The organism is Bradyrhizobium australafricanum, assembly GCF_020329495.1.
Taxonomy (GTDB): Bacteria; Pseudomonadota; Alphaproteobacteria; order Rhizobiales; family Xanthobacteraceae; genus Bradyrhizobium; species Bradyrhizobium australafricanum.
Genome location: NZ_JAGKJL010000044.1, coordinates 1 through 56,027 on the forward strand (window position 1 = coordinate 1; position 56,027 = coordinate 56,027).

The 56,027-nt window shown below is 64.2% G+C and carries 58 protein-coding genes and 1 pseudogene (1 of these 59 running past the window's edge); 35 read left to right on the forward strand and 24 right to left on the reverse strand.

Translation table 11 applies throughout. The features are described 5' to 3' along the window. Positions 1-1,068, reverse strand: a 1,068-nt coding sequence (locus tag J6525_RS31265; RefSeq protein WP_225647624.1) for a transposase, incomplete at its 3' end; no start/stop codon positions are given. Positions 1,069-1,759: 691 nt separating this feature from the next. Then, on the reverse strand, positions 1,760-1,957 hold the full coding sequence (locus J6525_RS31270; protein WP_076834229.1) for a hypothetical protein: 198 nt from the start codon (positions 1,955-1,957) through the stop codon (positions 1,760-1,762). A 626-nt stretch (positions 1,958-2,583) separates the two neighbouring features. Here J6525_RS31270 and J6525_RS31275 point away from each other — a divergent pair. From J6525_RS31275 to J6525_RS31290, 4 genes are read left to right on the forward strand one after another with little or no spacing between them, the layout of a single operon-like run. Then, entirely contained in the window at positions 2,584-2,901 is a 318-nt protein-coding gene (locus J6525_RS31275; protein ID WP_083715219.1) for a DUF485 domain-containing protein, read from the forward strand. After that, positions 2,898-4,592 (forward strand): cation/acetate symporter ActP, encoded by a 1,695-nt coding sequence (gene actP, locus J6525_RS31280; protein ID WP_092083038.1) that lies wholly within the window; start codon positions 2,898-2,900, stop codon positions 4,590-4,592. The genes J6525_RS31275 and actP overlap by 4 nt, the downstream gene beginning before the upstream one ends. A gap of 23 nt (positions 4,593-4,615) precedes the next feature. Beyond that, positions 4,616-5,971, forward strand: a complete 1,356-nt coding sequence (gene fahA / locus J6525_RS31285) for a fumarylacetoacetase (protein ID WP_092083037.1) — start codon at positions 4,616-4,618, stop codon at positions 5,969-5,971. 15 nt (positions 5,972-5,986) lie between these two features. Next, a complete protein-coding gene (locus J6525_RS31290; protein ID WP_176936898.1) occupies positions 5,987-6,139 on the forward strand; it encodes a hypothetical protein in 153 nt (50 codons plus the stop codon). On the opposite strand, the gene J6525_RS31295 is transcribed toward J6525_RS31290, so the two are convergent. Further along, complete coding sequence (locus tag J6525_RS31295) at positions 6,102-7,178, reverse strand: AraC family transcriptional regulator (RefSeq protein ID WP_092083036.1); 1,077 nt, start codon at positions 7,176-7,178, stop codon at positions 6,102-6,104. The genes J6525_RS31290 and J6525_RS31295 overlap by 38 nt on opposite strands. 249 nt (positions 7,179-7,427) lie before the next feature. On the opposite strand from J6525_RS31295, the gene J6525_RS31300 reads away from it, so the two are divergent. From J6525_RS31300 to J6525_RS31340, 9 genes and pseudogenes are all read left to right on the forward strand, one after another. After that, entirely contained in the window at positions 7,428-8,195 is a 768-nt protein-coding gene (locus J6525_RS31300) for an enoyl-CoA hydratase/isomerase family protein (RefSeq protein WP_092083035.1), read from the forward strand. Between the two features lie 2 nt (positions 8,196-8,197). Further along, positions 8,198-9,409, forward strand: a complete 1,212-nt coding sequence (locus J6525_RS31305; RefSeq protein ID WP_092083034.1) for a CaiB/BaiF CoA transferase family protein — start codon at positions 8,198-8,200, stop codon at positions 9,407-9,409. 801 nt (positions 9,410-10,210) lie between these two features. After that, the gene (locus J6525_RS31310; protein ID WP_092083033.1) at positions 10,211-10,618 is read left to right on the forward strand and encodes a hypothetical protein; all 408 of its coding nucleotides are present in this window, start codon (positions 10,211-10,213) and stop codon (positions 10,616-10,618) included. Positions 10,619-10,628: 10 nt separating this feature from the next. After that, positions 10,629-10,886 (forward strand): annotated as a pseudogene (locus J6525_RS31315) (helix-turn-helix domain-containing protein); the annotation flags it as partial. Positions 10,887-11,107: 221 nt separating this feature from the next. Then, the gene (locus tag J6525_RS31320) at positions 11,108-12,358 is read left to right on the forward strand and encodes an acetyl-CoA C-acetyltransferase (RefSeq protein ID WP_076834214.1); all 1,251 of its coding nucleotides are present in this window, start codon (positions 11,108-11,110) and stop codon (positions 12,356-12,358) included. 18 nt (positions 12,359-12,376) lie between these two features. Beyond that, a complete protein-coding gene (locus J6525_RS31325; RefSeq protein WP_225647625.1) occupies positions 12,377-13,159 on the forward strand; it encodes an SDR family NAD(P)-dependent oxidoreductase in 783 nt (260 codons plus the stop codon). 20 nt (positions 13,160-13,179) lie between these two features. Then, positions 13,180-13,947, forward strand: coding sequence for a crotonase/enoyl-CoA hydratase family protein (locus J6525_RS31330; protein ID WP_092083030.1), 768 nt, complete (start codon positions 13,180-13,182; stop codon positions 13,945-13,947). A gap of 121 nt (positions 13,948-14,068) precedes the next feature. Continuing rightward, positions 14,069-14,563, forward strand: a complete 495-nt coding sequence (locus J6525_RS31335; RefSeq protein WP_225647626.1) for an acyl-CoA dehydrogenase family protein — start codon at positions 14,069-14,071, stop codon at positions 14,561-14,563. Beyond that, positions 14,557-15,228 (forward strand): acyl-CoA dehydrogenase family protein, encoded by a 672-nt coding sequence (locus J6525_RS31340; protein WP_376708578.1) that lies wholly within the window; start codon positions 14,557-14,559, stop codon positions 15,226-15,228. Before J6525_RS31335 ends, J6525_RS31340 begins: the two co-directional genes overlap by 7 nt. Before the next feature lie 37 nt (positions 15,229-15,265). On the opposite strand, the gene J6525_RS31345 is transcribed toward J6525_RS31340, so the two are convergent. Further along, positions 15,266-15,943, reverse strand: coding sequence for a GntR family transcriptional regulator (locus tag J6525_RS31345; protein ID WP_092083028.1), 678 nt, complete (start codon positions 15,941-15,943; stop codon positions 15,266-15,268). A 142-nt stretch (positions 15,944-16,085) separates the two neighbouring features. Here J6525_RS31345 and J6525_RS31350 point away from each other — a divergent pair, with 142 nt between their 5' ends. The 3 genes from J6525_RS31350 (at position 16,086) to J6525_RS31360 (ending at position 21,574) form a co-directional block, all read left to right on the forward strand. Continuing rightward, a complete protein-coding gene (locus J6525_RS31350) occupies positions 16,086-19,484 on the forward strand; it encodes a molybdopterin-dependent oxidoreductase (RefSeq protein WP_225647628.1) in 3,399 nt (1,132 codons plus the stop codon). Positions 19,485-19,537: 53 nt separating this feature from the next. Further along, a complete protein-coding gene (locus J6525_RS31355; protein ID WP_092083085.1) occupies positions 19,538-20,992 on the forward strand; it encodes a short-chain fatty acid transporter in 1,455 nt (484 codons plus the stop codon). A gap of 360 nt (positions 20,993-21,352) precedes the next feature. Then, positions 21,353-21,574: a hypothetical protein gene (locus tag J6525_RS31360; RefSeq protein ID WP_225647629.1), complete on the forward strand. Its 222-nt coding sequence runs from the start codon at positions 21,353-21,355 to the stop codon at positions 21,572-21,574. Positions 21,575-21,583: 9 nt separating this feature from the next. On the opposite strand, the gene J6525_RS31365 is transcribed toward J6525_RS31360, so the two are convergent. From J6525_RS31365 to J6525_RS31375, 3 genes are read right to left on the reverse strand one after another with little or no spacing between them, the layout of a single operon-like run. Beyond that, entirely contained in the window at positions 21,584-22,309 is a 726-nt protein-coding gene (locus J6525_RS31365) for a formyltransferase family protein (RefSeq protein WP_225647668.1), read from the reverse strand. A 38-nt stretch (positions 22,310-22,347) separates the two neighbouring features. Continuing rightward, on the reverse strand, positions 22,348-23,706 hold the full coding sequence (locus J6525_RS31370; RefSeq protein ID WP_225647631.1) for a hypothetical protein: 1,359 nt from the start codon (positions 23,704-23,706) through the stop codon (positions 22,348-22,350). Between the two features lie 58 nt (positions 23,707-23,764). Further along, positions 23,765-26,029 (reverse strand): hypothetical protein, encoded by a 2,265-nt coding sequence (locus J6525_RS31375; protein ID WP_312009996.1) that lies wholly within the window; start codon positions 26,027-26,029, stop codon positions 23,765-23,767. Between the two features lie 751 nt (positions 26,030-26,780). Between J6525_RS31375 and J6525_RS31380 the strand changes: the two genes are divergently transcribed. The 11 genes from J6525_RS31380 (at position 26,781) to J6525_RS31430 (ending at position 36,915) form a co-directional block, all read left to right on the forward strand. After that, positions 26,781-27,482 (forward strand): RNA polymerase sigma factor, encoded by a 702-nt coding sequence (locus J6525_RS31380; RefSeq protein WP_225647633.1) that lies wholly within the window; start codon positions 26,781-26,783, stop codon positions 27,480-27,482. 140 nt (positions 27,483-27,622) lie between these two features. Beyond that, entirely contained in the window at positions 27,623-28,447 is an 825-nt protein-coding gene (locus J6525_RS31385) for a flagellin (protein ID WP_028336954.1), read from the forward strand. A gap of 63 nt (positions 28,448-28,510) precedes the next feature. Then, entirely contained in the window at positions 28,511-30,208 is a 1,698-nt protein-coding gene (gene fliD, locus J6525_RS31390; protein WP_225647634.1) for a flagellar filament capping protein FliD, read from the forward strand. Further along, a complete protein-coding gene (locus tag J6525_RS31395) occupies positions 30,208-30,651 on the forward strand; it encodes a flagellar export chaperone FliS (protein ID WP_016844632.1) in 444 nt (147 codons plus the stop codon). Before fliD ends, J6525_RS31395 begins: the two co-directional genes overlap by 1 nt. 103 nt (positions 30,652-30,754) lie before the next feature. Then, complete coding sequence (locus J6525_RS47550) at positions 30,755-31,261, forward strand: hypothetical protein (protein WP_376708579.1); 507 nt, start codon at positions 30,755-30,757, stop codon at positions 31,259-31,261. 231 nt (positions 31,262-31,492) lie between these two features. Then, the gene (locus J6525_RS31405) at positions 31,493-32,152 is read left to right on the forward strand and encodes a flagellar hook assembly protein FlgD (protein WP_225647635.1); all 660 of its coding nucleotides are present in this window, start codon (positions 31,493-31,495) and stop codon (positions 32,150-32,152) included. Between the two features lie 19 nt (positions 32,153-32,171). Then, positions 32,172-33,461: a flagellar hook protein FlgE gene (gene flgE, locus J6525_RS31410; RefSeq protein ID WP_225647636.1), complete on the forward strand. Its 1,290-nt coding sequence runs from the start codon at positions 32,172-32,174 to the stop codon at positions 33,459-33,461. Beyond that, positions 33,458-33,712 (forward strand): hypothetical protein, encoded by a 255-nt coding sequence (locus J6525_RS31415; RefSeq protein ID WP_225647637.1) that lies wholly within the window; start codon positions 33,458-33,460, stop codon positions 33,710-33,712. The genes flgE and J6525_RS31415 overlap by 4 nt, the downstream gene beginning before the upstream one ends. 19 nt (positions 33,713-33,731) lie before the next feature. Then, positions 33,732-34,187 carry a hypothetical protein gene (locus J6525_RS31420; RefSeq protein ID WP_038379117.1) on the forward strand — a complete coding sequence of 152 codons (456 nt, stop codon included), beginning with the start codon at positions 33,732-33,734 and terminating at the stop codon, positions 34,185-34,187. Between the two features lie 27 nt (positions 34,188-34,214). Then, positions 34,215-35,990 carry a flagellar hook-associated protein FlgK gene (gene flgK / locus J6525_RS31425; RefSeq protein WP_225647638.1) on the forward strand — a complete coding sequence of 592 codons (1,776 nt, stop codon included), beginning with the start codon at positions 34,215-34,217 and terminating at the stop codon, positions 35,988-35,990. 16 nt (positions 35,991-36,006) lie between these two features. Continuing rightward, complete coding sequence (locus tag J6525_RS31430) at positions 36,007-36,915, forward strand: flagellin (RefSeq protein WP_225647639.1); 909 nt, start codon at positions 36,007-36,009, stop codon at positions 36,913-36,915. A 12-nt stretch (positions 36,916-36,927) separates the two neighbouring features. Here J6525_RS31430 and J6525_RS31435 read toward each other — a convergent pair whose 3' ends face one another. The 4 genes from J6525_RS31435 to J6525_RS31450 all read right to left on the reverse strand — a co-directional run bounded on the left by J6525_RS31435 (position 36,928) and on the right by J6525_RS31450 (position 40,377). Next, entirely contained in the window at positions 36,928-37,884 is a 957-nt protein-coding gene (locus tag J6525_RS31435; RefSeq protein WP_225647640.1) for a substrate-binding periplasmic protein, read from the reverse strand. Then, complete coding sequence (locus J6525_RS31440) at positions 37,881-38,168, reverse strand: c-type cytochrome (protein WP_225159633.1); 288 nt, start codon at positions 38,166-38,168, stop codon at positions 37,881-37,883. The genes J6525_RS31435 and J6525_RS31440 overlap by 4 nt, the downstream gene beginning before the upstream one ends. A gap of 79 nt (positions 38,169-38,247) precedes the next feature. Continuing rightward, the gene (locus J6525_RS31445; protein WP_076834181.1) at positions 38,248-39,912 is read right to left on the reverse strand and encodes a methanol/ethanol family PQQ-dependent dehydrogenase; all 1,665 of its coding nucleotides are present in this window, start codon (positions 39,910-39,912) and stop codon (positions 38,248-38,250) included. 219 nt (positions 39,913-40,131) lie between these two features. Further along, entirely contained in the window at positions 40,132-40,377 is a 246-nt protein-coding gene (locus J6525_RS31450) for a hypothetical protein (protein WP_225647641.1), read from the reverse strand. A 192-nt stretch (positions 40,378-40,569) separates the two neighbouring features. Between J6525_RS31450 and lanM the strand changes: the two genes are divergently transcribed. The 4 genes from lanM to J6525_RS31470 all read left to right on the forward strand — a co-directional run bounded on the left by lanM (position 40,570) and on the right by J6525_RS31470 (position 42,846). Beyond that, the gene (gene lanM / locus J6525_RS31455; RefSeq protein WP_225647642.1) at positions 40,570-40,965 is read left to right on the forward strand and encodes a lanmodulin LanM; all 396 of its coding nucleotides are present in this window, start codon (positions 40,570-40,572) and stop codon (positions 40,963-40,965) included. A gap of 335 nt (positions 40,966-41,300) precedes the next feature. Next, positions 41,301-41,381, forward strand: a complete 81-nt coding sequence (pqqA, locus tag J6525_RS31460) for a pyrroloquinoline quinone precursor peptide PqqA (RefSeq protein WP_009031067.1) — start codon at positions 41,301-41,303, stop codon at positions 41,379-41,381. A gap of 226 nt (positions 41,382-41,607) precedes the next feature. Then, a complete protein-coding gene (locus J6525_RS31465) occupies positions 41,608-42,492 on the forward strand; it encodes a DUF6662 family protein (protein ID WP_376708580.1) in 885 nt (294 codons plus the stop codon). 117 nt (positions 42,493-42,609) lie between these two features. Further along, positions 42,610-42,846, forward strand: coding sequence for a hypothetical protein (locus tag J6525_RS31470; RefSeq protein ID WP_168856069.1), 237 nt, complete (start codon positions 42,610-42,612; stop codon positions 42,844-42,846). A 5-nt stretch (positions 42,847-42,851) separates the two neighbouring features. On the opposite strand, the gene J6525_RS31475 is transcribed toward J6525_RS31470, so the two are convergent. From J6525_RS31475 to J6525_RS31490, 4 genes are read right to left on the reverse strand one after another with little or no spacing between them, the layout of a single operon-like run. Then, positions 42,852-43,205: a hypothetical protein gene (locus J6525_RS31475; protein ID WP_057020572.1), complete on the reverse strand. Its 354-nt coding sequence runs from the start codon at positions 43,203-43,205 to the stop codon at positions 42,852-42,854. Positions 43,206-43,245: 40 nt separating this feature from the next. Continuing rightward, a complete protein-coding gene (locus tag J6525_RS31480; RefSeq protein WP_016847784.1) occupies positions 43,246-43,956 on the reverse strand; it encodes an ABC transporter ATP-binding protein in 711 nt (236 codons plus the stop codon). Continuing rightward, on the reverse strand, positions 43,946-44,683 hold the full coding sequence (locus tag J6525_RS31485; protein ID WP_225159534.1) for an ABC transporter permease: 738 nt from the start codon (positions 44,681-44,683) through the stop codon (positions 43,946-43,948). The genes J6525_RS31480 and J6525_RS31485 overlap by 11 nt, the downstream gene beginning before the upstream one ends. Positions 44,684-44,685: 2 nt before the next feature. Continuing rightward, positions 44,686-45,618 carry an ABC transporter substrate-binding protein gene (locus J6525_RS31490; RefSeq protein WP_225647670.1) on the reverse strand — a complete coding sequence of 311 codons (933 nt, stop codon included), beginning with the start codon at positions 45,616-45,618 and terminating at the stop codon, positions 44,686-44,688. 149 nt (positions 45,619-45,767) lie between these two features. Here J6525_RS31490 and J6525_RS31495 point away from each other — a divergent pair, with 149 nt between their 5' ends. Then, on the forward strand, positions 45,768-46,109 hold the full coding sequence (locus tag J6525_RS31495) for a hypothetical protein (RefSeq protein ID WP_376708582.1): 342 nt from the start codon (positions 45,768-45,770) through the stop codon (positions 46,107-46,109). A gap of 125 nt (positions 46,110-46,234) precedes the next feature. On the opposite strand, the gene J6525_RS31500 is transcribed toward J6525_RS31495, so the two are convergent. Together J6525_RS31500 and J6525_RS31505 are read right to left on the reverse strand one after the other, a co-directional pair. Next, positions 46,235-47,059 (reverse strand): quinoprotein dehydrogenase-associated SoxYZ-like carrier, encoded by an 825-nt coding sequence (locus J6525_RS31500; RefSeq protein WP_225159532.1) that lies wholly within the window; start codon positions 47,057-47,059, stop codon positions 46,235-46,237. Positions 47,060-47,102: 43 nt separating this feature from the next. After that, a complete protein-coding gene (locus J6525_RS31505; RefSeq protein WP_376708583.1) occupies positions 47,103-47,993 on the reverse strand; it encodes a quinoprotein relay system zinc metallohydrolase 2 in 891 nt (296 codons plus the stop codon). A 203-nt stretch (positions 47,994-48,196) separates the two neighbouring features. Between J6525_RS31505 and J6525_RS31510 the strand changes: the two genes are divergently transcribed. Beyond that, a complete protein-coding gene (locus tag J6525_RS31510) occupies positions 48,197-49,078 on the forward strand; it encodes a substrate-binding domain-containing protein (protein WP_225647645.1) in 882 nt (293 codons plus the stop codon). Then, positions 49,075-49,629: a PQQ-dependent catabolism-associated CXXCW motif protein gene (locus J6525_RS31515; RefSeq protein ID WP_225647646.1), complete on the forward strand. Its 555-nt coding sequence runs from the start codon at positions 49,075-49,077 to the stop codon at positions 49,627-49,629. Before J6525_RS31510 ends, J6525_RS31515 begins: the two co-directional genes overlap by 4 nt. Positions 49,630-49,656: 27 nt before the next feature. Here J6525_RS31515 and J6525_RS31520 read toward each other — a convergent pair whose 3' ends face one another. The 6 genes from J6525_RS31520 to pedA1 all read right to left on the reverse strand — a co-directional run bounded on the left by J6525_RS31520 (position 49,657) and on the right by pedA1 (position 54,537). Then, a complete protein-coding gene (locus J6525_RS31520) occupies positions 49,657-49,953 on the reverse strand; it encodes a copper-binding protein (RefSeq protein WP_092083004.1) in 297 nt (98 codons plus the stop codon). Positions 49,954-50,095: 142 nt separating this feature from the next. Next, positions 50,096-50,713: a hypothetical protein gene (locus J6525_RS31525; protein ID WP_225647647.1), complete on the reverse strand. Its 618-nt coding sequence runs from the start codon at positions 50,711-50,713 to the stop codon at positions 50,096-50,098. Then, a complete protein-coding gene (gene pedC, locus J6525_RS31530) occupies positions 50,710-51,558 on the reverse strand; it encodes a lanthanide ABC transporter permease protein PedC (protein ID WP_092083002.1) in 849 nt (282 codons plus the stop codon). The genes J6525_RS31525 and pedC overlap by 4 nt, the downstream gene beginning before the upstream one ends. Beyond that, positions 51,555-52,376 carry a lanthanide ABC transporter ATP-binding protein PedB/LutE gene (gene pedB, locus J6525_RS31535; protein WP_225647649.1) on the reverse strand — a complete coding sequence of 274 codons (822 nt, stop codon included), beginning with the start codon at positions 52,374-52,376 and terminating at the stop codon, positions 51,555-51,557. Before pedB ends, pedC begins: the two co-directional genes overlap by 4 nt. Then, positions 52,373-53,350, reverse strand: coding sequence for a YVTN family beta-propeller repeat protein (locus J6525_RS31540; protein WP_016847797.1), 978 nt, complete (start codon positions 53,348-53,350; stop codon positions 52,373-52,375). Before J6525_RS31540 ends, pedB begins: the two co-directional genes overlap by 4 nt. Positions 53,351-53,355: 5 nt before the next feature. After that, on the reverse strand, positions 53,356-54,537 hold the full coding sequence (pedA1, locus tag J6525_RS31545; protein ID WP_016847798.1) for a lanthanide ABC transporter ABC transporter substrate-binding protein PedA1: 1,182 nt from the start codon (positions 54,535-54,537) through the stop codon (positions 53,356-53,358). 146 nt (positions 54,538-54,683) lie between these two features. Here pedA1 and J6525_RS31550 point away from each other — a divergent pair, with 146 nt between their 5' ends. Further along, the gene (locus J6525_RS31550; RefSeq protein ID WP_092082999.1) at positions 54,684-55,202 is read left to right on the forward strand and encodes a DUF3280 domain-containing protein; all 519 of its coding nucleotides are present in this window, start codon (positions 54,684-54,686) and stop codon (positions 55,200-55,202) included. A 188-nt stretch (positions 55,203-55,390) separates the two neighbouring features. Here J6525_RS31550 and fghA read toward each other — a convergent pair whose 3' ends face one another. Then, positions 55,391-56,027 carry the 3' portion of an S-formylglutathione hydrolase gene (gene fghA / locus J6525_RS31555; protein WP_092082998.1) on the reverse strand. The gene runs 203 nt beyond the window's last position, so only the last 637 of its 840 coding nucleotides appear in the window; its start codon lies beyond the right edge, outside the window; it ends in the stop codon at positions 55,391-55,393.

Below are 56,027 nucleotides of genomic sequence, written 5' to 3' on the forward strand. Positions count from 1 at the left end.
GGACTTCAGCGCGCATCGATCACAATCGCGCTTGCTGGCGAGGTAAAGCATCGTGGCACCATCGTTCACCAGCGCTCCGGTCGTGGTGAGGACCTTGCCGTCGGGACAGCGGTAGACGTCACCTGCGTGGTCATAGGTGAAGTCGTCGCGCGCGAAGATCCCGTCCGTGCGGGCCGACTTGTCGAACACTGTAACGTGCGGCTCAATCCCATGCTCGTGGACCAACCAGCCGAGCATCTCGGCCGAGCCATAGCCGCTGTCGCCGAGAAGCCGGCTCGGATAGAGATCGAACCGTTCCCGCGAGCGCTCAATCATGCGCTTGGCCGCCAGCACCTCCGCCTGCCGGATGGCCGTGGTCGCCTCGACATCGACGATGATCGCGTTCTCGATGTCGACCAGGTAGTTTGTCGAGTAGGCGAAGAAGGCTTGGCCGCCATGCGCCCCTGTCCAGCGCGCCGCCGGGTCGGAGGGCGACACGAACTTCGGCGTGACCTCGGTCGCTGCTCCGAAAGCGGCATCGTCGAGGACGGACAGATACTCATCGATCGCCCGGCCGGCGACTTCCGGGGGTAGTCCCTTGTCGCCCTCGATCCCCTTCTGCCGGTTGGCATCCGCCTTGATCAGGCTCGCATCGACTGCAAATCCGTCCCCACCGACCAGCCGCTCCCGGATGCAGCGGCGCAAGACACTCTCGAACACACGACGGAACAGATCACTCTCCCGGAAGCGGCCATGTCTGTTCTTGGAGAACGTCGAGTGATCCGGCACCGTCCCATCCAGGCCGAGCCGGCAGAACCACCGGTAGGCCAAATTGAGATGAACCTCATCGCACAGGTGCCGCTCCGATCGAATGCCGAAGCAGTAACCGATCAGGAGCATCCGGATCATCAGCTCGGGATCGATCGAAGGCCGGCCGATGCTACTGTAGAAAGGCGCCAAGTCCCGCCTAATCTGTTCAAGGTCGACAAATCTATCGATCGACCGGAGCAAGTGGTCGGCGGGAATATGCTTCTCGAGCGAGAACTCATAGAACAACGCAGCCTGTTCGACTTGCCGGTTCCCCATCATGCCTTCAGTCCTGCCAACTAGACAGACTGAATCACTGATATCTCTGCGCCGCAACTGCCGACTTTTTCAACGAAATCGACCCAAAGCCGAACTTTGCAGAAGGTTGCAATGTCCGCCTTCGGGAGGAAAGCCGACCAAGGCGAAGCGGACCGCCGAGGTCGGCTTGGACCCATATGACGGACCTCGTGCGCATTGAGCCCAGTTACGGAACCAGTATCGCAATCGATAAACTTCGATTTGCTCTGCAAGCCTTTCTTTTGAACGAGCCGATAAACGCTTCGGGCACGAAGGATTATTAAGGGATGATGGCTTTGCCGGCGTAGACTGCAACGGCCGGCCGCGGCGATGCCGCAGAAGAAGCCATAGCCGCGGCGGGCGGATGACGGTAGTCATCCCTTAATAATGAGGCGCCCCAGGAACGCATTGCAGGCCCGCTCGGCTTCAGCGAACGAACTGAAGGGAGACCCGGATACGTGAGCCGCTGGCATATTCAGAAAGTCGGGGCGATATGATGCAACAAAGCCCGGCTCTCCATGCAATCCAGGTCCACTCCGGCTCTCGTTGCTGATGACGAATGAATAGTCGTCGCTGCTTGCGATCCAAATCTCCAGTTCAGTATCGACTCGGCGGAAGTGCAGGGCCATTTCACCCTCACAAACTTTGGTCCTCCGTGATCATCCACATGGGACGCTTAGTCTGCTTTTGTGCGGTTGGCCGCTTCTGCCTCCCGCGCCAGCCGTTCGGCCTTTAGGCGCTCTCGATTATCATGGACCGCTTTTTGCGCTTTGGCGTAATCCGTCATAGCATCCTTCGGCCTGACAGTTTTGAATGCCTTGTTTGCTTCGCGTTCCGCAGCCGTCGGCGCCCGTCGGTCTCGCTCTTTAATCATTGTTGACCTCCCATTTGGGCTGACTAATTCAACGCGCGAAGCAAGCTTTCGATCCTATTATGGGGCAATGATCTTGAGGCTGTGATCATTTTAGATTTCTGTCGCGGCGTACCTTGTGAAACCGCTCCGGCCTTTTGATGAGCTTGCGCTTGCGGCTGGCCTGATCGTCTTGGCTGGCTGTACTGTCGGTCACCTTGTGGATTGCGTCGCCTGCCAATTCGCGGGCGCGCTCCCTGGGGCTGTGCCGTTCAGCGCGCAGCGCCGTGGGCGATACAGTTAGCTCGAACTCGATGAGCCGGCGGACGTCCTCAGAGCGGCCCGGAGTATCGCCCTGCTTTGCCGCCCAGGCATCGACGACGGCCCGTAGGTCGGCTGACAGGCGAATTACGACTCTCCGGCTTGTGCATCGTCCCGGGATGTCGAGACAGGCGATGGCGCGACAATCGCGGCGCACCCAGCATGGCATGAAATCACCCGGAGTTTGGCAGGATATCACCTTGCCGGATGTGGTCCGGATTCTAATGCTCGGAGCCTCGGAACAGAGACGCCCTGAGCCCCGAATCCCTGCGGCGCAACGCACGCGGAAGGACGCGACGGTCGGAAAATGTCTCTGAGGGAGGAATCGGATGCCACAACTGTCGCCCGAGCGCACGCGAAAAATCCTTGCCGATAGCGCGTTCAGAGAGCTCGTCTCAGGCCGCGCGAGGTTGCGATGGTGGCTCTCCATCCTGACGCTAGTCATGTTCTTCGGCTTCATCGCGCTGATCTCGACCGCGAAAGCCGCGCTCGGCGCGAGTTTCGCCGGCAGCGCGATGCCGCTCGGCTTCGCGCTCGCCCTTCTCATGGTTGCGGCGATCATCGCTTTCACCGCCTTCTATGTTCAGCGCTCGAACACGCGCTTCGACGAACTCGCGCGCAGAGTCAATCGGGAGCTCGGCCGATGATCGCCAGATGGCTGCTGATCGCACTTTGCGTGGTGTTTCCATTCGCGGCGATGGCCCAGGGCGCGCCCGCCGCGGCGGCGCGTGGGCCCGACTGGATCGCGATCGGAATGTTCCTGATTATCGTCGCCGTCACGCTCGTCATCACCTGGCGCTCGGCCGGCAGCACCGGATCGAAGGCGGGCTTCTACACCGCCGGACACGCGATCACGCCGGCGCAGAACGGTCTGGCGACCGCTGGCGATTTCCTGTCGGCGGCCGCATTTCTCGGCATATCCGCGCTGGTCTACGCCAACGGCTTCGACGGCTTCATTTACGCGCTCGGCTTTCTCACGGGATGGCCGATAGTGCTGTTCCTGATGTCGGAGCGCATGCGCAATCTGGGCAGCTACACCTTCGCGGATGCCGCCGCGTTTCGCCTGCAGCGGACGCCGGTCCGGCTCGTCGCCGCGACCGGAAGTCTCGTCGTTGTGCTGTTCTACCTGATCGCGCAGCTGATCGGCGCGGGCAAGGTGATCCAGCTGCTTTTCGGCATCAACTACATCTTCGCCGTGCTCGGCGTCGGCGTGCTGATGATCCTTTATGTGATCGTGGGCGGCATGCAGGCGACCACTTGGGTTCAGATCACCAAGGCGGTGCTGCTGCTGTGCGGCGGAACGCTGCTCGCGCTGGCTGCCCTGTGGCATTTCGAGTTCAGCCTCGGACGGCTGCTGGAGGCCGCAAGCCACGTCCATCCCAAGGGAGCCGCTATTCTGGTCCCCGGCGGACTGTTCGCCGAACCGGTGTCCGCCATCTCGCTCGGCCTCGCGCTGGTGTTCGGCACCGCCGGCCTGCCGCATATCCTTATGCGGTTCTTCACGGTGAAGGACGCCGCCGCGGCCCGCAAATCGGTGTTCTATGCGACGGCCTGCGTCGCGTATTTCTGCTGGATCATTCCGGTGCTGGGCTTTGCCGCCGCAGCGATCCTTATGACGGATCCGAGCTATTTCAATGTCGCGGCATCCGGGCAGTTCAACAAGATCGCCGATCTGGTCGGCGGGCCGAACATGGCGTCGATCCATCTCGCCCACGCGATGGGCGGTCCGCTGCTGCTCGGATTCATCTCCGCGGTGGCATTCGCGACCATCCTTGCCGTCGTCGCCGGCCTGACGCTCGCCGGCGCCTCCGCCGTCAGTCATGACATCTACGGCCAGGTGCTGGCCGGCGGCAAGGCATCCGAAGCGCGCGAACTGCTGGTCTCGAAGGTCTCGGCTGTGGCCATCGGCGTCGTTGCGGTTCTGCTGGCCTACGCCTTCGAGAACCAGAACGTGGCGTTCATGGCCGGACTTGCGTTGTCGGTGGCCGCGAGCTGCAATTTTCCGGTGCTGGCGATGGCGATGTTCTGGCGTGGCACCACGACGCGCGGCGCCGTCGCCGGCGGTCTCGCGGGCCTCGTCGCGTCGGTCGTGCTGGTCGTGCTGAGCAAGACGGTCTGGATCGCCGTCCTCGGCTTTCCGACGGCGCTGTTCCCCTACGACAATCCGGCTCTGGTCTCGATGCCGCTCGCCTTCCTGTTCGTCTGGCTGTTCTCGGTAACGGATCGCAGCGAGCGCGCTGCGCGCGAACGCGAGGCGTTTGCGGCGCAGTTCATCCAATCCGAGATCGGAGCGGCTTTGGCCAGCGAGCGGCCGGCTCTCGCAGCGGCAGCCTCGTGACATCGAGGAACCTGGAAAACAGCATGAACAACGCAGTTCAACTCGACGAGACCCACGACCCGGCCCGGCGGAGTTTTGTCGAGACGGCAAACGGCGGCGCGACCGACTTCCCGATCCAGAATCTGCCGCTTGGTATCTTCAGCACCGCGGCCGATACGCAGCCGCGGATCGGCACCGCGATCGGAGATTTCGTCTTCGACCTGAAGCGAGCGCTCGGTTCCGATGAGCACCTCGCGGCGCCGATCCGCCAGGCGCTCCAGCAAGGCACGCTCAATGCGCTGTTCGCGCTCGGACCTATGGCGATGCGGGAGCTGCGCCGCCGCGCCGCCGATCTGCTGGGGCAGGGCAGCGCGGCCAATGACACCAGGCGCCGCGCCTCCGAATTGCTGACGTCGATCGCGGATGCGACGCTGCATCTGCCCACACGCATCTCGAACTACACGGACTTCTACGCCGGCATCTATCATGCGCGGGCGGCGGGCGCGCTGCTGACGCCGGAAAATCCGCTTCCCGCGAACTACAAATGGGTGCCCATCGCCTATCACGGCCGTGCCTCGTCGGTGCAAGTGGGGCGCGGGATGGTGCGACGGCCACTCGGGCAACGCCCGCCCACGGTGGCGGGCGCAGCGCCGGGCTTTGGCCCGTGCGAACGGCTGGATTTCGAGCTCGAGATGGGCTTCTACCTCGCTGCCGGCAACCGGCTCGGCAATCCCGTCCCGATCGCCGAAGCATCGCAGCAGATCGTCGGCTATTCGCTGCTGAACGACTGGTCGGCGCGCGACATCCAGCGCTGGGAGATGTTTCCGCTCGGACCGTTCCTCAGCAAGAGTTTTGCTACCTCGGTGTCACCGTGGGTCGTCACGTCGGATGCGCTGGCGCCGTTCCGTGTCCCGGCGCTGGCGCGGCCGGACGGCGATCCGCGTCCGCTCGACTATCTGTTCGACGCGGCCGATCAATCGCACGGCGGACTCGATGTCCACCTCGAGGTCCTGCTCTCGACCGCGCAGATGCGCGCCGCGAACCAGCCCGCCGCGGCGATTCTCACATCCAATGCCAAATACCTGTATTGGACCCCGGCGCAGATGATCGCGCATCACAGCATCAATGGCTGCAATCTGCTGCCGGGCGACCTGATCGGCACTGGCACCATTTCGGGGCCTAGCCCGGCGCAGCTTTCGAGCATGCTCGAGTTCACCGCCGCCGGATCACGGCCGGCCGTGCTTCCGAGCGGCGAGCGCCGCGGCTTCCTCGAGGACGGCGACGAGGTTACCTTCCGCGGCCGCTGCAGCCTAGAAGGTTTTGCGAGCATCGGCTTCGGCTCATGCGTCGGCAGGATCGGGCCGGCGGACGCCGTCATTGCCGGAAACAACCATGCCTGATGGCGGGAGGGTGATATGGAGTGTCAATCGCTGCTAACCTACGCACAGCTCCAGAACGCGGCGCTCGATCCAGACGACTTCCGCTTCGGACAGCTCCTGACATTGGCGGTCGGGTTATCGCTGCTGCTGATCACGCGTCTGGCGACACTGCTGGCCGCTGCGCTGTAGGGTGACGGAAGTCCGACGGCGAGCGGTTGGTCCACTTCTTGAACGCCTTGCGGAAGCTGGTAGCGTCGGCAAAGCCGACACGCTCGGCGACCTGATCGATTGCCAGATGGGTGTTCTCGAGCAACTCCGTCGCAATCGACTGCCGCATCCCGTCGACGATCGACTGGAACGACTGCCCGTCCTCCGCCAGCCTGCGGTGGAAGGTTCGTAGCGACAGCCCGAGCTGCGATGCGATCTCCGGCGCGCCGGCAAATCGGTTCGGACTGTTGAGACATGCGGCTCTGATCCGCCTGACCAGCTCGGATTCGCCGGGCCGCTCAGTCATAACGACGTCGCAGAGCTGCTGGCAGATCTTCGCGGTGATCGGGTTCGCGTTGGGGCAGGGCAGGTCGAGCACCTTGGCGTCGAAATGCCATTCCATGCGATCGGCGCCGAAGTCGATCGGGCAATTGAACATCCGCTCATAGTTGCGCCAGTGCACGGGCGCGGGATAAGGAAAGATCATCCGCTTGCTCGGGAATGGCGACTCGAGGATGCGGCTGAACACCGCGGTCATCGAGCTGCGCCAGAATTCCGCGGCGAACGGCAGCAGCTCGCCGAGCGGGTCGAGCCCATGGCTGCGAAGGATCGCGGTCGTCCCGTGCTCGATCCGGAAGCTGATCTGCCTGACCGCCGGCCCGGCCATGGTGATGTGATCGAGCGAGAACATCAGCGCTTCGCCGAATGTCCGGCTCGACACCAGCGCATAGCCGTAAATGCCGTAATCGCTGATGCGCTGCCGAGCGCCTGCGAGCAACCCTATATCAGAGCGCTTCGCCAGCCGCATCGCGTTGCGGTAGATCGCCAGCCGCTGGCGGTGCGAGATGCGAGCGTGGGGATCCTCGAGCTGGGAGGCATCGAGACCGGTCCGTGCAAACAGCTCCCGAACCGACACGCCCTGCGCCGCCAGCTCGGCGGCCAGCGCGCCGAGTCCGAGCAGGCTCTGCGTCGGCGCATCGGGGTCGCTCGAGATCGGCATCACGATCTTGATCGGCTTCATGGCACTTCCTCCACGTCCCGCTGGCACAGATTGACAAGCCGACGAACGGCTCTTCCGGCCGTTTGGCAATCTTCGACATCATAATTGGCAGAGCTTGACGTTGTCACGTTTGTTATGACGGACGACATTCAAATCATCAGAACAGCGGGATCTGCGCCGGGCAGGCCCGCAGCGAGGAGACGTCTGACCGCCGTGACGCTGCGTCGAAAGCGCTGCCGGCCGGCTTTTGTATCGAGCGGAGGGAACCTGATGACGACAGTACTTCACGAGATGGACGGCAAGGTTGGCGTGGTGACGCTGGCGAAGCCGCCGCACAATTTGCTCGACGACCAGCTCATCAACGATGTGGTCGGCGCCTACCACGCGGTGGTTGCGGCCGGCTGCCGCGCTATCCTGCTGCGTAGCTCGATGCGGCACTTCTGCGCCGGCGCGGAGATGGCGTCCTGGGGAATCGGCACCAAGCTGCACACCGATCAGGCCGGTCTCGAAAAAATCTGGCGTAGTCTCGAGGATGTACCGGTTCCCACGGTTGCCGCCGTCAATGGCGGCGTGCTTGGCGGCGGGCTTGAGCTCGCGCTGACCTGCGACATGATTATCGCAGCGAACACCGCGTTCCTCGGCCAGGTCGAGGTTGCGGTCGGGTTGCTGCCGCTGCTCGGCGGCACGCAGCGCATCGCGCAACGCGCCGGCATCGCGCGGGCCAAGGAGATCGCGATGCTCGGCCGCCGTCACACTCCCGAGGCGTTCGAACGCTGGGGCATCATCAACCTCGTCGTCCCGGAAGCCGAATTGGGCGCTTCATCGATGACCATGGCCCGACAGCTCGCCGCCGGCCCGACCAAGGTCATCGCGGGCATCAAGATGCAGGCGAACCTGCAGGCGCGCGGCGGCGTCGCCGCTGCCGACGCGCGACAGGTCGAGATCAACGACATGATCTGGAAGGCCAGGGATCGCCAGCGCGGCGCCGACGCCTTCTTCGCGTCGGGCCCGGCAACAGCTGTCTTCGAGGGAGACTGACGATGTCGGCTGCGCCTCTTCAGGGATTGCGGGTGGTCGATTTCACTCGCGTGTTGGCCGGTCCGCATTGCACCAAGGCGCTGCGTGACCTCGGCGCCGAGGTCACCAAGATCGAGCCGCCGTCCGGCGACATTGGCCGCGCCGGACTGCCTTACGTCGGTGGTATGGGTCTCTATTTCGTGCAGCAGAACGCCGGCAAGCGGAATCTCAGCATCGATCTGAACTATGTTGAGGGACGCGAGATAGTCACCCGCCTGTGTAGGGGGGCCGACGTCATCGTCGAGAATTTCCGTCCCGGCACCTTGGCGCGGTTCGGCTTCAGCTACGACGACGTCCGAGCCTTCAACCCCGGCATCATCTATGTCTCGCTGAGCGGCTACGGGCAGTCGACCTCCTGGCGCAACCGGCCGGCCTTTGCGCCTACGGTGCAGGCCGAGACCGGCCTGACCTCGATCGTGCAGGACCATTTCGGTCCGGCATTGTCGGAGCCACGCGGCGATTCGTGCAGCCATGCCGATGTCTATACCGGGCTGCAGGGCGTGATCGCCGTGCTCGCCGCGCTCCAGCATCGCAACCGCACCGGCGAGGGACAGCACGTTGACGTGTCGATGGCTGCGACGATGCTGTCGGTCAACGAGCGCGCCGGCGCGATGATGTCGGGGATCGACACCGACGGCGAGCCTATCGCGCTGTCGGCTAATGAGTCGCACATCTTCGAGATGTCCGACGGCACCCGCCTGACGATCGCCGCCAGCCCGATCTATTCGCCGATGTTCACGCGCTACTGCGCGATGATGCGGCGAAGCGATCTGCTGGCCGATGCCCGCTACGCCACCGCCAGCCTGCGCCGGCAGAACCTCGCGCCGTTGCTCGCCGAAATCCGCGCCTGGATTACGACGTTCGAGAATCTCGAGCAGTTGCAGGCGCAAGTCAGTGAAGCCGGGCTCGCGGTTGGGCGCGTGCGCACCGTCAACGAGTTCGTGGAGACCGATTGGGCCAAGGAGTGGAATGCCGTGGTCGAGGTCGATGACCGGGCCGGCGGATTGGTCCGAATGCCGGGCAATCCCTGGATCTTCAGCCGCTCGGAACTGCCGTCGCCCGGCATGCCGGCCTATCAGGGCGAGCACAATGAAGACGTCCTTGGCCAGCTCGACTTTGCGCCCGAGAGGATCAAGGATCTGCAGCACCGCAACATCCTGCTCAGCCGGCGATAGGCGGAGCTTGTCCGGGCATGGCAAAAAGATCGCTTCAATTGGATGGAGGAGGAATCCGACGACATCGAGCGATCCGCTCCGACCTTCTCGGCACTTCCGCGACGGACATTTCGCGACGCGAGCCTCCCGAGGCCGGCACCTAACTGGTTCCAACCCTCTCGCAGTGGAATTGCGGGCGAAAGGAGGCCTTTGACGGGGTATCAGGAGGCGACCTCGCGAGTTTGCCTGCCCGTAGGTAGAAAAGAGGGCTTCGAGAATAGTGGGCTTAGCGATGCAGCGGACCAGTGCCTCGAATTCCCGACGCCTTATCGTTAGTTGGTCCGGGCTCGCTCGAATTTGCCTTACCCCATTCCGACAAGAGGAAATCAAACTGGAGGTTCAATGCACGCGAGCCCTGGTGCGCCCACCAAGCTTTCATAGCTTAAGTCCGCCCTCGTAACGGTCATCCCGGCCAGCGGTCGCGTCTGTTCCGGCAACCGCTATCGCCTGCTTCCTCACGCCGCTTCCTGATCTCCGCCCTCAATTGCTTGCGCCTGCGTTTCGCACCGGCCGGCAAATCGTCGGGGCATGTCCGCTATCGCGCGCGGAATTTCGATCGCCGTTCGGCAGCGGTCTGAATCTGACGAAGTTCATCACGACAGGTCCGCGATCACTGCGCTGACAGGCGTTGGGGTGAAGGTGCGGGCTGAGCGCGGGGCGCCCTGCAGCGAGGGCGGTTGACAGGGGAGAGCGCCCACTTTAATCACGTGACTAATTAATCAATTAATTAAAGTCCAAAACCCTAGGGAAAGAATCCGCCTGATGCTGGCCGGCCAGAGACATCCGAAGCTGCTTGCCCCGCGCGGCCGCAGCCTCACTTGGCTGGAAAACAAGGTGCTCGTGCATTCCGTGCGCAGCGGCCTCGAACAGGCTGAGAATGACCTTGCCGAGCCCGCCGCACGCTTTGCCGAGCGCAACGTCAGTGTGATCACCGCGGGCAGACCGAACGCCGGAGCGACCGGCCATCGCGTCAAACCGTCGATCCCGGAAAAACCCGTGCAGCACCGCTGCAATCGCCCACGCGGTGCACGCCGCCGATCACTGCCGCCGAATCCCGCACATCAGTTCGGGCGCGCGAGCGATGCGCGCCCCGGCAGTGATGTCGCGGATCGGCGTCTGCCGCCCGAAGCAGAGTGGGCTTCGTTCACCCGTATGGAAAATGAGGAGTGAGGCGTAAACGATGGGACGTCGATCTGAGGTACTGATGGCGCAAGAGACCGCCGGCACGGACAACCGGCGCGTGATCCAGGTGGTGTCGCGCGCATTCGACATCGTGCGTTGCTTCGAAGGTCGAAGCATACGCCTGGGAAATCGCGAAATCGCCGATCGCTGCGGTCTTCCGCGATCGACGGTCTCGCGTCTCACCTTGACGCTTACCCAGATCGGGCAGCTGATCTATCTGCCGCAAGAGCAGAAATATGCTCTCGGTCCCCACGCCGCCCCGGCCGGTGCGCCGTTGTTTGCGCAGGGTTGCGACAAGCCTGCCTGCGCCGACGAGCCGCAACTCCGCCAGGTGCCGCGCTTCGGGTACTTCGAAGATCAGCGCAACTCGATTGCCGAGCCGCTTGCGGTGACGCCACACCGTTGATGCCTCGCGGAAACGGCTGGGACCACCGGCACGAGCGCAACTAACGATACATTCGAAGCAAAGGGAAACGCATGTCTGAAGCATACATCATTGACGCTGTTCGCACGCCGCGGGGCATCGGCAAGCCGGGCAAGGGGGCGCTGTCGCACCTGCATCCGCAGCATCTGGCCGCGACGGTGCTCGGCGCGCTCAAGGAGCGCAACAAGCTCGACACGTCGACCGTCGATGACATCATCTGGTCGACATCGACTCAGGAAGGCAAGCAGGGCGGCGATCTCGGACGCATGTCGGCGCTCGCGGCAGGCTACGATATCAACGCCAGCGGCACGACGCTGGATCGTTTCTGCGGCGGCGGCATCACGTCGGTGAACCTCGCGGCAGCGTCGGTGATGTCGGGGATGGAAGATTGCGTCATCGCCGGCGGCACCGAGATGATGAGCTACCAACAGACCTTGGCAGCCGAGCGCTCCAAGGCCGGGCAGCCGGCGCGGATGATGGGTTCGGGCAATCCGGCGCTCGACGAGATTCACCCGCAGTCGCACCAGGGCGTGTGCGGCGACGCCATCGCGACGCGCGAGGGGATCAGCCGCGAGGCCTGCGATGCCCTGGCGCTGACGAGCCAGCAGCGCGCCAAGCGGGCCATCGATGAAGGCCGCTTCGCCAAGTCGGTGATCCCCGTCCTCAACGACGACGGCAGCGTTGCGCTCAATCGTGAAGAATTCCCGCGTCCGGAGACCACGGCTGAAGGCCTTGCTTCGCTGAAGCCGAGCTTCGAGCAGCTTGCCGATTTCGACCTCGGCAACGGCACGACGTTCAAGAAGCAGATCCAGCGCCGCTATCCGGACCTCGAGTGGAAGGGCGTGCACCATGCCGGCAACAGCTCGGGCGTGGTGGACGGCGCCGCCGCGGTGCTGATCACGTCGAAGGCATATGCCGAGAAGCACGGCCTCAAGCCGCGCGGCCGCATCGTGGCCTATGCCAACCAGGGTGACGATCCGACCCTGATGCTCAACGCGCCGGTTCCGGCGGCCAAGAAGGTACTCGCCAAGGCCGGCCTGACCAAGAACGACATCGACGTCTGGGAGATCAACGAGGCCTTCGCGGTCGTCGCCGAGAAGTTTATCCGCGACCTCGAGCTGGACCGCGAGAAGGTCAACATCAATGGCGGCTCGATCGCGCTCGGCCATCCGATCGGCGCGACCGGATCGATCCTGATCGGCACTGCGCTCGACGAGCTCGAGCGCAGCGGCGGACGCTATGGCCTGGTCACCATGTGTGCCGCCGGCGGCATGGCACCAGCCATCATCATCGAACGCATGTGATCGCGAAAGGATATTGCCATGAAACTCGATGCATCGGTCGCCGCCGTCGTCACCGGTGGGGCTTCCGGCCTTGGTGCTGCCACCTCGCGCGCGCTGGCTGCGCAAGGCGTGAAAGTCGCGATCTTCGACTTCAACGAAGAGAAGGGTGAAGCAATCGCCAAGGAAATCGGCGGTGTGTTCTGCAAGGTCGATGTCACCTCGGACGAGCAGGTCGATGCGGGCTTTGCCAAGGCCCGCGCGGCGCATGGCCAGGAGCGCATCCTGGTAAACTGCGCCGGCACCGGCAATGCGGTGAAGACCGCGGGCCGCGACAAGAAGACCGGCGAGCCCACACACTTTCCGATCGACGCCTTCAACCGCATCATCCAGATCAACCTCGTCGGCACCTTCCGCTGCATCGCCAAGTCGGCGCAGGGGATGCTGTCGCTGTCCCCGCTGGAGCACGGCGAGCGTGGTGCGGTCGTCAACACAGCCTCGGTCGCGGCCGAGGATGGCCAGATGGGGCAGGCGGCTTATTCTGCCTCGAAGGCCGGCGTGGTCGGCATGACCCTGCCGATCGCGCGCGACCTGATGGCCGAAGGCATCCGCGTCAACACCATCCTGCCGGGCATCTTCAACACCCCGCTGCTGCAGGGCGCCCCGGAAAACGTCAAGGCCGCGCTCAGCGCGTCGGTGCCGTTCCCGAAGCGTCTCGGCATGCCGGAGGAATATGCGCATCTGGCGCTGACCATGATCACCAATGGCTACTTCAACGGTGAAGACGTCCGTCTCGACGGCGCCATCCGCATGGCTCCGCGTTAAGCGATCAGGAGACCAAAGCGATGTCCGAAGAAACCCCGGTCCTCACTGAAGTCCGCGGACCGATACTGATCATCACCCTGAACCGGCCGGAAGCCAAGAACGCGGCCAACCTCGCCCTCTCCAAGGGCGTGGCCGCGGCGATCGACCGGCTCGACGCCGACGATTCCCTGAGCGTCGGTATCATCACGGGCGCCGGCGGTACATTCTGCTCGGGTATGGACCTCAAGGGGTTCCTGAAAGGCGAGCGGCCGTCGATCCCCGGCCGCGGCTTCGCCGGCCTCGCCGAGGCGCCGCCGAAGAAGCCGCTGATCGCGGCTGTCGACGGCTATGCGCTCGCCGGCGGGATGGAGATCGCGCTGTCGTGCGACATGATCGTCGCCAACCGCAACGCCAAGTTCGGGATCCCCGAGGTGAAGCGCGGTCTGGCCGCCGCGGCCGGCGGGCTAATCCGCATGCCGCGCCAGATGCCGTTCCGTGTGGCGATGGAGTTCGCATTGACGGGCGAGTTCTTCGGCGCCGAGCGCGCCTATCAGCTCGGCATCATCAACCGCGTGACCGACGGTCCGGCGCTCGACGCCGCGGTCGAGCTCGCGGCAGCGATCGGTGCCAACGGCCCGCTCGCCGTGAAGGCATCCAAGCAGGTGATCGTCGAATCCCGGCTCTGGCCGGAAGATGAGATGTGGAAGAGGCAGCAGGAGATCGTCGGTCCTGTCTTCGTATCCGAGGATGCCCGCGAGGGCGCGGCTGCCTTTGCCGAAAAGCGCGCGCCGAACTGGAAGGGCAAGTAGGGCATCGCCTGTTTCGATGACGGGGCGTCGGTTTTGATTGCAGCAGAACCGGCGCTCTAAACGTTTTACGATGCCTCGCCGTACGTCGGTGGGCTTCCACGAGAGCGCTATTGGGTGATTGATGCGCAGCTTTACCGAAGACCAGGTCATTTTCCGCGACTCCTACCGCAAGTTCCTCGCCAGCGAAATCACGCCCCATATGGAGGTGTGGCGGGAAGCCGGCATCGTCGACCGCAGCGCGTTCAAGAAGGCCGGTGACCTCGGCTTCCTGATGATCTGGCCCGAGGAAAAATACGGCGGAATGGGCGACGAGGACTTCCGTTACGAGCAGATCATCATCGAGGAGACCGCGCGCTCGGGCTGCAAGGGCTGGTTCAACACGCTGCACAGCCGACTGGTCGGATCCTACTTCAAGCGCTTCGGCACCGAGGAGCATCGCGACCGATTCCTGCCGAAATGCGTCAACGGCGAGACCATCCTGGCCATCGCGATGACCGAGCCCGGCGCGGGCTCGGACCTCGCCGGCATGCGGTCGACCGCGGAAGACAAGGGCGATCATTTCCTGCTCAAGGCTCGAAGACCTATATTTCCAACGGCATCAATTCTGACGTGGTGATCGTGGCGGCCAAGCTCACGGGCGCCGAGAAGAAGCATGCCATGGTGCTCCTGATCGTCGAGCGTGGCATGGAAGGTTTTGAGCGCGGCCGCAATCTCAAGAAGATGGGCATGCCGGCGCAGGACACTGCCGAACTGTTCTTCAACAATGTGAAGGTGCCCAAGGCCAACGTGCTGGGAGAACCCGGCAGGGGCTTCTACTATCTGATGGAAGGCCTTGCCGAGGAGCGGTTGATCTCCGCGGTCGGATCGATCGCCAATGGCCGCAAGGCGTTCGACATCACGCGCACTTACGTGATGGACCGCAAATTGTTTGGCCGGCCGCTTGCCGAACAGCAGAACACCCAGTTCCGCATGGCGGAGATGGATGCCGAAATCGATCTCGTGCAAGTCTATGTCGATCACTGCGTGGCCGAGCACAATGCCGGACGCCTGACCAGCAACATGGGCGCCAAGGCCAAGATGATGTCGTCGGAGGTCGAGTGGAAGATGCTCGATCTTGGCGTCCAGTTGCACGGCGGCGCAGGTTACATGGATGAATATCCAATCAGTCGCATGTTTACCGACGCGCGCGTCAATCGAATCCTGGCTGGAAGCTCCGAAGTGATGCGGCTGATCATCGGCCGCGATGTCTTCTCGGAGCACTACAAGAGCATTCTGGACTAGCCGGTCACCACGACCGGCTATCTGCCTCCGCTCCGCATCAGCCGCGGGCCTGCCGCAGTGGTTCGCGCGCATGCTCCTTCGAGCGCAGCAATGCATCGACGAAGATCGGCTCCCAGGAGCGGATGTGTGTGCGGAGCAGGGTGGTGAGCGCCTCGGTCTCGCCGGCGAGCGCGAGCTCGATCAACCGGTAATGTTCGGGCACTGACGCTTGCTGCCGCTCGTGGCCGGCGCGGGAGCTGATGCCGTAGAGCCGCATCTTGTCGCGCAGGCCCATCACCGTGTCGGTCAGCAGGTCGTTGCCGGCGGCGGCGATGAACTCGCGATGATAGTTGCGGTCGGCTTCCAGATAGAGCTGGACGTCGTCGGTCTCGACGGCCCTGGCGATCTGGTCGGCCCAGCCGCGTACGACTGTTAGATCCTTTGGCGGATTGGCGGCGACCAGCACGGCGGCGTGCAGCTCGAGCACCTCGCGCATGTCGAACAGATTGCGCAGTTCGGTCAGCGTCGGCTCCACCACTTTGAAGCCGCGGTTGCGCATCGGCTCGACCAGGCCGCCGCGGCTGAGCTCAAGCAGTGCTTCGCGCACCGGCGTCGAGGAGACGCCGAGGCTCGCCGCGAGACTCGGCACCGAATACATCGTGCCCGGAAGGCTCTGCCCGGAAATGATCTCGGCCCGCACCCGCTGCAGCACCTGTTCTCGCAAATTCTGGTCCATGGGTGGTCGTCGCCCGCCTCTCGCTGGGAACTCCGATTCGTCGCTGATTATTACTTAGCCTTGACGCGGCCGGTAGCGTATGACGTAAATGTGTAACGCATTACAAAAATGCGTCACATGGACTGGGATAGGTGAGACGGCGGTGAAACAGCGGCTGCCCGGCTATTGCACGCTTTGTCGCTCGCGCTGCGGTGCCGTCACCGTGGTCGAGGATGGGCGTCTTGTCGGTGTAGAGGTATTGAATAACCACCCGACCGGCGGCGCGCTTTGCGCCAAGGGCAGGGCGGCGCCCGAAATCGTCGCCAGCCCGCGCCGTCTGACCGTCCCGTTGAAGCGGACCCAGCCGCGCGGCGCCGCCGATCCGGGCTGGGTCGAGGTGTCGTGGGACGAGGCCTTGACCGAGATCGCCGCCCGGCTCGGTACAATCCGCGCCGAGAGCGGCGCCGAAGCGGTGGCGTTCGGCGTCACTACGCCGAGCGGCACGCCGATGGTCGACAGTTTCGAGTGGGTCGAGCGCTTCATCCGCGGCTTCGGCAGCCCCAATCTGATCTATGCGGTCGAGATCTGCGGCTGGCACAAGGACTATGCGCACGCGCTGACCTTCGGCCGCGGCATCGGCTTTCCCGATTACGACAATGCCGATGCGATTATCCTGTGGGGCCACAATCCGGCGCGGACCTGGCTTGCCCAGGCAACGCGGATCGCCGATGCGCGGCGGCGCGGCGCCAAGGTCGTGGTGGTCGATCCCAAGCCGAACGGCTCGGGGCAGCAGGCCGATCTGTGGCTGCGCATTCGCCCGGGCGCCGATGGCGCGCTCGCGATGGGCGCGATCCGTCACCTCATCGCAACCGGCAGCTTCGATGCGGATTTCGTCAACGCATGGACCAATGGATCGCTGCTGGTCGATCGTGCGACCGGACGCTTCCTGCGCGCCGACGCATTGTGGCCGGATGGCGCGCCGGAGGCCTTCGTTCGTCTCGATGCGTCGGGCGCGCCCGTGCCTTGCGACACCCGCTACGCGCCGGAGAGCTGTGGCCAGCTGCGTGGCGCGCTGCAGGTCCGCACACGCGACGGCCGGCTGATAGCGGCGGCTACCGCGTTCGAACTGCTCGTCGAGCGAGCCGCGCCATACACGCCGGCGCGCGTCGCGGAGCTGACCTGGCTTCCTGTCGAGGACGTCGACGCGTTCAACACGCTGCTCGCTCGCCGGCCGCGGCTCGCCTACCATTCCTGGACCGGCGTCGGCCAGCACACCAACGCGACCGCGATCGAGCGCACGATTGCAACGTTGTATGCGCTGACCGGCGCTTGCGATCGGCCCGGCGGCAATCGCTGGCCGGTGCCGCCGCCGACCCGTGCCCTCAACGACTACAACATCCTGTCGCCGGAGCAGCAGGCGAAGGCGCTGGGCATTACTGAGCTGCCGCTCGGCCCGCCGGCCAAGGGCTGGATCACGGCGCGCGATTTCAGCAGGGCGGTGCTCGACGGCGAGCCTTACCGGGTGCGCGCGCTGGTCGCCTTCGGCACCAACTTCGTCGTCTCGCAGGGCCATTCCGAGCGTAACCGCGCCGCGCTGAACGCGCTGGAATTCCAGGTTCATATCGACATGTTCATGAATCCGACCGCGGAGAGCGCCGATTTCGTGCTGCCCGCCAGCACGCCGTGGGAGCGCGATGCGCTCAAGATCGGATTCGAGATCACGCAGGAAGCTGTCGAGACCGTGCAATTTCGCCCGCGCATGGTCGAGCCGGTCGGTGCAGTGAAGGCCGATTACGACATCGCCGCCGCGCTCGCGCTCAAGCTCGGGATGGGCGACTTGTTCTTCGGCGGCGACATCAAGGCCGGGTGGAATTACCAGCTGGCGCCGCTCGGCATCGGTGTCGAGGATCTGCGCGCGCATCCCGAAGGCCGCCGCTTCCCGCAGATCTTCCGCGACGAAAAATACGCCGTGGCGCGCGAGGACCGAACGGTTGTCGGATTCGCGACGCCGACACGCCGCGTCGAGATCTATTCGGAGCTGATGCTGGGACACGGGTATGATCCCTTGCCCGACCACGTCGAGCCGGTCGGCAGCCCGCTCACGGCCGCGCCGGACGCACGCTTTCCGCTCGTGCTTTCCACTGCCAAGAGCGGCTGGTTCGTTCACTCCTCTTATCGGCACGTCGCCTCGCTGCGGCGCAAGTCGCCCGATCCGGCCGTCGAGATCAGTCCGCAGCTCGCCGAGCGGCGCGGCCTTGCCGAAGGCGACTGGGCCGTGGTGGAGACGCATGGCGGTGACGTGCGCCTGAAGGTACGCATCAATGCGGCGCTCGACGATCGCGTCGTCGTCGCCGAATTCGGCTGGTGGGAAGACTGTCCGCCGCTCGGCCGCGAGCGTTCCGCGACGGCAGGCATCCACACCCGCAACATCAATGCCGTGCTGCACGATGATGCGCGCGATCCGGTCAGCGGCTCCGTCCCGCTGCGCGCGATCGTCTGCGATATCAGGCGCGACGGAATTGCCAGTCGTGGCCTGTGGAGCGGTCAGCGGCGGTTCAGGGTCGGCGCGCGTCGCGCCGAGGCAGCTAATGTCATCGCGCTCAACCTGCTGCCGCTCGACGGCGGTCCGCTGCCCGACTTCCTGCCGGGCCAGCACGTGATGGTCTCGCTGCCCGGCGCAACGCAGGCGCGAGCCTACTCGTTGACCGGAACGGGTGATCTGCCGCATACGCTGTCGATTGCGGTGAAGGGACGTTTCTTCGACGCACCGAGCGGCGACGCGCCGTTCTTCATGCCGGATCGTCTGCACCGTCTTGCCGTCGGAGACGAGGTTGTGCTGGAGCCGCCGGGCGGCATCTTCACGCCGCCATTGAAGGGGCAGCGGCCGCTGATCTTCCTCGCCGCCGGCATCGGCATCACGCCGTTCATCAGCCATCTCGAAACGCTGCAACGGATTGCCCCACAAGATCGCGTTGGCCAAATCCTGCTGCTCCACGGCTGCCGCAGCAGTCGGGAGCATCCGTTTGCCGAGCGGCTTGCGGAGCTGGAAGCCGGTATTCCAGGGCTGATGCGTGTGACGTTCTATTCCGCGCCGTTCGCGCAGGACCCGATTGACTCGCATGCGTTGCGTAAGGGGAGGGTTGATCTCGAGCAGGTCGAGCCGCTGTTGCCGCGTCGGCCGCTGATCTACATCTGCGGCTCGCCGGAATTCGTTGCGGCGCAGATCGAGGCCGTGACGGCGCTCGGCGTGCCGCGCTTCGACATCTTTGCCGAGAGCTTCGTGTCGCCGCCGTCGGTGCCGAGCGATCTTGAGCCGCGCACCGTCCGGCTTGCGGGCAGCAAGCAGAGTTTTTCTTGGCGGCCGGAGCAGGGGACGCTGCTTGATGCGGCGGGTGCGGCGGGCGTCGCGCTGCCGAGCGGCTGCCGTGTCGGGCAATGCGAAAGCTGCGCGGTTCAGGTCGTCGATGGCGAGTTCACCCATCTCGGCGCTGTCGATGGCAGCGAGGGACAGTGCCTTGCCTGCCAGGCTGTGCCGCTGACCGATCTGACGCTCGCGCTTTGATGACGAAACCCGATTGAAGGCAGTAACCGAATTACCGGAAGGGGATCAGATTGATGACGAATGCAACGCACGATCAAACCGTGAGCTTACGAAAACCTGTCGCGGACAACATCATCGCGCGATTTTCGCAAGCCCTGGTGGCGTTTGCGGAGCGCTGGTTTCCGGATGCCTACGTCTTCGTCCTGATCGCGGTGATTGCAGTCGCAATCGGTGCGATCCTGCATGGCGGTTCGCCGCTCGCCGTCAGCCGCGCGTTTGGTGACGGGTTCTGGAACCTGATTCCCTTCACCATGCAGATGGCGCTGGTCGCGATCGGCGGCTATGTCGTGGCGATGTCGCCGCCGGTGGCGGCCGTGCTGGCGCGGCTCGCCAGCGTGCCGAAGACCGGGCGCGGCGCCGTGGTCTTTGTCGGCGTGCTCAGCATCTTCCTGTCGCTGCTGAACTGGGGCCTGAGCCTGATCTTCTCGGGTCTTCTGGTGCGGGAGATCGCTCGGCGCACCGACATCAGGCTCGACTACCGGGCAGCCGGCGCCGCCGGCTATCTCGGGCTCGGCTGCGGCTTCACGCTCGGCATCACGTCATCAGCTGCGCAGCTGCAGGCCAATGCCGGCAGCATCCCGGCGTCGCTCCTGCCGATCACCGGCGTGATCGGTTTCTCGGAAACCATCCTGACCTGGCAGAATATGGTCACCGTCGTGATGGTGACCGTGGTCTCTGCTGCGATCTGCTATTTCACGACGCCGGCGCCCGAGCAGGCCAAGACGGCGGAAGACCTCGGCGTTGCGCTCGGCAATGATCGCATCGAGGCCAGGAAGCCGGCGCGTCCGGGCGACTGGCTGGAGTTCAGCCCGCTGCTGACGATCCTGATCGCGCTCCTTGCCGCCGGCTGGTTGTGGCAGACGTTCCAGTCGGGCAATCCGTTGATCACGCTGTCGGGCCTCAACACCTATAATTTCGTCTTCCTCATCCTCGGCATCGTGCTGCACTGGCGTCCGCGCAGCCTCATCGAGTCGTTCTCGAAGGCGATGCCGAGTGTCTCCGGCGTGCTGTTGCAGTTTCCGTTCTACGCCGGCATTGCGCAGATTTTGACCAAGGTCCCGAACAGCAGCGGCACGACGCTGTCGGACACGATCGCGCACTGGTTCGTCGGCGCCTCCAGCAATTCCACCGTGTTTTCGTTCCTGGTCGGAATCTATTCGGCGCTGCTCGGCTTCTTCGTGCCGTCGGCCGGCGGAAAGTGGATCATCGAGGCGCCCTACATCATGAAGGCGGCCAACGACATCGGCGCGCATCTCGGCTGGACCGTGATGGTCTACAACATCGCCGAGACGCTGCCGAACTTCATCAACCCGTTCTGGATGCTGCCGCTGCTCGGCATCCTCGGCCTGAAGTCGAAGGATCTGATCGGCTACACCTCGGTGCAGTTCTTCATCCATTTCCCGATCGTGATGCTGTTGGCGGCGATCCTGATGGCGACCTTCAGCTATCACCCGCCGATCCTGCCCTGAGCGATCATGGCCGGGCACCAGGACATGCGGTGCCCGGTCAATTCGGCGCTCAACGACCGTCATCACCAAAACTGTGCTGTTTTTCCGCCCATCGCGAATGAGGCGTCGCGCCGGGCTCTTATCTTTGGTCAGCCATTTCATTGACCGCCGCGCGGTTCGGCCGGATATTGCTGCGCGATACCCCGCGTTGTTCAAGGCCACCGCAATGAGACACGACCACCGCAGCTTGATGTGCGACATGCGAAGCCGCATGCAGCATCGCTGCGTCTCGGCGGCGACCGGCGTCTGTTGTTGATCGCTCCAACAAGTCAAGCACCCGACAATCAGACAGGAGTGCCGTCGTCCGGCGATCGAACACGCATGTCCCAAGCCCAAATGTCTCAAGCCTATGTCATCGAAGTATCGGATCGGACCGCTGGTATCGTCGTCAGCGACAACCGTGGCTTCTGCTTCTTCTCCTCGGATCGCGCCTTTGACGGCCTCGACGGTGGCTATTTCGGCTCCGCGCGCGCCGCGGAGCGTGCTGTGAGGGCGCACTTGCAGCAGCGCCGCGAGGTTCGGGGCCGTGCGACGCGCGGTTGAGGCCGTTTCTCAGGAGGCCGCGGCGAGCGGCGGCGAGACCACCTGCGGCGGCTCGGGCGCCTGCGTGGCAGTCGTTGCCAGCTGGAAGCGGATGCCGTGCAACGAGCAGGTCAGCGGGATGCGCCGAAAGTCGTCGTGGAAGGCGCGGATCCGGCGCGCCAGCTCGCCGGCGCTGATGCCGGCGGGAAGCTCGCACATCTCGCGGTACATCTGTCGGGTGCTCTTGATTCCGCACCAGGCGATCTCCAATGCCGCCAGCGGCGTGGGATCGCAGGCGAGATCGCGCGACATCCGCCAGAACAGATGGGCAAGCCGCACATAGGCGATCTGTTCGAGCCCGCGCACGCTGATCTTGTCGGGAATGATGAAGGACTCGACCCCGACGATCGGGCCGGAATCGACGCGCGCGGCCATCACATGGGCCGTCGCGCCGAAGGTGCGGGCACCGTCATAGAGCGCGAAATGCGCCGGCGCCCAGCCGGGATATTGCGGCGGGCCGGGATGGAAATTGTAGGCGCCATGGCCGAGCGCCGCCAGAATGTGCTCCGGCACGATGACGCTAGTGGTGAAGGCCAGCAGCCGGGCCTCGCGCAAGACCTCCGGCTCGATCGCCGCGAGCTCCTCGGCGGTCACCGCGCAGCGGAACGACAGCGCCGGATTGTGCGCCTTCAGCAGCTCGGTGAGCGCGAATTGCTGGTCGGCGACGCCGGTGAGAAGGATGATTGTCTTCACGATGTCGATGTCCTTCCCTTGCTCTGTCTTTCCGGCGTTCATCAGCCGCGCTGCCCGGCCATCACGACGACGCTGCCGGCATCGCGGGACTGGCCCACGGTGCGGAACAGGTCGGCCGGCAGCGTCTGCCACGGCGCGATCTCGATGATGCGGTTGTTTGCGCTTTTCGCGGCCGATTTCGCCGCGCGGATATCGTCCTGCCAGGGGCAGAGTGCGAGCTCGAGCCGGCCGAACCCGCCGCAATCGGCCGCGAACGCGCCGGTGACCGCCTCGATGCTGGCAGCCATTTCGCGCGCGTCGCTGGTCGCGATATCGCGCATGATCACGGTGATCGCATCATTTGAAGCCGCCTGCGACCGGATCACGATCATGGCGTCACGGCCGCCGCTGCGGCTGGCGCGCCGCGCGGCCCGCATCGCGACGCCGAATTCGGCGTCCGGTCCAAGATCGCTGCTGTCGGTGGGCAGGTCGTGAACGACCGTGGTGTGGCGGGGCGTGCCGGCGTCTTCGGCCGGAGCGTGGTATGAGCGCGGCAGCCAGACGGTGTCGAGCGCCATCTGCGACGATATCAGGCTCCAGGCCTGGTCGAGCAGATAGCCTTCCCAGAGCGCGGGATAGGCGCTCGCGATGTGATGCCAGTTGCGCAGCACCGCTTCGGCGGCGGGCGAACGGGCGAGATAGAGGGTGCGCGCCGACATTTCCCACCGGTTCCATTTGTGAAGCGCGATGTCGCATGCGAGGGACGACGGCAGCATTGGCGGCTCGCTGAGGACTGCGTCGGCCTCGATGAACAGCAGCGGCTCGCGATGCTGCTCCCACATCCGCAGCAAGAAGGCGGATTTCTCGGCTGCGCGCATGTGCTCGCCGTCTGCGGTGTCGATCGGTGCGATATCGCAGGGGATCCGAAATTCGGCCAGCTTGTCGCGGAGAGCGCGGGCATGGTCGTCGCCGCAAGCGCGGGGATAGCAGGAGACCACGCGCAGCGATGCCTCGGACCTTGAGCCTTGCTCGGGCGCGATCGGGCGCCAATTGAGGCCGCCCCACCACATCTCATGCGGGCCATCGAAGCTCGGCCCGATCGTTCCGAAGTCGGTCAACTTGGATTTCAGGAAGTCGAAGGCGGGATTCTCGCCGAAGGGGACGACGACCGCGCAGTCGGCGCGAAGCGACCGGTAAAGCATCTCGGCGGCGGGGCCGCTCGGCGGCTCGACGAGGATGATGACGCCATGGTCCCTCGCCGGCGCCGAGCCGGCCTGATGGACGACCGCGGGTCCGAGCCGCTCCGACAACCATGCGAGCCGCCGGCGCTGCGCCGCGCTCATCCGGATGCCGTTCGCCGCCAGCAATTGGTCGAAGTTCGTCTGCAAGCCGTCCGCTTGCGCCGTGTCAGCCGAAATCATGCCCGCACTACCCCTCGTTAACCTTCTACGTGCGGGGCGGCCGGATCAGGCGGACAAATCAGCTGTCGTTGCTCGTTGTCGGCATGCCTCTGGCGCTGCGCCAGGTCAGTGTGGCCGAAGCGGCGCCGTTGCCGTCGCGGTCCGCGACCGCAAGGATGCGGTCATGGTCGAGGGCGGTCAGCGCGACCGTGTAGATGGCGACGTCGTCTTCGAAGCCGTCGACGGGGATGAGCAGCATGCCGTCGTCACTGGTGGCGCGGAAGTGACGGCCGCGCCGTTCGAGGCCGACATCGATGAGCCGTCCCTCGGCGATCGCTGTCACGTTCGAACCCTCGGCGGCTTTCGCGGCGCTCTGGCCGTATTGGACCGTGATGCCGTGGAGCATCCCGTCGCGGGTGAGCTTTGCCAGCGGCAGCACGATAGTCGCGATCGCCATCCGGCGCGACAGCGGGATCCGCAGGCGAAGATCGCCGAGCCCGGTGTGATAGACGCTGATCGCCTCCAGCGACGCCTGGCCGTTCCGCTCGAACAGACCGACCTGCAGCGTCCCGCACAGCGCTTCGCCGAACACGCTAGCGGGCAGGCGATTGGCGCCGAACAGCGTGTAGAGATAGGCATGCGACGGCGACAGGGCGGCAAAGCTGCCCGCCAGCCACATCGGGGGCGCCGGAACCGTGCAGGCGGTCATGAGGCCGCGGGCGATGATGCTATCATTGACGAAGTCGGCATCGAGCAATGGCGCCAGCGCCGGGGTGCCGAGATTGACGTCATGCTTGATGCCGCCGAGCAGCGCGAGCTCATCATCGTCCGGCAGCAGCAGGAGGCGGCCGAGCACGGCGGCCGTCCAGCGCGCCGCGACCGCGGGGGCGGCATCGGGCTGCAATCCGTAGCGTGGTGCCAGCTCGCGGGCGCGCGAAACATAGGCCAGCGTTCCGGATTGCACCTCGGTCGCCAGCGCCAGCTGGGCGGCCGGGCGCTGATCACCCTCGCGCAATACCTCACCGTCGCGATAGTCCCGCGCCGATCCTTCGGTCGAACAGCACAGCTGCTCCAGCAAGGCGACGTTGCGGATCAGCATGCGCTTGACGTGCGGCGTGACGACGCGATCCGAGATCAGGCCCTCCGCGGTGTCGTCATCGGCGATATCGTCGAAGGCATCGTCAAGCGTCAGCAGATAGGCGCCGTGTAGGTGGATGCGGATGCCCTCGCGATCGAAAATTCGCCGCAGCGATTTCTGCACGCTTGCCGAATAGCCGAGGTCGACCAGGATCAGATCGGTGCAGCCGTCGAAATCCCGGATATGCGCGCGAAGATAGGTCAGCAAACGGGTCCGGACACCGGCAGCGATATCGGTGATCTCGCGCGGGTCCATCAGATCGGGCAGGGCGTCGGCGAGTTCGCGGCCGCTGGCAATGCCGTCGGGATACTGCGCGAAGAACTTCATCACGGCGGGCGGCTGCACCTTGACGATGTCGATAAAGGTCGCCGCGTCGATCTTGACGACCCGGCTCAGCAGCTCACAGAGTGGTTCGAGCGTATCGGCAGACCCGACCAGGCTGACGCGACGATTGATCTCGATATAGGCGGCGGTCTCGCCGTGGTTTGCCTGCCAGACGCGATGCGGCAGCAGGCCGTCGCGGCCGAGGAATCCGACCGCAACGCGCGCGCCCTCGCGAGCAAGCGCGCTGCGCCGCGCAGAAATGAATGCGTCGAACGCCGCCATCACGGGGCCGAGCACGGTCACGCCGAGGTTGAAGGCGGGAGAATGCTCCGCGCTCTTCGCCGTCACCGCGCGCCGCAGCGTGCGGGCGCCGCAATCGAGCCGCGACGGCTGATCGGGACAGAGCAATTCAAAGATCGATGTCTCGCGCTGAAACTTGGAGGCCAGCGCCGCGCCGGCCTGCGGGTAGTAGCGCGGACGGATGCCGTGACGGTGCGCGCCGTTGATATCGGCGGCGTGGTTGTCGCCGACATGGAACGAGCTTGCCGCGTCGATGCCCTGCTCGGCGAGATAGGCCTCAAACAGCGCCTCGCTCTTGCTGCTGCCGTGATCGCAGGACGCATAAAGGAAATCCCAGCTCAGCCCGGGACTGCAGGAACGCAGCAGCTGCGCGAGCTGGTCGGTGCTCCAGTAGGTGTCGGAAATGAAGCCGACGCGAAAGCCGCCGCGCGTCATGTCCAGATATTGCTCGAGCATTTCGGGATTGACGCGGCACAGCTCGAGTTCGGTCTCGAACTCGATCTGCGCAAGATCCTGCAACGCATCGCGACCCAGGCCGAACAGCCTGAACGGAAAGTATTTGTAGATGTCGGCGATGCGCACTTCAGTTGAGCCGCACCGCTCTTGCGATACCTTGCGGGCTCGCGCCTCCGCCTGGATTCGATGCTGAACGAAACTGGCAGACATGTTCGGAAATTTTTCAGCAATGCATGAACGCTGAAAAACCCTTTCAAATACGCCATCCGGCGTCGTGCAGGCGCGCAACAGAAATGTATCGAAAACATCGAATGAACATGCAGAAACATTCTGCGCTCGACGCGTCGCGTCGACCGTCATGATCGTCATGCGCAAAAATCCCGCCAGTCCTCATGCGTTGAACGCGCGCATGAGACAAATCAGGCGCGACAGTTCAAAAAAGTTGATGCGAGATTCGAAAACGCGCGCTTCGCGACTGACAGATTCAAAAAATCCGATAACGTCGAAACAGTGATTCGGAAAAAAATGCCTAGTCGCAATCGTCGAATGCAAGATGGCGACCAACGGCGATGAATCACTCGCATGCTCCGCGCATGCATGTGTTCGCGTGGCGTTAGTTGGTGTGACAACAGCGTTTCCCGACGCGACGATCTCTTTCGCGGAAATGCGAGGCGATGCTGAACGACTGCTCCAAACTCCGTCGAATTTTTCCCTGCGCCTCTGCGCAGCGGCAGCTTTTGCCGGGCGGTCGGCAAAAATATCCAGCTAAGCATTTGAAAAATAACAAAAAAAGTTCGCCTGATTTGCGAGGCGCCTCCGTTCAACGCTCAGAAGCCGCATGGAATGTGTGCCAGCGGCGTTGGTTGGAGAGCGGCGGATGAGTTACGCGCTTGATATGAGGGCACCGGCCGAAGCGGAGGCCACGCCGGCCGCGGTAGCGTCGGCCGAAGCGGCTGCTCCGTGGAGCAACGTCCCTACCGTTGCCGATGCGGGCCCGCTCGACACCGTCGAGATCCACGACGAAGACAAGGAATTGCTCGACCGCCTCGCCGCCGGCGACGAAACGGCGTTTCGTGCTCTGGTCGAACGCCACGTCGATCGCGCCTACGCGATCGCGCTGCGTATCGTCGGCAACGCCGCCGACGCCGAAGACGTCGTGCAGGACACGATGCTGAAGGTGTGGACGCATCGCGGCCGCTGGCAGCATGGCCGCGCCAAGTTCTCGACCTGGCTCTATCGCGTCGTCAGCAACCGCTGCATCGATCTGCGCCGCAAACCGCGCACCGAGAATGTCGATGTCGTGCCCGAGGTCGCCGACACCCAGCTCGATGCCTCCGCCGTGATCGAGCGCAACGAGATCGGCAATCTGCTGGAAGTCGCGATGCAGCGGCTGCCCGAGCAGCAGCGCGTCGCAGTGATCCTGTCGTATCATGAGAACATGAGCAATGGCGAGATCGCCGAGGTCATGGACACGACCGTGGCCGCGGTGGAGTCGCTGTTGAAGCGAGGACGGCAGCAGCTGCGCGAGATGCTGAAGCGGCACGAGCGCGACCTGCGCGGCGCGTTTACCGACTGCTAACCATAAATTCCGGCTTCTGAAGATTTTGCGCCTGACCACCGGCGGCCGACCCGTTTGATCGGGCGGACGGGGGCTGGATCCGCGTCACCTCTCTTTTTCACGATGCGGCATGCCATGCCCCATCAGCACAGGAGCTACTCATGCCGGCAATCTCCACCAACACCGCCGCGAATTCCGCGGTCCGTTACCTCAACATCAATTCGCAGCAGGAAACCAGCGCGCTGTCGAAGCTGTCGAGCGGCTCGCGCATCACCTCGGCCTCCGACGACGCGGCCGGCCTTGCGATCTCGACCCGCATCTCCTCCGACATCACGACGCTGCAGCAGGCCGCCACCAACGCGGCGCAGGCGACCTCGATCCTGCAGACCGCCGACGGCGGCGCCTCCAACATCTCGGACATCCTGGCCCGCATGAAGTCGCTGGCTTCCGAGTCCGCCTCGGGCACCGTGGCGGATTCCAGCCGCGCCTACATCAATTCGGAATTCACACAGCTCAAGGGCGAAATCGACTCGATCGCCAGCGGCACCCGCTACAGCAGCCAGAGCTTGCTCGACGGTTCGAGCGTGTTCTCCTCGGGCGTCTCGGTGCTGGTCGGTTCGACCTCGGCCGACACCATCACGATCACGCTGACGAGCCTCACGGCCTCGTCGCTGTCCGTGACGTCGCTCGATGTGTCCAGCCTGTCGAGCGCCACCAGCGCGATGACGGCTCTCGACACCGCGATCGACAAGGTTTCGTCCGCACGCGCCGAGATCGGTGCTCAGGAATCCCGCTTCAACTTCAGCGCTGACTCGATCTCGACCCAGACCCAGAACCTGCAATCGGCCAACTCGGCGATCAAGGACGTCGATATCGCGTCCGAGCAGGCGACGCTGTCCTCGGCCGAGGTGAAGACCCAGGCCGCGGTCTCGGCGGAAACCGCGGCGAACCAGATGCCGCAGTACCTGCTGAAGCTGCTCGGCTAATTCGAAAGATCGATCGGGCCGGCATGATGCCGGCCCGGTTCCTATCGCGGCGGAAGTGTCGACATGACGGTTAGCAGCGCCACCTCGAGCACATCAAACACGACGTCGACCAGTTCTGCCAGCACGGTGACAACGACCGGCACGACCAATTCGACCAGCATCGATTGGGATGCCCTGATCGAGGCCGAGGTCAACGCCAAGCTCGCAGCGGCGACCTCGATCACCACGACGATCACCGCGAACCAGGCCAAGATCACGGCCTATCAATCGCTGCAGACCGAGCTGTCGACGCTGGCGACCGGGTTGTCGTCGCTCAGCACCTCGATCATCAATTCGATTGCCACCAACGCGTTCGCCACCCGGGCGGCGACGATCTCGTCCACCGGTGACGTCAGCGCCTCGTCGGCGCTCAACATGAGCGTCAACAGCGGCTCGGCGACCGGCGATCACACGCTCCAGATCACCCAGCTCGCAACCGCGCAGAAGGTGATCGGCTCCTCGCAGTCGAGCAGCTCGACGGCGCTGGGCCTCTCCGGCACTTTCTCGCTCGGCCTGTCCGGCGGCACCAGCACGGCGATCTCGATCACCAGCGGCATGTCGATGCAGGATATCGTCGACACCATCAACGCCCAGACCTCGACCACCAATGTCCAGGCCTCCATCGTCCAGGTGTCGAGCGGGTCCTACGAGATGGTGCTGACAGGGACGCAAGACGCCGCTGACATCGCCTATTCGTCGACGTCGGGCGATGACATCCTGAACAAGCTCGGCGTCACCGACACGTCCGGGGCGTTCACCGACGTGCTGCAGAAGTCGCAGTCCGCGGAGTTCACCCTCGACGGCATCGCGCTCACGCGTAACACCAACGACATTTCCGACGTCCTGTCCGGCGTCACGTTCGACCTGCTGCAGCCGACGCCGAGCGGCACCAGCCTCAACATCAGCATCGAGACCGACACCAGCCAGATCACGTCAGCGCTGCAAACCTTCGTCACCAACTACAACGCATTTCGCGACCAGGTGATCGCCCAGTCGGCGCAGAATTCCGACGGCACGGCCGCGTCGAGCGCGGTGCTGTTCGGCGACAGCACGATGCGCGATATCATGACCCAGCTGCAGCAGGTGCTCAGCGGGACGGTCGGCGGCATGACGATGGCCGATCTCGGCCTGTCCTTCAACGAGAACAACGAGCTCCAGCTCGATACCGGCACGCTGTCGACGGTGCTGACGCAAAATCTCGCCGGCGTCACCCAGCTGCTGTCGGCGCAGACCACCACTTCGTCCAGCCAGCTCAGCGTGGTCAATACCGGCACGTCGCCGCAATCCTTCACGCTTGACCTCACGGTGGACTCCACCGGTACGCTGACCGGAGCCTCGGTCGGCGGCGACAGCTCCGGCTTTTCGGTGGTCGGCAACACCATCATCGGCAATTCAGGAACGATCTACGCCGGTATGGCCTTCACCTATACGGGCTCGACCTCGCAATCGATCACGGTGACATCGTCGTCCGGTTTGGCGACGCAGCTCTACCAGCTCGCGCACACCAGTTCCGGAACCAGCGGTCAACTCCAGACCATGATCACCAACTTGCAGTCGCGCGACACCGACCTGCAGTCCCAGGTCAGCGACATTCAGAGCAATGCGGCGACGTTCAAGGCTCAGCTGCAGGTTCAATACGCCAATTACCAGGCGGCCATCGAAAGCGCGAACAATACGCTGGGCTACCTGAAAGCACTCCTGGACGCATCATCGAGTAACTAATGACCCAGAACGCGACCGCCTACCACGCCAACAATGCCTATCGATCCGCCGCGGTGGCGGTGCCGCCGCTGAAGGCGGTGGTGATGCTGTGCGACGGCGCGATCACGCTGTTGCAGAAGGCGCTGGAAGCGCACGAGGCGAAGCGCTTCGAAGAGGGGCACATCTATCTGACACGGGCGACCGCGATCCTGCGCGGGCTGAGCCACAATCTCGATTTCACCCGTGGCGGCGCGATGGCCGATCGTCTCTACCGCACCTATAACGCCCTGATCATGGCGTGCCTGCGCTCCTATGGCCGGCCGCAGGCCAGGGAGAATTTCCGGCGCATCATCGCGAGCCTGGCGGAACTGCGTGACGCCTGGAAGTTCGTCGAGGCGACCGCCGGCAAGGCCGCCAAGGCCAGGGCACTCGACAAGACGCTCGAATCAGCCGCCGGCCGCTGAGCCCGGAGAGGGCCGCGAATCACCCGACGAGGGCGTTTAGCCGGCGCAGCAAAGGGCCTGAGCGGGCGCCCTGGTTGGGGAAAATAGCCGCCCGGCGAGCGCCATGCTGGACCTGATGCGACAGCGGCGGAAATTGATTTCCGCCGTCCCGCGAATGCTTTATGACAGCCTTGGCGACGAGGCTGGATCTGCGCGCGCGATGGACGTTGCGACATTCGAAGACCTGATCGACCGGCTGGGGGAGGATCTGTCCCGCTGGCCCGACGATCAACGTCTTGCCGCCGCCCAGCTCCTGGCATCTTCGGCCGAGGCGCGGACGCTCTACGAGGAGGCGAGTGCGGTACGCCGCGCGCTCGCGGCGCCGCCGGTTCGCGCACCCAAGGGTCTTGCCGACCGCATCGTGACCGCGGCGGCGAAATTGCCCCAGAAGCCCGCGTCGGGGCCGGCCTCGGCTGACGATCAGCCGAACGATGCACAAGCACCGGGCCAATCCGCACAGCAGGGCAAGGTGCTGCCTGCGCTGCTGCTGGCCCTCTGCCTGTTGCCCGCATTGACGCCGCCGGCATTGATGCTCGGCGAGCCGGATCTGCCGATCAGCCTTTCGCTCTAAAACGCTCCGCATTGCCTTTGCAGCTCTCCGCGGGCTCTCGCGGCGAGATGCACGCCTGCGAGCCGCGAACCCGCAACGGACACGGCAAGTTCTACCGATTCTTCAAGTGATTCCGGGTGGATGAATCCGCGCCTGAAATCGGCGCGTCATCCGTTCTATCTGCGAACGACATCACGACCCCAATGTTCCATCGCGTTCCGTCGCGCATTCCGCGGCGAAGAGAGCCTTGTCATGACCGTCTCCTCGGCAACCTCTGCTGCAACGTCCACCACGTCGAGCTCGTCGTCGAGCGCGTCGATGGGGATGAGCTCGACCGATTTCCTCAACCTGCTCGTCAGCGAGCTGCAAAACCAGGATCCGCTGAACGCCACCAGCACGACCGACTTCATCAACCAGCTCACCTCCTACGCCAACTTCACCGAGCAGCAGTCGACCAACGCCAGCATGACATCGCTGGCGAGCTCGTTCTCGAGCCTCGTGACGCTCAACTCGGTCAACTATATCGGCCACACCGTCGAGGCGAAGACGAACACGGCGGAGCTGACCAACGGCTCGGCGACCTTCGGCTACTCGCTCACCTCGGCTGCGTCTAACGTCGCGATCACGATCCAGGACTCCTCGGGCAACACGGTGTGGAGCGGCAAGGGGACCGGAACCGCCGGCTCCAACACCTTTACCTGGAACGGTCAGACCTCCGACGGCACCCAGCTCAAGGACGGCGGCCAATACACGATTCAGGTGACCGCGACCGACTCCGCCGGAAACTCGCTGCTCAGCTACACCACGATGACGGGAACGGTGACCGGCATCGATGCCTCCGGCTCGACGCCCTCGCTGCTCGTGAACGGCGTCCCCGTCAGCGCCGCCAACATCATCGGCGTCACGTCCTGATTGCCTCCGGAGTCATATCATGAGTCTCACTGGTGCTCTTTCCTCGGCGATCTCCGCGCTCAATGCGCAGAGCCAGTCGCTGGCAATGATTTCCGACAACATTTCCAACGCCGATACCACGGGCTACAAGACCACGTCGGCGATGTTCCAGGATCTGGTGACCGCGTCGAACAGCGCCACCTCATACACGTCCGGCGGCGTCACGGTGTCCGGCCGCGCCAACATCACCCAGCAGGGCTTGCTGTCCGCGACCACCAACGCCACCGACGTCGCGATCCAGGGCAGCGGCTTCTTCGTCACCACCAACGCGACGTCCGGCGGCGCCACCTCCTATACGCGTAACGGTGCGTTCACCACCGACAATCTGGGCTACCTCGTCAACAACGGCAACTACCTCGAGGGCTGGCGCACCGACGCTGACGGCAACATAGTCGGCAATGCCTCTGCCGCGAGCCTCGGACCGATCAATACGCAGGTGGCTTCCACCAGCGGCAGCGCCACCACCAAGACCACCGTCGCGGCGAACCTGCCGGCCGATGCCGCGGTCGGTGCGACCTTCAACAGCTCGATGACAGTCTACGATTCGCTTGGCACGGCAAGCACGATCCAGATCGATTGGAAAAAGACCGCCGACAACAGCTGGCAGGCCAGTTTCGAGACGCCAAAGCTCGCCTCGGACTCCACGACAGACAGCGCCAACGCGATCACCGATACGGTGGATATCACCTTCAACAGCGACGGCTCGCTCGCCTCGACCAGCCCGAGCCCTCCCGTCATCTCGGTGACCGGTTGGAAGGATGGGGCGGCCGACAGTTCTGCCGCCAATGGCACGGCCATCACGCTCAATCTCGGTACGGCCGGCAAGACCGACGGCCTGACGCAGTATTCATCGGGTGAGACCACGCCGGCGGTCGATCTCACCAGCATCACGTCGGACGGTCTGCCCTATGGCAAGCTGAGCAGCATTTCGATCGGCAAGGGAGGCGTGGTCGACGCCACCTACTCCAACGGGCAGACGATCGCGATCTACAGGATTGCGGTCGCGACCTTCAGCGATCCCAACGGATTGAGCGCGGCCAGCGACGGCATGTATTCCGCGACGGCAGCTTCCGGCAACGCCACGCTGCAGACCTCGGGCACCAACGGCGCCGGCACGATCTACGGCAGCGAGCTGGAGTCGAGCACCACCGATACCAGCGGCCAGTTCTCCAACATGATCTCGGCGCAGCAGGCCTATTCGGCGGCCTCGCAGGTGATCACCACCGTCGACAAGATGTTCGATACGCTGATCTCGGCGGTGTCGCGATGATGACCGAAAAGCGGAATGACCGCTTGCTGGTCAGGCTTCAGCGGCTGAAGGCGAAGGCCGCTGCGGTCCGGCCGGACGATCGCGCGCAGCTTCGTGCGTTGCTCGACGATGTCGGAACGTTGCGGGACCAGCTGATGCGCGAATGCGCGCGGCTCGACCATGAACTCAACCGGGCCGCGGTCCGGGTAACGGCGATCACCGCGTACGGGCGCAGCGCACAATCGGTTCGCGCCCTGCGTCGCGGACACTAGCTTGAACGGGAGCGATGACATGACACCGGAACGCAACATCAAGATCAATCCCGCGGGCAATGACGAGCGCGCCAGGTCGTTGATCGCGCTGATCGACAATCTGATCGCGATCGTGAACGAGGAGAATGTCGAGCTCGCCAAGGGCTTGCCGGCCTCGCGGCTCAAGCAGGTCGACGAGAAGCACCGCCTTGCCACCCTGTTCGAGCAGTGTGTGGCGGAGGCGGTCGGCAAGACGGCAAATCTCAACGTCCAGGATCGCGTGCTGCGCGAGCAGCTGATGGACCGGATCCTGAAGCTGCGCATGGCGATGGACGAGAACGTGATGCGGCTGCGTGCGGCGATCGATGCCAGCAATCGCAGGATCGAGGCGATCATGCAGGCGATCCGCGAGCAGATCGCCAACGTATCGCCTTATGGCGCCGGCGGCCGTCGCGTCACGCCCGCGATGTCCTATGGCACCAATGTGCGGGCCTGATCGGGCCGGTGCCGGAGGGAGTTGGTCGTGTCGTCGCTCGATATCGCACGAAGCATCGCATTCAGCGGGCTGTCAGCCACGCAGGTGCAGATCAGCGTAGCCTCGGCCAATATCTCCAATGCCGACACCAAGGGCTATACCGCGAAGACCGCCAACCAGAGCAGCAGCGTCACTTCTGGTGTCGGTACCGGCGTCACGATCACGGGGATCAGCAGCGCGGTCGACAAGCTGCTTTTGAAGTCGCTGGTCGGGGCCGATTCCGATCTCGGCGCCGCCGATACCACCAACAGCTTTCTGACCGAGCTCCAGCAGCTCTATGGCAGCACATCGAGCTCGGACAGCTCCACGACGGGCACCTCGCTCGCCAACACGATCGCGGCGTTCGAGTCGGCGTTGTCGTCGCTGGCGAGCACGCCGAGTAGCGCGTCGCTGCAATCGAACGCCGTCAGCGCGCTTGCGGCGGTAACGACGCAGCTGCAGCAGACCTCGAGCGGCATCCAGACGCTGCGCTCCAATGCCGACCAGGACATCGCCTCGTCGGTCACCGATATCAATTCCGACCTGCAGCAGGTCTCCGACCTCAACAAGCAGATCAAGCAGCAGGCGGCAGCCGGGCAGTCGACGGCCGATCTGGAGGACCAGCGCAACAGTGCGCTGCAGGATCTCGCGTCGATGATGAATGTGAGCTATTTCACCACGTCGACCGGCGATCTGCAGGTCTATACCGGATCGGGACAGGCGCTGGTCGATAGCACGGCGCATCCGCTGAGCTATACGGCGCTGCCCAGCGTCACGGCGTCGACGACGTACAGCGCGGGATCGTCAAGCGGTTTCAGCGGCATCACCGTCAACGGCGTCGACATCACCTCGCAGATCTCCTCGGGCAAGGTCAGCGCGCTGATCACGCTGCGCGACCAGACGCTGCCGGCCGCGCAGTCGCAGCTCGACCAGCTGGCCCGGCAGCTGACCGCGACCGTCAACGCGGTATCGAACCAGGGCACGTCGGTGCCGCCGCCGGCCAGCCTGACCGGAACTGCCACTGTGAGCAGCACGACGCCGTTCTCGGCGACCGGCACGGTGCGAATCGCCGTTGCGGACAAGAGCGGCAATCTGGTGTCCTACCAGGACCTCGATCTGTCGTCCTACGCCACGGTCGGTGATCTCGCCACCGCGATCAACGGCATCTCGGGGATGTCAGCTTCGGTCGATGCTAACGGACACTTGTCGATCTCGACGACCACATCCGGCAACGGCGTCGCGATCAACGAGATGACGAGCTCGGTCGGCAGTTCGGGCGAGGGCTTTTCGGATTACTTCGGGTTCAACGACCTGATCACCGGGAGCGGCGCGTCCGACATCGCCGTTCGCAGCGACATCCTCAACGGCACGGCGGCGCTGCCGACGGCGACGCTCGATGCGTCGTCCACGATGACGGTCGGAAACTCGGTGCTGTCACCGGGCTCGGCGACAGTGGTGAACGCGCTCTCGAGCGCGCTGACGGGGTCGACCAATTTCGGCATGGCCGGCGGTCTCGGGGCGACCACCGGCTCTTTCACCGACTACGCGGCCGCCATCGTCGCCAACGTCGCCGGCAAGGCGACCCAGGCGTCGGCGGCGTACACCGCCAAGCAAACCGCGCAGTCGACTTATGCGAATTCGCTGTCGTCGCAGTCCGGCGTCAACATTGACGAGGAATCCGCAAATCTGAGTGCGTTGCAGAACAAATACGCCGCCGCGTCCCAGATCATTACCGCCGTCAACGCCATGTTCTCGGCGCTGATGACCGCGATGAGCGCCAGCTGAGCCCGAGGCCGTCGTTATGATGATGCGTGTTGCCACCTTTGCTCAGTCGGACCAGATGATATCGAACGCGCTGCGGGTGCAGGCGGTGATGGCCAACGAGCAGGTGCAGGAGTCCTCCGGGCTGCAATCCGAGGATTTCGGCGGCTATGGTTCCGGCGCCGGGCGCGTGATCAATTTGCAGGTGTCGGTGACGCGCGCGCAGTCCTATATCGATACCAGCCAACTCGCCGACAACAAGGTGCAGGTGATGTATTCGGCGGTCGGCTCGGTGACCGACATCATCACGCAGTTGCGGACCCAGCTCAGCGCGGCCACCACTGGCAGCGGCACGGCGACGGCATCGGTCATCAACTACGCCCAGCAAGCCATGGCGCAGATGCAGGGGCTGCTCAACACCCAGTATGACGGCGAATATGTCTTCAGCGGCGCCCGCACCGACACCGCGCCGGCGGATCTGTCGAGCTATGGGACGGGCACCGGATCGCTGACGACATCAGACACCAGCTACTACAAGGGCGACAGCGAGATCGCGTCCGTGCGCGTGTCGGACAGCCAGTCGATCTCCTACGGCGTCACCGCCGACAATCCAGCGTTCGAGCAGGTGATGCGGCTGTTGAAGTACGTCGGCAACAGCACGACGCTGTCGTCGAGCGACATCACGCAGGCGCTCGACCTCGCGAGCAATGCGCTGGATGCCACATCCACCGTGCAGGCAAAGTTGTCGGCCGCGGCGTCGCAGATCGAGACCGCCAGCACAAACCAGAGTGACTATCAGAATTTTGCGAAGACGCTGTCGACGGACCTCACCAGCGTCGATGTCGCGGCCGTGACGGCACAGCTTTCGACCTATCAGGCGCAGCTGACGGCATCCTATTCGGCGATCTCCAAGATCCAGAGCATGAATCTGGCGAGCTATTTGCGATAGCTATCGCCGGCATCACCGGTTCAGGATCTTCAGCCAGACATCGCCGAGGATGATCGGCTCGCGCGGCGGAAGCCAGGTGAGGCCGGCGGCCTTGCCGAGCTCCGCGATGGTGCCCTTGGCCTGCAGGTCGGCGAGGACCTTGTTGACGGCTTCCAGCAGCGCCTTGTCGGTTTCGAGCGCAACGTAACCGCGGTTGGCGCCGATCGGATAATAGTAGCCCGAGGCCGTGATCCTGGTGTCCGGATGTTCAGCGCGGTAGGCATCGAAGCGGCGCAGGTCGAGCAGCGTGGCGTCAAATTCGCCGCGTTCCAGTTCTCCGAGCAGGTCGCTGCGCCCCGGAACGAGGTGCGTGATGTCGTCGATCAGCTTACCCTTGTCGAAGGTCATCAGGATGGCGTCGCCCAGCGTGCCGCTTTCGATCGTCAGGCGAAGGCCGGCGAGATCGCCGATATCGGTGATCTTGCGCTCCTTGATCTTGTCCTTGGCCTTGGGACCGAGCACGACGGTCATCGGCGAATAGATATAGGGCTGGCTCGGCGCCAGCACGCCGATCGGGATCCGCCGGCGGCGATCCTCGCGGGTGGCGCCGTCGAAGTCCGGCAGCTTGGCCGTCGTGACGCCGGGCGCCTTCAGCGAGTCCGTGGTAAGCGCGTAGCCGCCGACCAGCGAGCAGCGCCCGTCCGACAGCAGCGCATTGGCTTCGAGCGCCGGGCTTGCGGTGTCATCGAGCTTGCTTTCGAACCACTGGATCTCGAGCTTGCGGCCGAGCCGCCCGGTTATTGCCTGCGCGAGCGCAACGTCGAAGCCCGAGGCGGGCTTGCCGCGATGATGCACGGAAAACGGCGGCAGGTCCTCGTCGAGACAGACTCGGAGCGGCTCGTCGGCCGCGCGTGCCGCGGTCACGCCGGCAAGCGTCGAGATCAGTGCGAAGCCGAGAGCGGCGGCTAGCGCCGCGGTCCAGGCCCTCATGGCTTTCTCCGGCTTGCGACGAAGGCCCAGAGATCCGATATCTCCTCGTCGCTCAGGATGTCGCCCCACGGCGGCATCTTGCCGTTCTTGCCCTGCTTCACCGTGGTGACGAACCGTGTCTTGTCATCGGGATGGGTACGAAGGTCCGGCGTGACCGTGCCCGAATTGACCATGTTCGGACCATGGCAGTGCGAACACTTCTGGGCGTACGTGACTTTGCCCTTGTCGATCGTGGCCTGATCGCCGTCGGCATTTGCTTGCTGTGCGACGGCAGGCATCGTCATAGTCGCGATGCCCGTCATCGCGGCGGCGGTGAACACCGCCGCCGTCCAGATCGATGCTGTCTTCACGTGCGATCCGCGCTCACTGCTTGACGGCGAAGACCCAGAGGGACCCGCCCGTCGGCACTTTCGCAAGGCGCTCGTCGCCGGAGAAGATCGAGTACACTCCGCCGTAGCCGCTGGTGACGGCGATATACTGAACGCCATCTTGCTGCCAGGTCACCGGCTGGCCTTCGATGCCGGAGCCGGTCTGGAAGCTCCACAGCTTCTTGCCGTTCTCGGCGTCGAACGCATCGAATTCACCGGTCAGCTGGCCGGAGAACACGACGCCGCCGGCGGTCGAGAGCACACCCGAGAAGCGCGGGATGTCGCTCGCCACCTCCCACTTGCTCTTTCCAGTCATGGGCTCGATGGCCTTGAGATAGCCGCGCGGTCCGTTGGGCCAAGCCCAGGGATCGGTGAGGTCCATGCCGAGATACCATTCGCCCTGCTTGTAGGTCGCGGGCTCGGCCTTGTAGTTGCCGCCGATATTGAGCGTATTGGCGTAGGCTAGGCCGGTCTGCGGATTGTACGACATCGGCTCCCAGTTCTTGCCGCCAAGGATCGACGGTTGCACCAGGACTTTCTTGCCGTCGCGCGCATCCTTGGAGATGTCGGTCTCAATCGGACGGCCGGTTTTCAGATCGATGCCGCTCGCCCAGTTGACCGTCACGTAAGGATTGGCCGCGAGCAGCTTTCCATTGGTGCGATCGAGCACGTAGAAGAAGCCGTTGCGGTTGGCGTCCATCAGCACCTTGGTCGGCTTGCCCTCGACGGTCATGTCGGCGAGCACCATCTCGGCAACCGAGTCATAGTCGAACGGGTTGTTCGGCGAGAACTGGTAGTGCCACTTGATCTTGCCGGTCTTCGGATCCAGCGCGAGCACCGAGCAGGTGTAGAGGTTGTCGCCGGGACGCACCGCCGAATTGAACGGTCCGGGGTTGCCAATGCCCCAATAGACGGTGTTCAGCTCGGCATCGTAGGAGCCGGTGATCCAGGTCGATCCGCCGCCGAGCTTCCAGGTGTCGCCCTTCCAGGTGTCGCCACCGGGTTCGTCCGGGGACGGGATGGTATGGGTGCGCCATAGATGCTTGCCGGTTGCGGGATCCCAGCCGTCGATGAAGCCGCGGGTGCCGAACTCGGCGCCCGAGATGCCGGTGATCACGACGCCGTCGGCGACCAGCGGGGCCACCGTCATCGAGTAGCCTTCCTTGATATCCGCGGCCTTCTGGCGCCACAGCTCCTTGCCGGTCTTGGCATCGAGCGCGATCACATTGGCGTCGAGCGTGGTGCGGAACACCTTGCCATCGAACAGCGCCGCGCCGCGGTTGATGATGCCGCAGCAGACGATGCGCGGTGTTTCGGCGGGATATTCGACCTTGGTCTTCCACACCTGCTTGCCGGATTTGGCGTCAATCGCCATCGTGGCGTTGTGCGTGGTGAGATAGATGGTGCCCTGGTAGATCAACGGCTGCGATTGCTCGCTGCGATCGTCGGCGAGGCTGTAATTCCAAACCGGAACGAGATTCTTGACCGTGTCCTTGTTGATCTGGTTCAGCGTCGAGAAGCGCTGAAGATTGTAACCCATGCCGTAATTGAGAACGTTCGAAGTATCAGTCGCCCCCTTGACCAACTGCTCGTTGGTCTGGGCGCTTGCACCATACGATGCAAGAATCACGAGGCTTGCGGCCAGCGCAATGCGTCTCATCCTATCCTCCCAATGAACCTTTTTCGCACGCCTATTCCTGACGTTGCGGACGGAACCATCCGCCTGAAACCAAAACGGGTCAATACGAAAACGTGAACGAGCGCCCGCTGACCGCAAGAGACTGATCGAAAGCGTCAGGTCTTTCGCAGATGCGTTCGTGGCTTGCCGTCGCGTGGAATACGCTACACCAGCGCGGCCGTTATGCCGCGGCGCGAACGGTCAGCTGGACGGCGTCGGGGGACAGACACTCGGCCGCGGTTTCGCGCCCCGCTTGTCCGGCGGCACATTGCAATTATCGATACGCTGCTCGTCGGTCCATTTGCGGCCGAGCCGTTCCTTGCCGGTGAGAACGCGCTGCTGGACCGCCTCCGCCGATGGGGCAGGGTGCCGGGTCTGCGCGGACACGGGCGCGATAAGACCGAATGCAACGAGGCAGCCCAATGCGTTCTTGCAAATGCTGGTCATGGGTCACCTCGCTCATTGTGGTGCAATCGAGAGCGCCACAGATGGCCCGTGAGGCAACCGCTTTCCACCCGAATCCCGACAGGATTTCGCCGCGTACACGAACCGTGGGAAGCTCCGCTGAAGCTGCTATGGTAGGGTCCGATCGCAGGCGCTCCGTGTCTTCGCAGGAGCGGCACTTACGGGAGACGAATGATGATTTCGCGCCGATCGCTTGCTCTGACTTTGGCCATGGCCGTCCTGTCGGCGCCCGCCCTGGCGGCCGGCCGCAAGGGCGCGCTGAAGATGCTCGATCCTGATAATGACGGCACGGTCGACCTTGCCGAAGCCAAGAAGGCTGCCGCCAATCTGTTCGCGAAGCTCGATCCCGACCATGACGGCACGCTCGACGCGCGCGAATTGCGTGGACGGCTGACCGCGAAAGAACTGGCCGCTGCCGATCCCGATCACGACGGTACCCTGACGCTCGACGAATATCTCGTGGTCGTCGAGCAGCGCTTCAAAGCCGCAGATCCCGACAATGACGGAACGCTGGATGCGAAGGAGTTGAACTCGCGCGCCGGCCGGGCCCTGCTGCGCCTGCTCAAATAAGTTGCCAGCCGGCGAACTTTGCCGGGCGGATTTGCCGGATATTGACGCAGAATTCCGCGCATAACAAAAAAAGTTGCGATTTCGCTCTTGGGCAAGACGCGGCTGGATGAATCGGGTCTCCTTACCCACGCGTCACCGCCCGGCAGCCGGAAAATGCCCGACAGATCAGTGTCGGAGTTCCCAATGCCGGGCAGATGTCAGCGAGCCGTCGTCCGCTTCGGCATGTCCAGCAGCGAAGTCGGGTCCTTACCCGGCCGGCTTGCGCCCTGGAAAAGGCAGCCCTAGCTTGCCGCGCGGCGCGAGGCTTGCGCCAACTTATGACTTGGGAGAAGGAAATGGCCTGGAAAACACCGAAGATCGTCGAAGTGCCGGTGGGCATGGAAATCAACATGTACGCCTGCGCAGCGCGCAAGTAATCTTAAGACAGGTAACGCGAGACAGCCTGCCCGGCTCGTGCAGCGCGCTGCATCGAGCCGGGCAGGCGTCTTTTGTAGAAAGCGTCTTTCGCGGGCGCTGATGCGGCCGCTCGGACAGCTTCTCTCATACCCTTCCCACAAGACCTTGAGACCGACACCACCTGCGCGATTGGCGGGCCTAGCTGCTTTGTCCTACAGTGTAGCCTGAGGCTGTGGTGCGGGGACGATGAATCCAAAACTCAAGACCGGGCGTTGGGCGGGGATGCTGTGCGCGGCGATTGCCGGCATCGCGGCGGTGTTGCCGCCTGGCGCATATGCCGAGGACTTTGATACCGAGCACATCTTCGGCTTCATGATCGGCTCCGACGTGGGCAATGTCGGTGAGCGCGAATTCCAGAGCCAGACCACAGGGCGCTTCGCCAAGGACGGCGGCCGGTATCGCACGCTCAATCAGGAAATGGAGCTCGAGCTCGTGCCCGCGCAGAATTTTCGTGTCGAGCTCGGAACGTCATTCAGCGCATACGACATCAACCGCGTTCCGGGTCTTGACGATCGGCGTCAGCTGTCGTGGCAGAGCGTCTCGGTCGATTTCCGCTATCGCTTTCTGAATCGCGAGGCGGCGCCCTTTGGCATGACGGTCGCGCTGGAGACGCGTGCCGATCGCGTCGACGAGACGACGGCCGCAGCCGTCCGTGGTTATGGCACCGAACTCACGGTCGCGTTCGACCGCGAGGTGATCCCGAATTTTCTCATCGCGGCCCTCAACCTAAGCTACGAGCCGGAATGGACGCGCACGCCGCGCACCGGCGCTGCGGATCAGGATGCCACCATCGGTGCCGCATTCGGTCTGATGGCCAGGGTGAAGCCGGATATCCTGATCGGCGGCGAAGCGCGCTATTTCAGGAAGTATGAGGGAATCGGCCTGGATGAACTGTCCGGGCAGGCGCTGTTCATCGGGCCGACCGCCTATTTCCAGCTCTCCGAACGTTCACGCCTGACCGCGACCTGGAGCGTCCAGGCCTGGGGGCAGCGGGCCGGAAGCAATGCCGCCCTCGACCTCGTCAATTTCGAGCGCCATCAGGCGCGGCTGGTGTACGGTTTGAACTTCTAGAGCGTGAAGCCTCCCGGACCGGGTTCCCCAACCTCTCACGGGGCTGTGAAACCCGGACGTGGCTGATTACGTATTTCGCCGTGTTATCTATTGCATGAGCACGCTTAGGGATCGCGCATGAACCCGATTGATCTGATCGTCACGGTATGTGCCGTGCTGTCGCCCGCCACCTGCGAGGAGCAGCATCTGGTGTTCAACTGGAACGGCTCGCTGCAGCAATGCGCCATGGCCGCGCCGCCTTACATCGCGCGGTGGGTCGGCGAACATCCGAAATGGACCGCGGTGCGCTGGCGTTGCGAATATCCGCACAGCAACGATCGGGCCGGCACGGGCGGCGAGCTGCCGGCGGGTTAGCCTTCCTATTTGTTGCAGTCCTTCAGGTCCTTGTCGGATACCGAAAACACGGCGTCGGCCTTGATCTCGATGTCGCGAACGAAGCACTGCCTGGCGCCGCTGTAGCCGACCTTGGCGTCGTAGCGGCCGGGCTCGACGCCGGTGATCCGCAGGCGCTCGTCGTGGTCGACTTCCTTGTCCTTGTCGTTGAGCGTCTGGTTCGGACCCCACTCGTTCTTGCCTGCCGGCGACAGCGCGAAGCTCGAAATCGTGGCGCTGGTCAGATTCCACAGCCGAATGCCTTTGCCCTTGCTTTGGGCGAGCACCGTCGCTGGCAGCACAAGCGACGCAACACCAACAGCGATCAACGCGCGCGACATCCAGCCTCTCCTTTATGCTTCGTCCAAGGATGACGGCGTCTCACATATTTGCAAGGTCCAACTGTGAGAGTTGCCGCTTGATTTCGTCGATCTCGGGTTCGCCGCGCGTCGCGCGTGGTGCGGCAATGGTCTCGACGTGGAGGATTCGGGCCGGCCGCGATGACAGGAAGAACAGGCGATCGCCGAGGCGAACGGCGTCGTCGAGATCGTGGGTGACGAGCAAGGTCATCATTTTCCGGCTCGCCACCAGCGTCGCGACCTGGTCGCGCAGCCGCCCCGCGAGCGCATTGTCGAGCGAGGCCAGCGGCTCATCGAGGATCAGGAAATCGGGCTCGATTGCGAAGGCGCGGGCCAGCGCGACGCGGCGGGCGAGGCCGAGCGACAGCTCCGCGGGAAAATGGTTGCGGTGCGCGCCCAGTTCGAGCACCTCGAACAGCGCAGAGAGCGTGCTGTCGTCGACATGCGGCGCGGCCAGCCGCACATTTTCCTCAACCGTGCGCCAGGGCAACAGCCGCGGCTCCTGGAAGACCATGCCAAGGCGCATGCCCGGCGACCGCGCGACATGGCCCCGGTAGTTGGCGTCGAGCCCGGCGAGGATCCGGAGCAAGGTGCTCTTGCCGCAGCCTGACGGGCCGAACAGCACGCCGACCTCGCCAGCGTTCAGCGTGAAGGTGACGTTGTCGAGCACGTCGTGCCGCTTCCCGGCCGCGCTCTCAAAACTCTTGCCGGTGATATTGACTTCAAGCTGCACGGAGCCGCCACCGCGTTAGCCTGGTTTCAAACGGCTGCACCAGCAGGGTTTCGATGATGAGCACGACACCCGCAAAGCTCAGCGAATAGGCGAGCAGCAAGGGGATGTCGAACAGCTGGAAGGCAACCCCGATCTCGAAGCCGACACCGTTCGGCCTTCCGAGATATTCGGCGACCAGCACGATCTTCCAGACCAGCGAGAGCCCGGAGCGCGCAGCGGCCGCGATGTAGGGCGCAAGCTGCGGCAGGATCACATGACGGAAGGCGCGGCCGCGCGGAAAAGCAAACGCTGTCGCCATTTCGTCGAGCGCAGGATCGAGCGCGCGGGCGCCTTCGCGCAGGGTGACGACGGCGGTCGGCAGCTTGTTGATGGCGATGGCGGCGATCGCGGCGACCTCGGTCAGCCCGGCCCAGATGTAAGCGAGCACGATGACGACGAGCGCCGGCAGGTTGAGCAGCAGGATCAGCCAGGGATCGCCAAGGCGATTGGCAAGCGAGACGCGGCCCATCAAATAGCCGATCGCCGAGCCGAGCGCCATGGCAAGCGTGAAGGCCAGCGCTACGCGGGCCAGGGTTGCGCCGAGATTGACGAACAGCGCGCCCGATCGGGCTTCGGCGACGAGCACCGACAGCACCGCCGGCGGCGCCGGCAGCTTCGCATCGCCGATCAGCAGCGAGGCGATCCACCAGGTCGCGATGAACAGCGTGAATGAGAGGAGACGCAGCACCGCTAGTCTCCCGGGATCGCTTGGTAGAAGGTGCCGGGATCGAGCTCGGTTGCCGTGCCGACCAGATCGCGGCCGCCGAGCTGCGCCAGCACCCGGTAGAGCACGCGCGCATCGGCTTCTTCGTCCGCGATCGGACGGCGCGGGATGCCTTCGCGGTAGCGCTCACGATAGGCATGCAGGGTCGCGGCATCCTGCGCGCCGGTGAGCGGCGCGATCGCGTCCCATTCGGCATCCGAGGTCGCCAGAATCTCTTTCGCCGCGCGCGTCACGGCGATGAAGCGGGCCACCAGATCCTTGTTGGCGTTGGCCCAGGCTTCGTCGAACACGTAGCCGATCATGGCGATGCGGCCCTTGCTGCCGAGCTTTTGCAGGATCTCTTCCATCCCGGCGAGCCGGCGAAAGCCCTTGGCTTCGAGCGCGGCGCAGAAATTCCAGTAATTGAGCGTCGCGTCCATCTCGCCGCCGAGCGTCTTGGCGGCGAGCAGCGGCGGCGCGCCATAGACGATGGTCGCCTGCGACTTCAGGTCGACGCCGTCCTGCTTCGATGCGGCCTGCAGCAGCAGCCAGTTTTTGTCGATCGCGCCGCCGGCAACAGCAAGCTTGCGCCCCTTGAGGTCCGCGAGCGTCTTGACCGGCGAGGAGGCCGGGACCATCACGGCGCCCAGCGCGCTCGAATAGGGATAGAATTGCAGCTTGGCGCCGAGCGACCGCTCGCGCGACACCCAGGGCCAGTCCGATACCATCACGTCGGCCGTGCCGGCGCGCAGCGCGATCTTGCCAGCCTCGGGGCTGGCCAGCTCGACGACGTCGATCGACAGATTGGCCTTCTTGTCGAGACCATGGGAGCGAATGACGGCCAGTTCCCAGGCCAGCGTTCCGGTCTTCTGCGCTGCAACGCGGATGGTCTGCGCGTAGCACGAGGTGCCGAACTGCATGACCGCCAGAACTGCCGCAGCCAACACCGTGCGTACAGAGATGATCATCGTTTCTTGAGCCACTTCCCCGAATGTTTTCTTTTCTGATCAACATCCATAGCATAGCTTGCGGAAAGAGAAGAGGAAGCAGGACCATGGCAGGAGCTGGCATGCTACGACCGATTGTCGCCATCCTGGTGCTCACCGGGGCGGCGGTCAGCGTGCGGGCCCAGGAGATCAACGACTATCCGACCTCGGCGCGGGCGGAATATGTGTTCGGCTGCATGAAGGCCAATGGCGAATCCCGGCAGTCAATCGAGCAATGTTCCTGCTCGATCGACGTCGTCGCCTCGATCATCCCCTATGATCGCTATGTCACCGCCGAGACCGTGCTGAGCATGGCGCAGGTGCGGGGCAATCTGGGCGGCCAGTTCCGCTCGTCCGAGCAGGCCGCGAACGCGCTCAACGACCTCAGGCGCGCCCAGGCCGAAGCCGAAGTCAGGTGCTTCTAGAGCATGATCCGGAAAAGTGCGAAGCGGTTTTCCGGAAAGATCATGCTTAAATACCGGGCTAAAGCGCGATAGCGATCCAACCTGATCTCATCGCATTTTTGCGTCCGTCGTGAGATCGCGAGGCGTCAGGTGCCGGGATTCTCGACCTTCCATTCGTGCTCGAAGATGTGCCCTTCGGTGTCCTTGGCTTCGGCACGGAAGCGCTTGGCGCCGTTCGAGACGTAGGTGAAGCGGATATTGGGATCCTCGGAAATCGAGATTCCTCCCTCCATCGCCAGTACCGGACTGTCGTCCTGCCAGATGTGCAGCTCGTTGACGAAGAAGGCCGGGATATAGAGCTGCGTGACCTGGTCCATCTGCAGGCCTGAATTATTCGGATGCCCGATCATGATTTGGGCTTCCCGCGTGCCGGTCGCTGGTCCCTGTTCGGACTTGGTGAATTGCCGGTAGCGCATCTGGCCGAGGCGGTTCTTGGCTTCCTCGACGTTCTTGCCGGCCGGCGCCGAGCAGCCGCCGGAGGCTTTGACATAGACCTTGCTCACATAGAGCTTGCCGTCGCTGAGCTCCGCGACGGCGTGCACATTGGTGTAGTTGTTGACGCGGACACGGGTCGAGATCTCGGTGACGTTGGCGGCCGGCCCCAGCGTGAACTTCGCGGCCATCGGCGCCGGATTCTCGTCGATCACAAGTGTGATCGCGACGACGCGGCGGCTGTCGCTCGGCTGCAGCTTGGTGCGCAGCGTCACCGGCACGATCGCGGCGTCTTCCGCGCGCATCGGCATCTCGATGCCGATGACATCATTGCCGTCATTCATCGGGCGGTTGCTGAAGATGTCCTGGACAAGACCCGGCCAGGGATCATAGGCCTCCGCGGCGGGCGCAGCCGGTGTGCCCAGCGCGATCGTGAGCAGGCTTGCGATGCAAAGCAGGCGGGCGCGATGTCCGGTCATGTTCGCGAAATCCTATGCAGCCGCGTCACTATAGGACGAACAGCTACTCCCATTCAATTTCCGAGAATGCTGCAGTTGCGTTGCGGGCGTTGTAGTCGTCGAACAATTGCCAGCGCGGCCGCTCGGCGGCTGCGGCGTGCTCGGCCGCGGCCGTAATCGGCTTGCCGCTTGCGACCAGTGTGCGCACATCCGCGGCCAGCACCCCAAGATAACGGCGCTCGTCGGCAAGCGCTGCCGGCCACGCGCTCACGGGTCCGTGACCAGGAACCACGCGCTCGGCGGAGATCGCCGCGAGCTCGTCGAGCGCACGCAGCCAGCCCTTGAGGCTGCCGTCGACCACGGGAATATGGATGAGAAACACCATGTCGCCGGCGAACAAGGTCCTGGTTTGCTCGTCGAGGACCGTGAGGTCGTTGTCGCTATGGGCGGGCGGCCACGCTTTCAGGGTGAGGGCCCGTCCGCCGAGGTCGAACTTCATCGTGTCCGCGACCAACACGGTCGGGGGGATGATCTTCACCTCGTCGATCAGCTCATCGCCCATGCTCCGGCGAAACCCGTCGAGGTAGAATTGTCCGCGCGCGGCCAGCGCGCGTGGCAGGGACTTATGGCCGACGAAGCTGGTCCCGTCGCCGACGAAAGCCGCATTGCCGAAGCTGTGATCTGGATGGGCGTGGGTGTTGATCACGTAGCGGATCGGCTTGTCGGTACGGCTGCGGATCGCGGCGAGCAGCTGTCGTCCTTCGCGGACGCTGCCGCCGGTGTCGATGACGGCGACGGCGCTGTCGCCGATCACGAATCCCACATTGGCGATGGCGCCTTCGTTCTCGCGCGTCATCAATGCGGTGACCCCGGTGTGAACGAATATTCCGGGAGCGACTTCGCTTACAGGCAATTCCGCCTCTTGCGCCCGCGCTATGGTCGGCGCCCAAAGCATCAGGAGCAGCGCAAGCACCGAACCGCCATGAGCCATGTTTCCGCCTCAGTTACTCCGCGACGCGCGATCGATGTCGTCGCGTTCCAGTTTGCGCTGCAGCAAGCAACGCGGCGTGGTCGCGATCATTATTCCTGTTGCACGTCATGGTGCGCCGGGCAATTGCTGGATGGCGGCGATCGATCCGATCAAGAGGAGACCGCGTAATGAAAGTTGTCGGATGCCGTCCTGTTCTGCTCGCGCTTGTCGGCTTCATCGCCTGTCTGGCCGGCCGCGACATCGCGCGCGCGCAGGTCAATGATCAGGGCGAACTTTCCATCGAGCTCATCGATGCCCGCGTGCTGCGCATCTGTGCCGATCCCCGCAACCTGCCGTTCTCGAACGACAAGGGCGAGGGGTTTGAGAACAAGATCGGCGAACTGCTGGCCGGAAAGCTGCAAAAGAAGCTCGACTACATGTTCTTTCCGCAGGCGACCGGCTTCGTGCGGATGACGCTCGGTGCGCATCGCTGCGACGTGATCATGGGCTTTCCGCAAGGCGATGACCTCGCGCAGGGCACCAATCCCTATTACCGCACAGCCTATGCGATCGTCGCGAAGCCGGGCAGTGGGCTCGATGAGGTCACGACGCTCGAGGACCAGCGGCTGAAAGGCAAGCATATTGGCATCGTGGCGGGAACGCCGCCCGCGACCAACATGGCCATCAACGGTCTGATGACCAATGCGAAGCCTTATCCGCTGATGATCGATACGCGCTACGATTCGTCGGCCGAGGCGATGATGAACGATCTCGCCAAGGGTGAGATCGACGCCGGCATCCTGTGGGGACCGATGGCGGGCTTCTACGCCAAGAAGGCCAACCCGCCGCTGCACATCACCCCGCTGGTCAAGGAGCCCACGGGACCGAAGCTGATCTATCGCATCGGCATGGGCGTGCGGGCGTCCGACCAGAACTGGAAGCGCCAGCTCAATCGCCTGATCCAGGAGAACCAGCCCGAGATCAACAAGATCCTGCTCGACTACGGCGTCCCGCTGCTCGACGAGAACGACCGTCCAATCGGGCCGGAGACCGCGACCAAATCACCATGATCAGGCTCGCGGCCATGCTTGCGGTGATGCTCGTCGCCGCTTCGCCTGTCCGCGCGCAAGACCCACCCGCAGAGCCGGCGGGCTACCGCACCGAGGACTACCGCGCGCCGGTGCCGGTGACGCTTGCCGGCGCACGGGTGCTCACCACCGCGGAAGCGGAAGCGATCTGGCGCGACAAGTCCGCCGCCTTCGTCGACGTGCTGCCGCGTGCGCCGAAGCCAAATCTGCCCGCCGGCACGGTGTGGCGCGAACGGCCGCACCTCAACATTCCCGGCAGCATCTGGCTGCCTGACACCGGCTACGGCAAACTCGCCGCGCCCACGGAGGACTACCTGCGGCGCGGGCTGGTCCGCGCCTCAGGCGGCGACGCGACCAGATTGCTCGTGATCTACTGCCAGGAGAATTGCTGGATGTCGTGGAACGCGGCCAAGCGCGTGCTGTCCTACGGCTACCGCAACGTGGCGTGGTATCCGGAGGGAACCGACGGATGGGAGCGTGCCAAATTGCCGCTGGCAGACGCCGAGCCGGAGCCGCGCGAGGTAGAGCAGTAAGCCCGGCCTCGCGCGCCACGCGGGCCGTTACTTCTGCTTGTCGAGCTTGCTGATGGTCTTGCCGCCGTCGCCGTCCGTTGTGGTGAACGAGACCTTGTCACCGGCGTGGAAGGCCTCCAGCGACTGTCCCTTCGGCACCTTGTATTCCTGGATCGCGCCACCGGACGCGCCCACCGTGCCGCCTTGCGTCTGCTGGATCGAGATGGTTCCACTCAGTCGGTCAATCTTGGTGACCATTCCCGACATGGATTGCTGGGCCAAAGCCGCTGTGGTGACCAGGCTCGCGGCGGCAAGGCTGGTCATGACGATCTTGGCTGCTTTCATGGAGGTCTCCCAAGTTCAGATATAGTTGGAGACAACGAGCGGGCAGTGCAGTTTGTTCCGGATCGGCGTGGCCCAACAGGCTGTTACCCAAAAGACCGTCAAAACGGCGCGTTGACGATCCCGGGGCGTTCGGTCGCAGGCCTCAATCGAGCTCCTGCTGGATGGTGCGGCCGAGCGCGAACACGCGCTGATCGATGGCGGTCGGCACCTCGCAGACGAATTTCACCACGCGCCCGCGGTCCTCGAAGATGCGGGTCTCCCAGACCAGCTGGTTGCCGAGCTCGTCGACCTTGGCCTGGTCCGGCGGTGTCGCGTCCTGCAGCGCCTGCAGCTTGAGCGTATCGTCGCGGATCTTCTCCGCGGCCTCGCGCTGCTTGCGCATCACGCGCTCGAGCCCGTTCATGACCGAGGCGCGCTGTCCGTTCAGCGTATCGAACAGACCGGCAAACAGCAGTTTTCCCGCATTGGCCTTGTCGGCCGCGGCAGCTGACAGGAATTCGGTGATTTCCTTCTGCGCCTCCTCGAGCGGAACGCGGCGCGCCGCGAGCTTGATCGCGAGCGCGCTGACTTTCGGGTCGTCCTTCCACTTGGTCTCGGCATCGCCGAGCGGCGGCCCGGCCCAGACTGCGGCGAGCGAGATCTCGGGCACCTTGGCCTGTTGGCAGGGCCAGTCCGGATAGCGCGGGTCGGCAGCCGATGCGGCCTGGTTCGACAGAACCATCGCGAGCAGCGCGCCCAGTCCTGTTCGCCAGCCTGTCATGCCTCGCCTCCGCCGGGTCCGCGGCGCACCAGGCCGCGCGATGGATCGTAAGCCAGGATCGCGCCGATCATGAAGACGACCGTGCAGCCGGCGACCACCGCGAGCGAAACCCAGTTCATCTTGCCGTACAGCGCAAACCGGATCAGCTCCACCGCATGCGTGAACGGATTGCACTGGCAAATATAATACAGCATCGGGCTGCCTTCCTGCACGCGCCACAGCGGGTAGAGGGCCGACGATGCGAAGAACATCGGGAAGATCACAAAGTTCATCACGCCGGCAAAATTTTCCAGCTGCTTGATGCTGGCCGAGATCAGCATGCCCAGTGCGCCGAGCATCAGGCCCGACAGCACCAGCGCCGGAAGCACGGTGAGGTAGCCGATGGTCGGCGGCGCGATGTCCCAGAACCACGCGATGACGAGGAAGGCATAGACCTGGAGCAGCGACACCGCCGTGCCGGCGAGCAGCTTGCAGAACAACAGATAGCCGCGCGGCAGCGGGCTGACCAGCAGCGTGCGCATATTGCCCATCTCGCGGTCGTAGACCATCGACAGCGAGGATTGCATGCCGTTGAACAGCTGGATCATAGCCATCAGCCCGGGCGCGATATAGACCTCGTAGAGGATGTAGGTCTCGTAGGGCGGGATGATCGAGATGCCGAGCACCTGCCGGAAGCCGGCCGCGAAGATGAACAGCCAGACCAGCGGCCTGACCAGCGCCGACACGAAGCGCTCGCGCTGATGCAGGAAGCGCAGCGCCTCGCGCCACACGATGCCATTCAGGCAAACGAGGTATTCCGACAGCGAGAAACCGCTTCGCTCAGGCGTAACCGTCGTGCTGGTCATGACGGCGGTCTCCCCGCGAGTGTTGCCGTTCCGGTCAGGCGCATGAACGCGGTGTTGACGTCCTGGGCGCCTGCGTCCGCGATCACGTGCGACATCGGGCCGTGCGCCAGCATTCGGCCCTGATGCAGCACGACGAGGTTGTCGTTTGGCATGATTTCGTCGAACAGATGCGTCGCCCAGAGCACGCCGATGCCCTGCTCGGTGACGAGCTGCCGGACATGGTCGAGAATGTCGGCGCGCGCCTTGACGTCGAGCCCGACGGTGGCCTCGTCGAGCAGCAGCAGCCGGGGCCGGTGCAGCAGCGCGCGGGCGATCTCGAGCCTTCGCATCTGGCCGCCCGAGAGATCGCGCACCTTGCTGGCGGCGCGGTCGGCAAGCCCGATGCGGCCGAGCACCTCGGCGCTGCGTAGCCGCGCCTCGCGCCGCGAGATGCCGTGCAGCGCCGCGTGATACAGCAGGTTCTGCGTCAGCGAGAGGTCGAGATCGAGCGTGCGCGGCTGGAACACCACGCCCATCAGCCGCAGCGCTTCACCCGGCGTCCGGCTGATGTCGTGGCCGAATATCTTGATCTGGCCATTCTGGATGCCGAACAGCCGCGTCACCAGCGAGAACAGCGTGCTCTTGCCGGCGCCATTGAGACCCAGCAGCGCGGTGAAGCTCGCAGGCTGGACCGTGAAACTGACATCGATCAAAGCGCGGCGCGGACCGTAGCTGTGGCTGACATTGCCGATCGACAGCGCCGGCTGCACGGCCGCGACTGTTCCAGGGCCTGCATCCGGCGAGAGCTGGTTCGCGATATGGGCGTCGGTTGCGGTCATGGCTGCGCGATCGTGATCCCCCAGGGCAGTTCGCCGACCTGAATGGTCTTGATCACCTTCTGGGCCGCGACGTCGATCACCGAGACGTCGTTGGAGACGCCGTTGGTGACCAGCAAATATTTTTCGTCCGGGGTGAAATCCATGTGCCAGACCCGCTGGCCGACCAGCAGATATTTGAGGACCTTGTGGGTCACACCGTCGACGACAGCGACGCGGTTGGCGGGGCCGAGCGCAATGAATGCGGTCTTGCCGTCCTTAGTCATGCCGATGCCGACGGGCTGGATCGCCTCGTTGCGCAGGCCCGGAATTTCGAAGGTGATCTTGCCGGTCACCTCGCGCTTGACCGGATCGATGATCGACACGGTGCCGCCGATCTCGGAGGAGACCCACAATTCGGAGCCGTCACGCTTGAACTGGGCGAAGCGCGGTCGCGAATCGACAAGCACATTGGCGACGATCTGGCGCGTCGACGTGTCGATGAAATGCGCCATGTTGGTGGTCTCGGAGGTGTTGATCAGGATCTTGCCGTCCGGGCTGATCGTCATGCCCTCAGGCTCGACGCCGACCTGGATGTCGCCGATCCGGGCGCGCTTTTCGAGGTCGATCACGGTGACCGTGTTGTCGTTCTCGTTGGCGACATACATGGTCTTGCCGGCGGCATCCTGGGTGAACAATTCAGGGTCGGGACCGGAGGGCAGGGTGTCGACGATCTCCTGGGTCTTGGTATCGATCACCTGGATCGTGTCGTCGTCGCCGACCGCAACCATCACGAACTTGCCGTCGCGCGAGAACTCGATGCCGCGCGGCCGCTGGCCGACCTTGATGGTTTTGGTCACCGTCCAGCTGCTGGTGTCGATCACCGTGACGGTGTTGCCCTTCTCGTTGGAGACGTAGGCAACGAAGGCGGACGCCGGTGTCGCGGCAAGCCAAACGAGCATCCCGGTCAACAGACAGCGGCGCCACATGCGTTTCATCTCCCTTACTGCAGCTTGCACTTCGTTTCAGGCCGGTCAACTCCGAGCGTGTCGAGTTCGGAGACCTGATGCAGGAAACCTTCCTGCGGCGAGACCGAAACGACCATACGACCATCGGCCAGCAGGATCGGCTGGCGGAGCTGCAGATTCCAGTCTCGCAGGGTCAATCGCGTGCCCTTGAAGGCGGCAATCGAGAAATCCTTGCCCTTGAGGAAGGCGATGACCTTCTTGGGGTCCCCCGAGTTGGTGCGGGATGTGGCTTCCCCGATCATGCGCGCGGCGGTCCAGGCCTGCATGTCGAGCGCCGTCATGCGGCGCATGTTCAGCTTGACGAAGCGGTTCTGGATCTGGACCGCGCCCCACTGGTCATGCGCCGCGTCCCAGCTGGTCGGCACGAGGCCCGCGGAGCCCGCCACCGGACGCGGGTCCCAGGTGCGGTACGGCAGATAGTTCGCGAACACCTCGCTCTCGTCGGCGGCGACCAGCACGTCGTAAGCCGGCGCCTGCTGGGTGAACACCGGCATCTGGCGCTGGATCAAGGTCACGCCGCTGTCGGTGCGGCGCGCGCCGCCGGTGTCCTCGAAGGTCCGTTCCTGGACGATCTTGGCGCCGAAGCGGGTCGCGGCGCGGCGCAGCGCGTCGGCGTAAAGCTTGTCCTGATCATGCGAGCCGACCACCAGCAGCCAGCGCTTCCACTGCTTCCACACCAGATACTGGCCAAGCGCATCCGCCAGCATCGAGCGGGTCGGTGCGATGTGGATGACATTGGCGCGGCAGTCCTGCTCGCGCAGCCGATCGTCGATCGCGCCGGCGTTGAGCAGCACGGTGCCGCGGTCGCGCAGCGCGTCGGCGACCTTGAGCAGGGCATCGGCCGGTAGGTCGGTGATGATATAGTCGTTGCGTCCGGCGAAGTCGGTCGCGACCTTGGCGACATCGTCGCTGTCCTTGACCTTGACCTCGTCGAGCACGAAGCGCTGATTGAGGAATTTCCCGGTCGTGTTGTTGTCCTCGATCGCAAGGCGCGCGCCGGCGATGCCGTCATTGTCGGCGGGTTGCTCGACCAGCGAGAGCGTCGATTTGACGCCGGCATGGCCGAGATAGCCGATATGAACCTCAACGGGATCAGCCGCCAGCGCGCCGGTCGCCACCATGCTGAGCGCGATCGTGCCGATCAGCCATCGCAACATAACTCCTCCCGCAGTCTTTTTTCACTCGGCATGGCGTTCGGAAATCCGGCTTCCATGCTGTTGACTTGCAAGATGCCGGAATTGGCCTAGCTTGCAACCCCGCTTTTTGTCGTTGCGACGTTACAAATTACGATTGGTTCACAATCATGAGATCAGCGTTTGCCTTCGCCGTTTCTTTGCTGGTGGTGCCTGCGGCGGCAGCGCGCGCCGAGCCGCCCAAGCTCGCGGTGTTCGACCTCGAGATGATCGACACCAGCCTGCAGGGGGAAGTGAGCGGGCCACGCAGTGATGAGCAGGCGCGGCTGCTGCGGGCCGGCGATCAGGTGCGCAAGGAGCTCGCGGACTCCGGCAAGTTCCGCGTGCTCGACATCGCGCCGGTCAATGCTGCGGCGCATGGCAGCAATCTTCAGGCCTGTGGCGGCTGCGATGTGAAGCTGGCCGGCGAACTGGGCGCTGATCTCGTGATGACGGGCGTGGTGCAGAAGGTCTCCAACCTCATCCTCAACATCAATCTCTATTTGCGCGACGTGCACAGCGGGCAATTGCTGGCAGCGGCGAGCGCCGACATGCGCGGCAACACCGACGAATCCTGGTCGCGCGCCACCGACTACCTCGTGCGCAACCGCCTGCTCGCGCCGAACTACGGCGTGCCGCAGGCGCGGTAGCTTGTGCTCACGAATGGACCTCCGTCATCCTGAGGTGCGAGCCTTGCGGCGCAATTCCGCCGCTGGGCGAGCCTCGAAGGATGAATCGGCCCGGCTATCGCCACACGTAGAAATTCGGGCCGTGCATCCTTCGAGACGGCCGCTTCGCGGCCTCCTCAGGATGACGGGATGAACGGACTGCGTGACGCTCACGCCTTCAGCCGCGCGGCGTGCCAGCGCAGATGATCGGCCATGAAGGTCGAGATGAAGTAGTAGCTGTGGTCGTAGCCCGGCTGACGCCGCAGGGTGAGGGGGATGTTGGTCTTCTCGCAGGCGGCCTTCAGCAATTCGGGCCGCAACTGCTCGGTGAGAAAGCCGTCGGCATCGCCGTAGTCGACCAGCAGATCGGAGAAGCGGGCACCATCCTCGATCAGAGCAACGGCGTCGTGCCTGCGCCACGCCTGCTTGTTGCTGCCGAGATAGCCGCCGAGCGCCTTGTTGCCCCATGGCACCTGCGACGGCGCCACGATCGGCGCGAACGCGCTCGCCGCCCGATAACGATCAGGATGGCGCAGCGCCACGGTCAGCGCGCCATGGCCGCCCATGGAATGACCGAGGATCGACTGCCGCGTTGTGTCGACCGGGAACTGCTCGGCGATCAGCTTCGGCAATTCCTCGGTGACGTAGCTCCACATCCGGTAATTGGTCGCGAACGGCTGCTCCGTCGCATCGACATAGAAGCCGGCGCCGAGACCGAAATCGTAGGAGTTGGCGGGATCGCCGGGGACGCCTTCGCCGCGCGGGCTGGTGTCGGGCGCGACGAAGATCAGGCCGAGCTCGGCGCAT

Coding starts and splice junctions, on each gene's coding strand:
- J6525_RS31525 (WP_225647647.1), bottom strand. CDS start 50,713: ATGACAGGCTGGCGAACAGGACTGGGCGCGCTGCTCGCGATGGTTCTG.
- J6525_RS31275 (WP_083715219.1), top strand. CDS start 2,584: ATGCCACAACTGTCGCCCGAGCGCACGCGAAAAATCCTTGCCGATAGC.
- J6525_RS31430 (WP_225647639.1), top strand. CDS start 36,007: ATGATGATGCGTGTTGCCACCTTTGCTCAGTCGGACCAGATGATATCG.
- J6525_RS31290 (WP_176936898.1), top strand. CDS start 5,987: ATGGAGTGTCAATCGCTGCTAACCTACGCACAGCTCCAGAACGCGGCG.
- J6525_RS31475 (WP_057020572.1), bottom strand. CDS start 43,205: ATGTCGCGCGCGTTGATCGCTGTTGGTGTTGCGTCGCTTGTGCTGCCA.
- J6525_RS31325 (WP_225647625.1), top strand. CDS start 12,377: ATGAAACTCGATGCATCGGTCGCCGCCGTCGTCACCGGTGGGGCTTCC.
- J6525_RS31500 (WP_225159532.1), bottom strand. CDS start 47,059: ATGACCGGACATCGCGCCCGCCTGCTTTGCATCGCAAGCCTGCTCACG.
- J6525_RS31435 (WP_225647640.1), bottom strand. CDS start 37,884: ATGAGGGCCTGGACCGCGGCGCTAGCCGCCGCTCTCGGCTTCGCACTG.
- J6525_RS31465 (WP_376708580.1), top strand. CDS start 41,608: ATGAATCCAAAACTCAAGACCGGGCGTTGGGCGGGGATGCTGTGCGCG.
- J6525_RS31470 (WP_168856069.1), top strand. CDS start 42,610: ATGAACCCGATTGATCTGATCGTCACGGTATGTGCCGTGCTGTCGCCC.
- J6525_RS31420 (WP_038379117.1), top strand. CDS start 33,732: ATGACACCGGAACGCAACATCAAGATCAATCCCGCGGGCAATGACGAG.
- J6525_RS31490 (WP_225647670.1), bottom strand. CDS start 45,618: ATGCAGTTCGGCACCTCGTGCTACGCGCAGACCATCCGCGTTGCAGCG.
- J6525_RS31300 (WP_092083035.1), top strand. CDS start 7,428: ATGACGACAGTACTTCACGAGATGGACGGCAAGGTTGGCGTGGTGACG.
- J6525_RS31355 (WP_092083085.1), top strand. CDS start 19,538: ATGACGAATGCAACGCACGATCAAACCGTGAGCTTACGAAAACCTGTC.
- J6525_RS31330 (WP_092083030.1), top strand. CDS start 13,180: ATGTCCGAAGAAACCCCGGTCCTCACTGAAGTCCGCGGACCGATACTG.
- J6525_RS31310 (WP_092083033.1), top strand. CDS start 10,211: ATGCTGGCCGGCCAGAGACATCCGAAGCTGCTTGCCCCGCGCGGCCGC.
- fliD (WP_225647634.1), top strand. CDS start 28,511: ATGACGGTTAGCAGCGCCACCTCGAGCACATCAAACACGACGTCGACC.
- J6525_RS31270 (WP_076834229.1), bottom strand. CDS start 1,957: ATGATTAAAGAGCGAGACCGACGGGCGCCGACGGCTGCGGAACGCGAA.
- J6525_RS31405 (WP_225647635.1), top strand. CDS start 31,493: ATGACCGTCTCCTCGGCAACCTCTGCTGCAACGTCCACCACGTCGAGC.
- actP (WP_092083038.1), top strand. CDS start 2,898: ATGATCGCCAGATGGCTGCTGATCGCACTTTGCGTGGTGTTTCCATTC.
- J6525_RS31360 (WP_225647629.1), top strand. CDS start 21,353: ATGTCCCAAGCCCAAATGTCTCAAGCCTATGTCATCGAAGTATCGGAT.
- J6525_RS47550 (WP_376708579.1), top strand. CDS start 30,755: ATGCTGGACCTGATGCGACAGCGGCGGAAATTGATTTCCGCCGTCCCG.
- pedB (WP_225647649.1), bottom strand. CDS start 52,376: ATGACCGCAACCGACGCCCATATCGCGAACCAGCTCTCGCCGGATGCA.
- J6525_RS31380 (WP_225647633.1), top strand. CDS start 26,781: ATGAGTTACGCGCTTGATATGAGGGCACCGGCCGAAGCGGAGGCCACG.
- flgE (WP_225647636.1), top strand. CDS start 32,172: ATGAGTCTCACTGGTGCTCTTTCCTCGGCGATCTCCGCGCTCAATGCG.
- J6525_RS31515 (WP_225647646.1), top strand. CDS start 49,075: ATGATCAGGCTCGCGGCCATGCTTGCGGTGATGCTCGTCGCCGCTTCG.
- pedA1 (WP_016847798.1), bottom strand. CDS start 54,537: ATGTTGCGATGGCTGATCGGCACGATCGCGCTCAGCATGGTGGCGACC.
- J6525_RS31295 (WP_092083036.1), bottom strand. CDS start 7,178: ATGAAGCCGATCAAGATCGTGATGCCGATCTCGAGCGACCCCGATGCG.
- J6525_RS31540 (WP_016847797.1), bottom strand. CDS start 53,350: ATGAAACGCATGTGGCGCCGCTGTCTGTTGACCGGGATGCTCGTTTGG.
- J6525_RS31345 (WP_092083028.1), bottom strand. CDS start 15,943: ATGGACCAGAATTTGCGAGAACAGGTGCTGCAGCGGGTGCGGGCCGAG.
- J6525_RS31385 (WP_028336954.1), top strand. CDS start 27,623: ATGCCGGCAATCTCCACCAACACCGCCGCGAATTCCGCGGTCCGTTAC.
- J6525_RS31320 (WP_076834214.1), top strand. CDS start 11,108: ATGTCTGAAGCATACATCATTGACGCTGTTCGCACGCCGCGGGGCATC.
- J6525_RS31445 (WP_076834181.1), bottom strand. CDS start 39,912: ATGAGACGCATTGCGCTGGCCGCAAGCCTCGTGATTCTTGCATCGTAT.
- J6525_RS31335 (WP_225647626.1), top strand. CDS start 14,069: ATGCGCAGCTTTACCGAAGACCAGGTCATTTTCCGCGACTCCTACCGC.
- J6525_RS31415 (WP_225647637.1), top strand. CDS start 33,458: ATGATGACCGAAAAGCGGAATGACCGCTTGCTGGTCAGGCTTCAGCGG.
- J6525_RS31495 (WP_376708582.1), top strand. CDS start 45,768: ATGCTACGACCGATTGTCGCCATCCTGGTGCTCACCGGGGCGGCGGTC.
- J6525_RS31305 (WP_092083034.1), top strand. CDS start 8,198: ATGTCGGCTGCGCCTCTTCAGGGATTGCGGGTGGTCGATTTCACTCGC.
- pedC (WP_092083002.1), bottom strand. CDS start 51,558: ATGACCAGCACGACGGTTACGCCTGAGCGAAGCGGTTTCTCGCTGTCG.
- J6525_RS31370 (WP_225647631.1), bottom strand. CDS start 23,706: ATGATTTCGGCTGACACGGCGCAAGCGGACGGCTTGCAGACGAACTTC.
- J6525_RS31395 (WP_016844632.1), top strand. CDS start 30,208: ATGACCCAGAACGCGACCGCCTACCACGCCAACAATGCCTATCGATCC.
- J6525_RS31450 (WP_225647641.1), bottom strand. CDS start 40,377: ATGACCAGCATTTGCAAGAACGCATTGGGCTGCCTCGTTGCATTCGGT.
- J6525_RS31505 (WP_376708583.1), bottom strand. CDS start 47,993: ATGCTTTGGGCGCCGACCATAGCGCGGGCGCAAGAGGCGGAATTGCCT.
- lanM (WP_225647642.1), top strand. CDS start 40,570: ATGATTTCGCGCCGATCGCTTGCTCTGACTTTGGCCATGGCCGTCCTG.
- J6525_RS31550 (WP_092082999.1), top strand. CDS start 54,684: ATGAGATCAGCGTTTGCCTTCGCCGTTTCTTTGCTGGTGGTGCCTGCG.
- J6525_RS31510 (WP_225647645.1), top strand. CDS start 48,197: ATGAAAGTTGTCGGATGCCGTCCTGTTCTGCTCGCGCTTGTCGGCTTC.
- J6525_RS31440 (WP_225159633.1), bottom strand. CDS start 38,168: ATGACGATGCCTGCCGTCGCACAGCAAGCAAATGCCGACGGCGATCAG.
- fahA (WP_092083037.1), top strand. CDS start 4,616: ATGAACAACGCAGTTCAACTCGACGAGACCCACGACCCGGCCCGGCGG.
- J6525_RS31520 (WP_092083004.1), bottom strand. CDS start 49,953: ATGAAAGCAGCCAAGATCGTCATGACCAGCCTTGCCGCCGCGAGCCTG.
- pqqA (WP_009031067.1), top strand. CDS start 41,301: ATGGCCTGGAAAACACCGAAGATCGTCGAAGTGCCGGTGGGCATGGAA.